At 41.4% G+C, this 57,671-nt stretch carries 49 protein-coding genes, 1 pseudogene and 1 riboswitch (1 of these 51 running past the window's edge); of the genes and pseudogenes, 42 read left to right on the top strand and 8 right to left on the bottom strand.

Annotated elements, in window-relative coordinates:
- From DXB43_RS10870 to DXB43_RS10815, 11 genes and pseudogenes are all read left to right on the top strand, one after another.
- Nucleotides 1-42, top strand: the 3' portion of a protein-coding gene (locus DXB43_RS10870) for a GGDEF domain-containing protein (protein WP_117947560.1). Its footprint begins 1,548 nt before the window's first position; 42 of the gene's 1,590 nt are visible here — the last part of the coding sequence; its start codon lies off the left edge, out of view; its stop codon occupies nt 40-42.
- A gap of 331 nt (nt 43-373) precedes the next feature.
- Entirely contained in the window at nt 374-829 is a 456-nt protein-coding gene (bcp, locus tag DXB43_RS10860) for a thioredoxin-dependent thiol peroxidase (RefSeq protein ID WP_117947559.1), read from the top strand.
- A complete protein-coding gene (gene yaaA / locus DXB43_RS10855; RefSeq protein WP_117947558.1) occupies nt 829-1,578 on the top strand; it encodes a peroxide stress protein YaaA in 750 nt (249 codons plus the stop codon). The genes bcp and yaaA overlap by 1 nt, the downstream gene beginning before the upstream one ends.
- 130 nt (nt 1,579-1,708) lie before the next feature.
- Entirely contained in the window at nt 1,709-2,101 is a 393-nt protein-coding gene (locus DXB43_RS10850) for a Fur family transcriptional regulator (protein WP_117947557.1), read from the top strand.
- A gap of 20 nt (nt 2,102-2,121) precedes the next feature.
- Nucleotides 2,122-2,664: a rubrerythrin gene (gene rbr, locus DXB43_RS10845; protein ID WP_117947600.1), complete on the top strand. Its 543-nt coding sequence runs from the start codon at nt 2,122-2,124 to the stop codon at nt 2,662-2,664.
- A gap of 27 nt (nt 2,665-2,691) precedes the next feature.
- Nucleotides 2,692-3,636: an L-lactate dehydrogenase gene (locus DXB43_RS10840; protein ID WP_117841718.1), complete on the top strand. Its 945-nt coding sequence runs from the start codon at nt 2,692-2,694 to the stop codon at nt 3,634-3,636.
- Nucleotides 3,637-3,663: 27 nt separating this feature from the next.
- The gene (locus DXB43_RS10835; protein WP_117947599.1) at nt 3,664-4,038 is read left to right on the top strand and encodes a desulfoferrodoxin family protein; all 375 of its coding nucleotides are present in this window, start codon (nt 3,664-3,666) and stop codon (nt 4,036-4,038) included.
- An 8-nt stretch (nt 4,039-4,046) separates the two neighbouring features.
- Nucleotides 4,047-5,306: an HD domain-containing phosphohydrolase gene (locus tag DXB43_RS10830; RefSeq protein WP_199535045.1), complete on the top strand. Its 1,260-nt coding sequence runs from the start codon at nt 4,047-4,049 to the stop codon at nt 5,304-5,306.
- Nucleotides 5,293-5,493, top strand: a pseudogene (locus DXB43_RS10825) (bacteriohemerythrin); the annotation flags it as partial. The gene DXB43_RS10830 and the pseudogene DXB43_RS10825, both read left to right, overlap by 14 nt.
- Nucleotides 5,494-5,841: 348 nt before the next feature.
- Nucleotides 5,842-6,474, top strand: coding sequence for an NUDIX domain-containing protein (locus DXB43_RS10820; RefSeq protein WP_242997852.1), 633 nt, complete (start codon nt 5,842-5,844; stop codon nt 6,472-6,474).
- On the top strand, nt 6,471-9,242 hold the full coding sequence (locus tag DXB43_RS10815; protein WP_117947555.1) for a DEAD/DEAH box helicase family protein: 2,772 nt from the start codon (nt 6,471-6,473) through the stop codon (nt 9,240-9,242). The genes DXB43_RS10820 and DXB43_RS10815 overlap by 4 nt, the downstream gene beginning before the upstream one ends.
- Here the strand turns inward: DXB43_RS10815 and DXB43_RS10810 are convergent.
- Entirely contained in the window at nt 9,239-10,102 is an 864-nt protein-coding gene (locus tag DXB43_RS10810) for a type II CAAX endopeptidase family protein (protein WP_117947554.1), read from the bottom strand. The genes DXB43_RS10815 and DXB43_RS10810 overlap by 4 nt on opposite strands.
- Before the next feature lie 247 nt (nt 10,103-10,349).
- Here DXB43_RS10810 and DXB43_RS10805 point away from each other — a divergent pair, with 247 nt between their 5' ends.
- From DXB43_RS10805 to pflA, 5 genes are all read left to right on the top strand, one after another.
- Nucleotides 10,350-11,147 carry a transporter substrate-binding domain-containing protein gene (locus DXB43_RS10805; RefSeq protein WP_117841721.1) on the top strand — a complete coding sequence of 266 codons (798 nt, stop codon included), beginning with the start codon at nt 10,350-10,352 and terminating at the stop codon, nt 11,145-11,147.
- 20 nt (nt 11,148-11,167) lie between these two features.
- The gene (locus DXB43_RS10800) at nt 11,168-11,854 is read left to right on the top strand and encodes an amino acid ABC transporter permease (RefSeq protein WP_022242707.1); all 687 of its coding nucleotides are present in this window, start codon (nt 11,168-11,170) and stop codon (nt 11,852-11,854) included.
- Nucleotides 11,844-12,584, top strand: coding sequence for an amino acid ABC transporter ATP-binding protein (locus tag DXB43_RS10795; protein ID WP_022242706.1), 741 nt, complete (start codon nt 11,844-11,846; stop codon nt 12,582-12,584). The genes DXB43_RS10800 and DXB43_RS10795 overlap by 11 nt, the downstream gene beginning before the upstream one ends.
- An 83-nt stretch (nt 12,585-12,667) precedes the next feature.
- A riboswitch (ZMP/ZTP riboswitch) is annotated at nt 12,668-12,747 on the top strand.
- A 156-nt stretch (nt 12,748-12,903) separates the two neighbouring features.
- The gene (gene pflB, locus DXB43_RS10790) at nt 12,904-15,156 is read left to right on the top strand and encodes a formate C-acetyltransferase (protein ID WP_117697969.1); all 2,253 of its coding nucleotides are present in this window, start codon (nt 12,904-12,906) and stop codon (nt 15,154-15,156) included.
- A gap of 143 nt (nt 15,157-15,299) precedes the next feature.
- Nucleotides 15,300-16,034: a pyruvate formate-lyase-activating protein gene (gene pflA / locus DXB43_RS10785; protein ID WP_117841722.1), complete on the top strand. Its 735-nt coding sequence runs from the start codon at nt 15,300-15,302 to the stop codon at nt 16,032-16,034.
- Between the two features lie 46 nt (nt 16,035-16,080).
- Here the strand turns inward: pflA and DXB43_RS10780 are convergent, their stop codons facing one another.
- Nucleotides 16,081-16,893, bottom strand: a complete 813-nt coding sequence (locus tag DXB43_RS10780; protein WP_117947553.1) for a MerR family transcriptional regulator — start codon at nt 16,891-16,893, stop codon at nt 16,081-16,083.
- 78 nt (nt 16,894-16,971) lie between these two features.
- Here DXB43_RS10780 and DXB43_RS10775 point away from each other — a divergent pair, with 78 nt between their 5' ends.
- From DXB43_RS10775 to DXB43_RS10755, 5 genes are all read left to right on the top strand, one after another.
- Nucleotides 16,972-18,297, top strand: coding sequence for an MATE family efflux transporter (locus DXB43_RS10775; protein ID WP_117947552.1), 1,326 nt, complete (start codon nt 16,972-16,974; stop codon nt 18,295-18,297).
- A gap of 105 nt (nt 18,298-18,402) precedes the next feature.
- A complete protein-coding gene (locus DXB43_RS10770) occupies nt 18,403-19,818 on the top strand; it encodes an MBOAT family O-acyltransferase (RefSeq protein WP_117841725.1) in 1,416 nt (471 codons plus the stop codon).
- 12 nt (nt 19,819-19,830) lie between these two features.
- Entirely contained in the window at nt 19,831-20,712 is an 882-nt protein-coding gene (locus tag DXB43_RS10765) for a GDSL-type esterase/lipase family protein (RefSeq protein ID WP_117947551.1), read from the top strand.
- A 120-nt stretch (nt 20,713-20,832) separates the two neighbouring features.
- Nucleotides 20,833-21,738 carry a hypothetical protein gene (locus tag DXB43_RS10760; protein WP_117697975.1) on the top strand — a complete coding sequence of 302 codons (906 nt, stop codon included), beginning with the start codon at nt 20,833-20,835 and terminating at the stop codon, nt 21,736-21,738.
- A gap of 157 nt (nt 21,739-21,895) precedes the next feature.
- Nucleotides 21,896-23,395, top strand: a complete 1,500-nt coding sequence (locus tag DXB43_RS10755; RefSeq protein WP_022242699.1) for a radical SAM protein — start codon at nt 21,896-21,898, stop codon at nt 23,393-23,395.
- 213 nt (nt 23,396-23,608) lie between these two features.
- Here the strand turns inward: DXB43_RS10755 and DXB43_RS10750 are convergent, their stop codons facing one another.
- Nucleotides 23,609-24,928 carry an ATP-binding protein gene (locus DXB43_RS10750; RefSeq protein ID WP_117947550.1) on the bottom strand — a complete coding sequence of 440 codons (1,320 nt, stop codon included), beginning with the start codon at nt 24,926-24,928 and terminating at the stop codon, nt 23,609-23,611.
- The gene (locus tag DXB43_RS10745; protein ID WP_117841728.1) at nt 24,925-25,668 is read right to left on the bottom strand and encodes a LytR/AlgR family response regulator transcription factor; all 744 of its coding nucleotides are present in this window, start codon (nt 25,666-25,668) and stop codon (nt 24,925-24,927) included. The genes DXB43_RS10750 and DXB43_RS10745 overlap by 4 nt, the downstream gene beginning before the upstream one ends.
- A 206-nt stretch (nt 25,669-25,874) precedes the next feature.
- Here DXB43_RS10745 and DXB43_RS10740 point away from each other — a divergent pair, with 206 nt between their 5' ends.
- Nucleotides 25,875-28,697 carry a hypothetical protein gene (locus tag DXB43_RS10740; protein ID WP_117947549.1) on the top strand — a complete coding sequence of 941 codons (2,823 nt, stop codon included), beginning with the start codon at nt 25,875-25,877 and terminating at the stop codon, nt 28,695-28,697.
- On the opposite strand, the gene DXB43_RS10735 is transcribed toward DXB43_RS10740, so the two are convergent.
- Nucleotides 28,694-29,551, bottom strand: coding sequence for a patatin-like phospholipase family protein (locus DXB43_RS10735; protein WP_022242317.1), 858 nt, complete (start codon nt 29,549-29,551; stop codon nt 28,694-28,696). The genes DXB43_RS10740 and DXB43_RS10735 overlap by 4 nt on opposite strands.
- 469 nt (nt 29,552-30,020) lie before the next feature.
- On the opposite strand from DXB43_RS10735, the gene DXB43_RS10730 reads away from it, so the two are divergent.
- The 7 genes from DXB43_RS10730 to DXB43_RS10700 all read left to right on the top strand — a co-directional run bounded on the left by DXB43_RS10730 (nt 30,021) and on the right by DXB43_RS10700 (nt 38,202).
- On the top strand, nt 30,021-33,482 hold the full coding sequence (locus DXB43_RS10730) for a DNA polymerase III subunit alpha (protein WP_117947548.1): 3,462 nt from the start codon (nt 30,021-30,023) through the stop codon (nt 33,480-33,482).
- A gap of 88 nt (nt 33,483-33,570) precedes the next feature.
- Nucleotides 33,571-34,545 carry a 6-phosphofructokinase gene (gene pfkA / locus DXB43_RS10725; protein WP_117841732.1) on the top strand — a complete coding sequence of 325 codons (975 nt, stop codon included), beginning with the start codon at nt 33,571-33,573 and terminating at the stop codon, nt 34,543-34,545.
- Nucleotides 34,546-34,554: 9 nt separating this feature from the next.
- Nucleotides 34,555-35,328, top strand: coding sequence for a TrmH family RNA methyltransferase (locus DXB43_RS10720; RefSeq protein WP_117947547.1), 774 nt, complete (start codon nt 34,555-34,557; stop codon nt 35,326-35,328).
- A 3-nt stretch (nt 35,329-35,331) separates the two neighbouring features.
- Nucleotides 35,332-35,598 (top strand): hypothetical protein, encoded by a 267-nt coding sequence (locus DXB43_RS10715; RefSeq protein ID WP_022242313.1) that lies wholly within the window; start codon nt 35,332-35,334, stop codon nt 35,596-35,598.
- Between the two features lie 24 nt (nt 35,599-35,622).
- Entirely contained in the window at nt 35,623-36,138 is a 516-nt protein-coding gene (locus DXB43_RS10710) for a transcription repressor NadR (protein ID WP_022242312.1), read from the top strand.
- Nucleotides 36,139-36,225: 87 nt separating this feature from the next.
- Nucleotides 36,226-37,287, top strand: a complete 1,062-nt coding sequence (locus DXB43_RS10705; protein WP_117947546.1) for a PTS transporter subunit IIC — start codon at nt 36,226-36,228, stop codon at nt 37,285-37,287.
- A gap of 228 nt (nt 37,288-37,515) precedes the next feature.
- Nucleotides 37,516-38,202, top strand: coding sequence for a GTP pyrophosphokinase (locus DXB43_RS10700; protein ID WP_117697983.1), 687 nt, complete (start codon nt 37,516-37,518; stop codon nt 38,200-38,202).
- A 52-nt stretch (nt 38,203-38,254) separates the two neighbouring features.
- Here DXB43_RS10700 and DXB43_RS10695 read toward each other — a convergent pair whose 3' ends face one another.
- Nucleotides 38,255-38,839, bottom strand: a complete 585-nt coding sequence (locus DXB43_RS10695) for a hypothetical protein (RefSeq protein ID WP_022243716.1) — start codon at nt 38,837-38,839, stop codon at nt 38,255-38,257.
- 166 nt (nt 38,840-39,005) lie between these two features.
- Here DXB43_RS10695 and ispE point away from each other — a divergent pair, with 166 nt between their 5' ends.
- From ispE to DXB43_RS10660, 7 genes are all read left to right on the top strand, one after another.
- Nucleotides 39,006-39,875: a 4-(cytidine 5'-diphospho)-2-C-methyl-D-erythritol kinase gene (gene ispE, locus DXB43_RS10690; RefSeq protein ID WP_117947545.1), complete on the top strand. Its 870-nt coding sequence runs from the start codon at nt 39,006-39,008 to the stop codon at nt 39,873-39,875.
- A 38-nt stretch (nt 39,876-39,913) separates the two neighbouring features.
- The gene (locus DXB43_RS10685) at nt 39,914-40,597 is read left to right on the top strand and encodes a GntR family transcriptional regulator (RefSeq protein ID WP_117697986.1); all 684 of its coding nucleotides are present in this window, start codon (nt 39,914-39,916) and stop codon (nt 40,595-40,597) included.
- A 162-nt stretch (nt 40,598-40,759) separates the two neighbouring features.
- Complete coding sequence (locus tag DXB43_RS10680; RefSeq protein WP_117947544.1) at nt 40,760-42,334, top strand: spore germination protein; 1,575 nt, start codon at nt 40,760-40,762, stop codon at nt 42,332-42,334.
- A gap of 2 nt (nt 42,335-42,336) precedes the next feature.
- A complete protein-coding gene (locus tag DXB43_RS10675; protein WP_117947543.1) occupies nt 42,337-43,533 on the top strand; it encodes a GerAB/ArcD/ProY family transporter in 1,197 nt (398 codons plus the stop codon).
- A 42-nt stretch (nt 43,534-43,575) separates the two neighbouring features.
- Nucleotides 43,576-44,715: a Ger(x)C family spore germination protein gene (locus tag DXB43_RS10670; RefSeq protein WP_158567216.1), complete on the top strand. Its 1,140-nt coding sequence runs from the start codon at nt 43,576-43,578 to the stop codon at nt 44,713-44,715.
- Between the two features lie 584 nt (nt 44,716-45,299).
- A complete protein-coding gene (spoIIR, locus tag DXB43_RS10665; RefSeq protein WP_158561838.1) occupies nt 45,300-45,941 on the top strand; it encodes a stage II sporulation protein R in 642 nt (213 codons plus the stop codon).
- A gap of 40 nt (nt 45,942-45,981) precedes the next feature.
- Entirely contained in the window at nt 45,982-46,428 is a 447-nt protein-coding gene (locus DXB43_RS10660; RefSeq protein ID WP_022243709.1) for a DUF1934 domain-containing protein, read from the top strand.
- 173 nt (nt 46,429-46,601) lie between these two features.
- Here the strand turns inward: DXB43_RS10660 and DXB43_RS10655 are convergent, their stop codons facing one another.
- Nucleotides 46,602-47,012 (bottom strand): hypothetical protein, encoded by a 411-nt coding sequence (locus tag DXB43_RS10655; protein WP_117698024.1) that lies wholly within the window; start codon nt 47,010-47,012, stop codon nt 46,602-46,604.
- A gap of 224 nt (nt 47,013-47,236) precedes the next feature.
- Here DXB43_RS10655 and tig point away from each other — a divergent pair, with 224 nt between their 5' ends.
- Together tig and asnS are read left to right on the top strand one after the other, a co-directional pair.
- A complete protein-coding gene (gene tig / locus DXB43_RS10650; protein ID WP_158567215.1) occupies nt 47,237-48,430 on the top strand; it encodes a trigger factor in 1,194 nt (397 codons plus the stop codon).
- A 39-nt stretch (nt 48,431-48,469) separates the two neighbouring features.
- The gene (gene asnS, locus DXB43_RS10645) at nt 48,470-49,861 is read left to right on the top strand and encodes an asparagine--tRNA ligase (RefSeq protein WP_117697991.1); all 1,392 of its coding nucleotides are present in this window, start codon (nt 48,470-48,472) and stop codon (nt 49,859-49,861) included.
- Nucleotides 49,862-49,986: 125 nt separating this feature from the next.
- Here asnS and DXB43_RS10640 read toward each other — a convergent pair whose 3' ends face one another.
- A complete protein-coding gene (locus tag DXB43_RS10640; protein ID WP_117697992.1) occupies nt 49,987-52,431 on the bottom strand; it encodes a GH36-type glycosyl hydrolase domain-containing protein in 2,445 nt (814 codons plus the stop codon).
- 384 nt (nt 52,432-52,815) lie between these two features.
- Here DXB43_RS10640 and DXB43_RS10635 point away from each other — a divergent pair, with 384 nt between their 5' ends.
- The 4 genes from DXB43_RS10635 (at nt 52,816) to DXB43_RS10620 (ending at nt 57,295) form a co-directional block, all read left to right on the top strand.
- Nucleotides 52,816-53,856: a LacI family DNA-binding transcriptional regulator gene (locus DXB43_RS10635; protein ID WP_117947540.1), complete on the top strand. Its 1,041-nt coding sequence runs from the start codon at nt 52,816-52,818 to the stop codon at nt 53,854-53,856.
- Nucleotides 53,857-53,872: 16 nt separating this feature from the next.
- Nucleotides 53,873-55,306 (top strand): hypothetical protein, encoded by a 1,434-nt coding sequence (locus DXB43_RS10630; protein ID WP_147326025.1) that lies wholly within the window; start codon nt 53,873-53,875, stop codon nt 55,304-55,306.
- A 127-nt stretch (nt 55,307-55,433) separates the two neighbouring features.
- Nucleotides 55,434-56,393, top strand: a complete 960-nt coding sequence (locus tag DXB43_RS10625; RefSeq protein WP_117697995.1) for a carbohydrate ABC transporter permease — start codon at nt 55,434-55,436, stop codon at nt 56,391-56,393.
- The gene (locus tag DXB43_RS10620) at nt 56,393-57,295 is read left to right on the top strand and encodes a carbohydrate ABC transporter permease (protein ID WP_022243701.1); all 903 of its coding nucleotides are present in this window, start codon (nt 56,393-56,395) and stop codon (nt 57,293-57,295) included. Before DXB43_RS10625 ends, DXB43_RS10620 begins: the two co-directional genes overlap by 1 nt.
- Nucleotides 57,296-57,671: the final 376 nt, after the last annotated feature.

The raw sequence follows: 57,671 nt of genomic DNA, 5'->3' as shown, positions 1-57,671 counted from the left end.
CGGTTTTATGAGAAGCTTGAGGAACAGCAGACGGATGCATAGGCCAGAAAAAATGACCTGGAGGCAATCACCGGAGCATCATCCTTGCGTGAAGCCATCAAACGATTCTGGACCTTCCGTGTTCCATGGGGATGGACATACATGTGGTGAGCATGGATGTGGAAACCATAGCTGTCATTAAGAAGAATAAAAAATACAACACGAAAGGATGTGTCAAGGTAATGCAAGAATTATCGTGATACATCCTTTTGTATTTGGATTGATTATTTTTCTTTCCCTGCTTGTCGGAAGTAATGGATGGAATGTATAATATTGTTAATGATCCAGAGATATTTATTTTGGAAACAGATTAATCAATTTGGAGGAATAAAATATGTTAGAAGTAGGAAAAAAAGCACCGGACTTTGAATTGCCGGATCAGAATGGAAAAATGCATAAATTAAGCGATTATGCAGGAAAAAAAGTGATCCTATATTTTTATCCAAAGGATAATACACCAGGATGTACGAAGCAGGCATGTGGCTTTTCTGAGCGTTATCCACAGTTTACTGAGAAGGGAGCTGTTATTCTCGGAGTAAGCAAGGACTCTGTAGCGTCTCACAAGAGATTTGAAGAAAAATACGGACTGGCATTTACGCTATTAGCAGATCCGGAGCGTAAAGTTATTGAAGCATATGATGTCTGGAAAGAAAAGAAAAATTATGGAAAAGTATCTATGGGTGTAGTAAGAACTACATATCTTATTGATGAGCAGGGAATCATTATAAAGGCAAATGATAAAGTCAAGGCGGCAGATGATCCTGAAAATATGCTTAAGGAATTGGCATAATGAAGATTATTTTATCACCTGCAAAAAAGATGATTGTAGATACCGATAACTTAGCACCGGTTGAACTGCCTGTCTATATTGATAAGACAGCAGAAGTATTAAACTGGATGAAAAGCAAATCAAAAGAAGAACTGAAAGCTATCTGGAAATGTAATGACAAGATTGCAGAGCAGAACTTTAACAGATTGGAAAATATGGATCTTTATAACAGGCTTACTCCGGCTGTTTTAGCATATGAAGGGATTGCATTTCAATATATGGCACCGTCTGTGTTTGAAATCCAGCAGTTTGAGTATTTGCAAAATCATTTAAGAATCTTGTCTGCGTTTTATGGCATTTTAAAACCAATGGATGGTGTGACTCCTTATCGTCTTGAAATGCAGGCAAAGGTTGGAATTGGAGATGCAAAAAATCTGTATGAGTACTGGGGAGAATTGTTATACCGTGCAGTAATCGATGACAGTAGGATTATCATTAATCTTGCATCAAAAGAATACTCAAAATGTATAGAAAAGTATCTGACACCACAGGACAGATATATTACGATTGTATTTTGTGAGTTATCCGGAGATAAATTGGTAACAAAAGGTACCTATGCCAAGATGGCTCGTGGTGAAATGGTCAGATTCATAGCGGAAAATAATATTGAAAATCCGATGGAGATTCAGAAATTTGACAGACTCGGATATTCGTTTAGGTCTGATTTATCTTCAGATTCAGAATATGTATTTGAACGCAAAATAAAATAGTTATTCAGGTAAAAGATGCTCAGTTTGGCATCTTTTATAATAATGAGAATTATTACTATTTTTTTTGTTGACAACAGGATAATAGTGACATATAATCCTTATTAAGAAGTAATCCTAATAAGGAGGACAAATGACAAGTAGGAGAAATACCATTCAAAAAGATCTTGTAAGAAATGCCGTATACGAAATGAGAAGACACGTTACGGCAAATGAAGTGTATGAATTTATAAAAGAAGCATATCCAACAATTGGAAAAGGAACTGTATATAGAAATCTTGATATATTGGTAGAGGAAGGTGCATTAAGAAAGGTTGAAGTTCCGGATGGACCGAACCGATTTGATTTTACATTGAAAAATCATTACCATGTAAGATGTATAAAGTGCGGTGAAATTTTTGATGTGGATATGGATCAAATACCGGATTTGCTGGAAAGAATTCATAACACTCATGGAATTGAATTTGTGGATTATGATATTTCATTTAAAGGCATTTGCCAAAAATGCAGGGAGAAAAAGTTGTAAAGAAAATGGAGGTAAAAGAGATGGCAGCAAACAAATATGCAGGAACACAGACAGAGAAGAATTTGCAGGAGGCATTTGCAGGGGAATCACAGGCAAGAAATAAGTATACCTATTTTGCTTCTGTAGCGAAAAAGGAAGGTTACGAGCAGATGTCAGCATTGTTTTTAAAGACTGCAGATAATGAGAAAGAACATGCAAAGATGTGGTTCAAGGAATTAGCAGGAATTGGTGACACAAAGGAAAACCTGGCGGCAGCGGCAGAAGGCGAAAATTATGAGTGGACAGATATGTATGAAGGCTTTGCTAAAACAGCTGAGGAAGAAGGATTCCCTGAGCTTGCAGCAAAATTCAGGGCAGTAGGTGAGATTGAGAAGCACCATGAGGAAAGATATCGTGCACTTCTTAAGAATATTGAAACTGCACAGGTATTTGAAAAGAGCGAAGTTAAGGTATGGGAATGCCGTAACTGCGGACATATTGTGGTAGGAACTAAGGCGCCTGAAGTATGTCCGGTATGTAATCATCCACAGAGCTATTTTGAAGTACATGAAGAGAATTATTAAGGAGATGAGATTATTACGAAGAAGAAAGTGATTAATTCAAAAAAAGCAGTAATGATAGGCTGTGGCTTTGTTGGTTCTGCATCGGTATTTGCTCTGATGCAGAGTGGCTTGTTTACAGAGATTGTCCTTATCGATGCAGATAAGAACAAGGCAGAAGGAGAAGCGATGGATATCAGTCATGGTATTCCATTTGCGAGTCCGATGAAAATATATGCCGGAGATTATGATGATGTGGCTGATGCTGCAATTGTTGTCATATCTGCCGGAGCGGGACAGAAACCGGGAGAGACAAGGCTTGATCTCGTAAATAAAAATGTAGCAATATTTAAGTCAATCATTCCTGAAATAGCAAAGAGAAATTTTGCAGGTATCATGCTTGTAGTTGCGAATCCGGTAGATATCCTGACTCAGGTAGCCATAAAGTTATCAGGACTTCCAGAAAACAGGGTTATTGGATCGGGTACTGTGTTAGATAGTGCTAGATTAAGATATAAGCTTGGTGAGCATTTATCTGTGGACAGCAGGAGTGTTCATGCATTTATAGTAGGTGAGCATGGAGACAGCGAAGTTGTAGCATGGTCATCAGCCAATGTATCTGGTGTTCCATTAAGTGAAATGTGTGAAATGCGTGGACATTACAAGCACAAGGAAAACACGGCAGAAATAGCTACAGCAGTCAAAAACAGTGCTTATGAGATTATAAACAAAAAGCACGCTACATATTATGGAATTGCAATGTCTGTAAAAAGAATCTGCGAAGTGATTATGAGAGATGAAAAATCAATACTTCCTGTATCACACATGATGCATGGAGTATATGATATTGACGGAGTATCGTTAAGTATGCCAGCTATTGTAGGTGCAGATGGTATTGAGTCTGATATACCTATTAATTTAAGTGGAGAGGAAGCGTTAAAGCTTAAGGAATCTGCAGATTCATTGAAAAAGATTATGGAGACAATTGAATTATAAATTTTACACATGGAAGGAGAAAAAGGCATGGAAGTAAGATATTATATTTGTAAGCATTGTGGAAACATTGTTGAAAAGGTAAAGGATAAGGGTGTACCTGTAATTTGTTGCGGAGAACCTATGCAGGAATTAAAAGCCGGAGTGACAGATGCCGCTGTCGAGAAGCATGTACCTGTATATACGATAGAAGGCAGTCATATTCATGTCGTGGTCGGAGAGACAAAACATCCAATGCTTGAAGAGCATTTTATTGAGTGGATTACATTAAATACAAACCAGGGAATATACAGAAAACAGTTAAATCCAGGGCAGGAGCCGGTAGCAGATTTTTATCTTTGCGATGGTGAACAGGTAGAAGAAGTATATGCATATTGTAACCTGCATGGATTATGGAAATGCTAAAAACATAAATGTATTATGATAGGATTATACCAATGAAAGAAGAACTAAGTATAGATATCATCGGACTTGCAGGAGCCTGTTCTTATGCTTTGGACTGTATAGAAGCAGAGTTGGTGAATATCAAAAACAAACATGGAAAAAGAGTGGCTTATATAAGTATATGCATGGCTGAATATTGGAAAATTCAAGGTGATGAATTACAAGATTTAGCCATGTGTGCTTTACTGCATGATAATGCTTTGACACAATATATTTCGGAAGAACTGAAAAAGGATTCCGTTATTAATTGTAAAAAAGATTTATCCGAGAAAAAAACAAATCTTCATTGTATTTATGGAGAAAAAAATATTACTAAAATTCCATTTAAAACAGATGTGTCAAATGTGATTTTGTATCATCATGAACATGCCGATGGAACAGGTCCTTTTCAAAAAAAGTGGAATGAAATTCCGTTGTTTGCAAGGATTATTCATCTTGCAGATACCATTGATATTATAGGAAATAACACGGGAACTGGAAATAACAGTTGGAATTTTATATGTCAGTACCTTTTAAAAAATAGGGATGGATTATTCGATTCAGAATGTGTGAATGCCTTTTTTCATGCATTCACACATTCTGAATCATTTATATGTTTAAGTGATAATTCTTTTGAAATGAAGCTATGGGAGATTATCCCAAGACAAAAACGGGTTTTTGATTGGAAAACGTGTAAAAATGTTGCAGATTTTTTTGCAAAGATTGTAGATTATAAATCTTCTTTTACAAGCAGACATTCTATAGGAGTGGCTGAAAAAGCAGCTTTTTTTGCTCAATATATCGGATATGATTCTATTAATGTGCAAAAAATTTATCTGGCTGGTGCACTGCATGATATTGGGAAGATGGCAGTAGGCAATGAAATTTTGGAAAAACCGGATAAGCTTACGGAAGATGAATTTTCAAAAATGAAGAATCATGCTGGCTATACATACCTTATATTATCAGAGGTTAATGATTTTGAAGAAATACGAGACTGGGCAGCTTTCCATCATGAAAAATTAAATGGAAAAGGGTATCCTTTTGGAAAAACCGCAGCTGAATTAAATGAGCCGGAACGTATTATGGCATGTATTGATATTTATCAGGCATTAACCGAGGACAGACCATATAAGAAAGGTTTATCGCACGAAAAAACGTGTGAGATGCTCGATGACATGGCGAAGAAAGGTTTTGTTGATTCTGATATTTCCAGGAAAATTAGGAAATGTTTTGGTGGAATCTATTAATTATAAGAAGATATTTACACAGAAAGTTCAACATCAGGAATTTATACATAAACTTGATGAATTTATGGAACATCACAATGATGAGGTAGAAGATCAAGATGAACAGATTATGGGAATTTTAAAATATCTCACAGAGTGGTTAGTTAATCACATTCTGTATGTCGATGGTCAAATTCCAAAAGGCTGATATAGTAAGAAAGGTTGTTATTTTTTAGAGAGTAGCAGCCTTTTTTATTTTGAATATAAAATATGACACATACACTTGACAATATGCATACGTAGAAGAAACGCATCAAGTGCTTGCTAAGCGAAACTTTGTGCTGGCAGTAAGAGGAGGTATCTTTGGTGATAAACCAACTGCTTACTATGACTTTGGAGAGTAGAAAGCGACAAGATAGCTGTTTATTGGATGAAATAGGACATTTCTTCCCAAAAACAGTATGTTTATGGTATACTAGCTATTAGTAATGCGATTTCAACCGACATTACATATTATGGTGAGAAATTAATACAAAGGACTATTCTTTCACAGCTTATGATGCAGGTGCAGGGCAGTGATGCCCAGGTAAATGGTGAAGGTACCTATACGGACAGCAGAGACCATGGTAAACAGTTTTCAGTGGGCAGATTAGGTAACTTTGACAAGAGCGAGGAAACGAAAATGACGGAAAGTAAGATACTTCTGGTATTAGATAAAAAAGATTATGAGGATGGCATGCCAGTATTTGAAAGAAAGTGCGTCCGGGCAATCATAGAAAAGAATGGAAAAATTGCAGTCCAGCGCGGAAGGGCAGGGGACTGCAAAATATTAGGCGGCGGCATGGATGGTGAGGAAGATTTTGAAACGGCACTTTCCAGAGAAGTATTAGAAGAGGGCGGCTTGATATTATGCCCGGGAAGTATGCAGCTGTTGGGCGAGATAGAAGAAAAACGCCGTGATTTATTTGAAACAGATAAAATATATCACTGTCACACCTATTTCTTTGCCTGTGCAGTTAAGGAGAGAACAACAGAACCGCATATGACAGAAAGCGAGAAGGCAAAAGGCTATCATCTGGAATGGATGACACCGGAAGAGATTGTAAAAGCAAATGAGCCATTTTCGAAGGAACCGTGGATATATCGCGATACTGCATTTATTAAAATGTTGATGGAGGGAAATTTATGAACACAGGATATGAGGGAATCCTGCAATTTCGGGGAAAGTGGAGAGATTATCAGGAAAGAGTACTCTTACATGCACAGCAGTATTTGAAGGATGGAAAGATACATATTGTGGCAGCGCCGGGTTCCGGCAAGACTACACTTGGAATAGAACTGATTCGGAGGCTGGGAGCACCCTGCCTTATTTTTTCACCTAGCATTACCATCCGCCAGCAATGGCTGATGCGTATACAGGAGGGCTTCTTAACCGAAGAGGCAGATCCACAGGAAATATTATCCAATAATTTGAAACAGATGAAACAGATGACTGCAACGACTTATCAGGCATTGTACAGTGCCATGAAGCGGGAGCAGGGCACACTGGAAGAGGACAGCGGGGAAGCGGCAGAGGAAGATGCAGCAGCCAGTGAAGCGGTGGATGGAGTAGATGCGGCAGACAGTAAAGTGGCAGCCGGCGGAGTGACAGAAGAAGCAGATGGAGAGAAGGAAACGGAGCAGGTTGACTACCGGGATTTCGATATTTTTAAGGCAGTAAAGGAAGCCGGTATTACAACAATTTGTCTGGATGAGGCACATCACCTTCGTAGTGAGTGGTGGAAGGCACTGGAGACTTTCTTAGACAAGCTGCCGGATGTGAAAATCATTGCATTGACAGCAACACCGCCATATGACAGCACACCGGCACAGTGGAAGCGTTATATCGATATGTGCGGACCGATTGATGAAGAAATCTTTACGCCGGAACTGGTAAAAGAAGGAAGCCTCTGTCCGCATCAGGACTACGTTTATTTTAACTGGCCGACAAGAGAAGAGGAAGCATATGTCAGGGAACATCAGAAGCGGATGCAGATGCAGGTGCAGAAAATGATGGCAGATGAGACATTGCGAAGAATCGTATCTTCCCATCAGGGGCTTATGCATCCGGAAGAATACAGTGAGCGGTTCTTAGATAAACCGGAGTATTTTACAGCACTGCTGGTATACTGCCAGGCAAAAGGGATTCCATTTTCCGGTTATTTAAGGAAGCTCATCGGAACAAAGGGAAAGCTGCCGGGAATGGATGCACACTGGATGGAAGTGTTACTGCAGGGTGTTCTTTATGAGGACAGAGAGTCCTATACCATGATGGAAGCAGAGCGGGAAAGCCTGCTGCAGGAATTAAAAGAGGCAGGAGCCATCTACCGGAACAAGGTTGCACTGCGGGATAATGAAGCCATAAAAAAGGTACTTATGAAAAGCCAGGGAAAGATGGAGAGCATCCATACCATTGTGCAGGCTGAGTATGAGGCACTGGGAAATGATTTACGCCTTCTGGTTCTCTGCGATTATATTAAGAAAGACAAATTGCCGGAGATTGGAAGTAAAGATACACTGGTAACAGAGCTTGGTGCAGTGCCGATTTTTGAATATTTAAGGCGACAGAACATGACTGGAATCCGGCTGGGTGTACTGAGCGGAACAGTGATAATCGTTCCAATGGCAGTGGAAGCAAAACTGCCGGAATTGCTGGCACAGTATGGCTGCAGCGGAACGTTAAATCCACTGGGAGATACCGGATACGGACAGCTTATGATAAAAGGAAAGAGTACCCACACCGTAGCTGTTGTGACGGAGTTATTCCGCCAGGGAGAGATTCATACACTGATTGGAACCAAGTCATTGCTGGGAGAAGGCTGGGATGCACCGTGCATCAATTCCCTGATACTGGCAACTTATGTAGGGTCTTTTATGCTGAGTAACCAGATGCGTGGAAGAGCAATCCGTACCGACAGAGAGCAGCCGGATAAGACCGGAAACATCTGGCATCTTGCCTGCATTTTTCCAAAAGAGCGGGGACAGCAGAGTAATACCGATGCAGAGGGCGATTATGAAATGTTGGAACGCCGGTTTGAATCATTTTTAGGAGTATCCTGCAGGGAAGATGTAATCGAAAGCGGAATCGGTCGGCTGGACATTCCAAAGATAACATCAAAATATGAGGTAGATAAAGCAAACCGCATGATGCTTGAGCGTGCAAAGGACAGAAATGCATTGAGGCAGCGATGGAACCAGTCCTTGCAGGAAGTGCGAAATCAGATGGAAATAGAACAGATAGATGAAATTGCAGCAAAAGAAATAGAAACCGGATATATCTTTATTAATGCGGTCTGTATAGAAATCATACAGGTAATACTTGCAATGCTCTTAATGAGTGGAAGAATGATGGCACAGAAGCTTGGTAATCATCCGGCTTTCCTGTTACTTGGAATTGCGCTGTTAGCCGCATTTGCCGGAATTGTCTATCAGGGGATACGTCTGTTTAAATTCAGCACCCCGGCAAGACGGATGAAACAGCTTAGCGAAGCAATGCTAGATGCATTGAGGGAATGCGGGGAATTAGAGGATGGTGCCCATTGCAGGACAGAAGTAGAATCCTTTAACGGACTTGTGGTAGGTACCTGGCTTAAAGGTGGAACCACCAGAGATAAGACAACCTATTCTGCCTGCATGGAAGAATTGTGGGGTGTTATTGATAATCCAAGATATCTTCTTATCCGGGAAAAAATCTTTGGCACATCAAGAGAGTGTTACAGTGTCCCGGAAATATTCGGAAGACAAAAGGAACGTGCCCTGATTTTTGAAAAACATATGAAAAGGGCTCTTGGACCATACCATGTGGTATATACAAGAACCCCGGAAGGACGAAAACTATTATTAAAAGAGAGGACACGCTCCTTTGTAAATCAAAACCAGAGCCTTTTGCAGGGAAAGAAAATTGCAAAAGGATATTAAGAATAATAAGAATTTTCAATTTTTGGATATTTTTTATTTACTCCAAAGAAAAAGAGGAGCAGTCCTGCAACCAGTAGTCCTGCACCAACAAAGAACCACAGGAAGAAGAACGGAACGGTATCTGCTTTATACATAAACCAGTCAGGAGAGAAGGTTCCCCAGAGGTTAAAGAGGATATGGAAAAGCATGGAAGGATAAATGCTGCGGCTTTTCTCGCAGATAAATCCAAGAACAATTCCTACCACAAAAGCATAAACACCCTGAATCATATTCATATGGAACACACCAAAGAGCAGTGCCTGCAAGAGGTTAGCAACCCAGAAAGGCATTGCTCTTTTGGCATATTTCAAAGTCAGTCCACGGAAAATCAGTTCTTCACAGACAGGTCCAATCAGAACGGAATAGAGAACCAGAATCAGGGAAGGCTCATCCAGTCCCACCGATTCTACCAGGTTACTGTAATATTCCAGCCAGTGCGGGTTAATGGCTGCAGTAAAAGATACAATGTAATTGGTAATATACTGTAATCCTACTGCAGTAATAAGAATGCCGAAGATAACCGGAATATTAAATGGTTTCCGTACATTTTCCGGTTCTGTCTGCCGGAACTTTTTATAATACCAGTAGGCAAATACCACAAGGGCAACAGTACCGTAGGCTGCACTGACACCGGCATTAAAATTGGCGGTGGAAATAATATTTAAAAATGCATCCATACAGTCATCGATAGAAGTTGCCCCTTTGGTATAAAAACCACCCAGCAGGGCAAGCCCTACTGCCGGAATGGAGATAAGCTGCTGCAGGCCAAATGCCAGCAGAGCCGGAAGAAAACAGAACATAATTCTGCCAAATCGCTTCATGAAAAAACCTCCTCAAGTATCATCACTTTTCTTGGCACATTATAACAATTATGAAGCGAATATGCAAACTACTGAGGTACCGCCTGTTTAAAAATACATGGAAAAATGTATTTTTAAATGCAGACAAATACTCTCCGGGTACTTGTGAAATAGGCGGAATCATGCTATACTAGGCGTTATGTTGATATATTTTATGATGCTGTATGAAATATAAATTCACATAATTATAATCAGAGGAGGAATAAATATGAAGAACATGAAGAAATTTGCAGCACTTTTATTAACTGCAGCAATGACAGTAGCAATGGTAGGATGTGGCTCATCTGTAGCTGCAAACACAGTAAATTCCAAGGATGACCTTCCGGGAAAGAAAATCGGTGTTCAGCTTGGAACAACCGGAGATGCCGATGCAACAGCATACGAGGACGAAGGAAGCACCGTAGAGCGTTACAACAAAGGTTCTGATGCAATCCAGGCATTAAAGACCGGTAAGATCGACTGTGTAATCATCGACAAGCAGCCTGCAGAGGCATTTGTTGAGAAGAATGATGACTTGAAAATCTTAGATGATACCTTTGATGCAGAGGAATATGCAATCTGTATCGCAAAAGATAACACAGATTTAACAGACGAATTCAACAAAGCAATCGAAGAGTTAAAAGCCGACGGAACAATCGATACTATCATCAGCAACTATATTGGTGATGAAACAGGAGAGCATCCATATGAGACTCCGGAGGGAACAGAATATCCAAACGGAAAACTTACCATGGCAACCAATGCACAGTTTGAGCCATACGAATATTATGATGGTGACAACGTAGTTGGTATCGATGCAGACATCGCAAAAGCAATCTGTGACAAGCTTGGCTATGATTTAGAGATTGAAGATATGGAATTTGATGCAATCATCGCAGCAGTATCTTCCGGTAAAGCAGATTTTGGTGCAGCAGGAATGACTGTAACAGAAGACCGTCTTAAGAACATTGACTTTACAGATACTTATGCAACAGCAAGCCAGGTTATTGTAGTAAGAAATAAATAATCGGTATAGGAGGAAAGACCTTGAGCGATTTTTTAAGCAGCTTTCAACAGGATTTTATAGAGAAAGACAGATATCTTTATCTGTTACGTGGCCTTGGCAATACACTGCTTATTGCAGTGCTTGCAGTACTTCTGGGTATTGTGGTTGGATTTTTAGTCGCAATTATCCGTTCCACCCATGATAAACATGGTGGATTAAATGTTTTGAATTTTATATGTAAAGTGTATCTTACCATATGGCGTGGAACCCCTACGATGGTACAGCTTTTGATTATGTACTATATTATTCTGGTTGCACTCGATAATAAGATTGCAGTGGCTGTAATCGCTTTTGGTTTGAATTCGGCTGCCTATGTGGCAGAGATTGTACGTTCCGGAATCATGTCTGTAGACGAAGGACAGTTTGAAGCTGGACGAAGCCTCGGACTGAATTATTCGCAGACCATGCGTCTGATTATTCTGCCACAGGCATTTAAGAATGTACTTCCGGCACTGGCAAATGAGTTTATTACCTTACTGAAAGAGACTTCCATCAGTGGATATATTGCAATCCCGGATCTGACAAAGGGTGGCGATATCATCCGTAGCCAGACCTATGACCCGTTCTTACCATTGTTCGGTGTTGCAATTATCTACCTGATAATCGTTATGATTTTAACGGCTGGTGTACATAAACTGGAAACGAGGTTGAGAACAAATGAGCGATAAGAAGGTATTGATTGAAGTAAAGGATTTGTGTAAATCCTTTGGAAATGTAAATGTATTAAATGGTATCTCCACAGAAATCGCCCAGGGAGAGGTGGTTGCCATCATCGGACCATCCGGTTGTGGTAAATCCACATTCTTACGTTCCTTAAATCTTTTAGAGGAGCCGACTTCCGGTGTGATTACTTTTGAAGGAACAGATATCACGGATAAATCCGTAGACATCAACAAGATGCGTCAGAAGATTGGAATGGTATTCCAGCAGTTCAATCTGTTCCCGAATTATACCGTAAAAGGAAATATCATGCTGGCACCGGTTCAGACCGGACTTATGAATAAGGAAGAGGCATCTAAGCGTGCGGACGAGCTTTTGATGAGAGTTGGTCTTTCCGATAAAGCAGATACTTATCCGGCAATGCTTTCCGGTGGACAGAAACAGCGTATTGCAATTGCAAGAGCACTGGCAATGAATCCGGATGTCATGTTATTTGACGAGCCGACTTCCGCACTGGATCCGGAAATGGTAGGAGAAGTTCTTGAAATTATGAAAGAACTGGCACAGGACGGAATGACCATGGTAGTGGTAACGCACGAAATGGGATTTGCAAGAGAAGTGGCAAGCCGTGTCATGTTTATCAATGAAGGACAGATTCAGGAAGAGAATACACCGGCAGAATTCTTCGCCAATCCACAGAATCCGCGTCTTTGCGACTTCCTTTCCAAAGTATTGTAGGGAAAGAACAGATAAAACGGAAAAAATAGTTGATAAAAAGTTTTCATAAGCTATTGCAATCAGAAAAGAAATAGTCTATGATAAAACCGTTATATGACTGACGGATAAGTGGAAAAACCACATGAAGTATAACGAAAACGAGCCGACCGTCTGGGCGATGAACCTGGAGGACTGGCTCGTTTTCTTTTGTATGTTATTTTGAACACCAAAAGATATTGACAAAAAAATGACAGTCAGTATATACTAACTACAGTTAAACAAGACTAATTAGTAACCATTCAGTGTTCATACTGAATACATTTTTTAGGAGGATATCGTAATGATTGAAATGAAAGAGTGGGATGGATTCGAAGGACGTCTCTGGAAAGAAGAAATCAATGTTCGTCAGTTCATTCAGGACAACTACACTCCATATGATGGAGATGAGAGCTTTTTAGCTGAGCCGACAGATGCAACCAACAAGCTATGGGATGCACTTCAGAAATTACAGAAAGAAGAGCGTGCCAAGGGCGGCGTTCTTGATATGGAGACAGAGGTTGTAACCGGAATTACAGCTTATGGTCCGGGATATATCGATGAAAGCTTAAAAGATTTAGAGCAGGTAGTTGGTCTTCAGACTGACAAACCATTAAAGAGAGCTTTCATGCCATATGGTGGAATCAAGATGGCTGTTCAGGCATGTGAGACCTACGGTTATGAAGTAAATGATAAATTAAAAGAAATTTTCACCAAGTATCATAAGACACACAATACAGCAGTATTTGATGCTTATACACCGGAAATGATGAAGGTTCGTCATGCTAAGATTTTAACAGGTCTTCCGGATACCTACGGTCGTGGACGTATTGTAGGTGATTACCGCCGTGTAGCATTATACGGACTGGATTACTTAATCGCTGAGAAGAAGAAGGACAAAGCCAACTGCGGATGCGGACAGATGACAGATGATGTCATCCGTTTAAGAGAAGAAATTGCAGAGCAGATTAAATGTCTGGAAGACATGAAGAAACTGGCTGAGATTTACGGATATGATATTTCAAGACCTGCAACCAATGCAAAAGAGGCTGTTCAGTGGTTATACTTCGGATACCTTGCAGCAATCAAGACACAGAACGGTGCAGCGATGTCAGTAGGACGTGTTTCTACTTTCCTTGATATTTATATTAAGAGAGATATGGATAAGGGAATTCTTACTGAGCAGCAGGCTCAGGAGCTGATTGACCATTTCACAATGAAACTTCGTATGGTTAAATTCGCACGTATTCCTTCTTATAACCAGTTATTCTCCGGTGACCCTGTATGGGCAACCCTTGATGTAGCAGGAACAGGTGTAGACGGACGTTCCATGGTAACCAGGACAGACTTCCGTTTCCTTCATACTTTAGAGAATATGGGACCGGCACCGGAACCAAATCTTACTGTATTCTATTCATCCAGACTGCCACAGACCTTCCGTGATTATGCAGCACGTATCTCGATTGAAACAAGCTCAATCCAGTATGAAAACGATGATGCAATGAAACCGGTATGGGGCGATGATTATGCAATCTGCTGCTGTGTATCTGCTACACAGACAGGTAAAGAGATGCAGTTCTTCGGCGCTCGTGCAAACCTTGCAAAATGTCTGCTTTACGCAATCAACGGTGGTGTTGATGAAAAATCAGGCGAGCAGGTAGGACCAAACTACGCACCAATTACAGCTGAATATCTTGACTATGATGAAGTAATGGCAAAATATGACAAGATGATGGACTGGTTAGTAGACATCTATGTAAATACACTGAACCTGATTCAGTATATGCATGATAAATATTACTATGAAGCAGCAGAGCTTTCTCTGATGGATACCGACTTAAAGAGAACTTTTGCAACCGGTATTGCAGGATTTTCACATGTTATCGATTCTCTTTCTGCAATCAAATATGCAAAAGTAAAAGTCGTACGTGATGAGAACGGACTTGCAAAAGACTTCGAAATCGAAGGAGACTTCCCGAAGTACGGAAATGATGATGACCGTGCAGATGAAATCGGAGTATGGCTGCTTAAGACTTTCATGGATAAATTAAAGAAACATCATACTTATCGTGATTCTGAGCCTACAACTTCTATCCTTACCATTACTTCTAACGTAGTATATGGTAAAGCAACCGGAGCTATGCCGGATGGACGTAAAGCCGGCGAACCACTTTCACCGGGAGCTAACCCATCTTACGGTGCAGAGCAGAACGGACTTTTAGCTTCCCTGAACTCTCTGACCAAGCTTCCATATGAGTGGGCATTAGATGGTATTTCCAATACACAGACCATCAATCCTGGCGCACTTGGAAACAACGAGCAGGAAAGAATCGATAATCTTGTAAATGTAATGGACGGATACTTTGACCAGGGTGCTCATCATCTGAATGTCAATGTATTTGGCAAAGAAAAGCTTATTGATGCAATGGAGCATCCGGAGAAAGAAGAGTATGCAAACTTCACAATCCGTGTATCCGGCTATGCAGTTAAGTTCATCGACCTGACAAAAGAGCAGCAGCTTGATGTTATTGCCCGTACCTGTCATGAGCGTATGTAATTTAAGACAGTAACCGAACTGCGGGGAGCATGCGATTTTTCCACAATTCAGGTAAAGCAGAATGTGCAGGCTTAATGAAAAAAGCCTGCACATTTTTATAGGTTGTTAAGCATCCGTAAGTATTTTGGTGTATAGGAGGCAATATGAGTGAAATAAAAGGACACATCCATTCTGTAGAAAGCTTTGGTTCGGCAGACGGACCGGGTGTAAGATATATTGTATTTTTGAAAGGCTGTAACATGAGATGTCAGTACTGCCATAACCCGGATACCTGGGCAAAAGATGGCGGAGAGCTGATGACACCGGAAGAAGTGTTAAAAAAGGCACTTCGCTACAAAACTTATTGGAAAGAAAAGGGCGGAATCACCGTAAGCGGTGGAGAGGCTCTTTTACAGATAGATTTCGTAACAGAACTGTTCCGGCTGGCAAAAGAAAAAGGGGTAAATACCTGTCTCGATACCTCTGGCAATCCATTTTCCTTGGAAGAACCATTTAAAAGTAAATTTGATGAGTTGATGAAATATACAGACCTCTTTATGTTAGACATTAAGCATATGGATGATGCAGCACACCGGAAACTCACCGGACAGACGAATCAGAATATTTTGGAAATGGCAGCTTATTTATCAGACCATGGCAAAGCAATGTGGATCCGCCATGTGTTGGTGCCGGGTATTACAACAGAAGAGGATGAGCTTCACCGCTTAAGAAGTTTTCTTGATACCCTTAAGACAGTAGAGCGGGTGGAAGTGCTGCCATATCATACCTTAGGCGTCTTTAAATGGAAGGAACTTGGAATTCCATACCAGTTAGAAGGCGTAGACCCGCCTACAAAGGAGCAGATAGACCGGGCAAAAGAGATTCTTGGGGCACTGTAAAATAGATAAGCAGCATTACAGGAAAATAAAAAAGTAATGCTGCTTTTTAGATTCTGACGATAATGCGGGTAAGGTATTCACTTCGTTTATCCGTCATGGTAGCGTTAATCAATTCTTCTTCATAGAATCTGCCATCGGATGAAGTAATCTGGTGCTGCTTCATGTAGCTGCGCAGCCTGTCATAAGCGAGTGAAATATCATTCCAGTCTCCCAGGTGATAGGCGGCGAGACATTTAGAAGCCGGAAGAATCCGGTAAGGCATTTTCTTGGGAGGGGTCTGCATGGCAAGGCATACTTCGTGATAAAGATTGTGGGCACCCCGGGCAAGGTCACGTTCCATCTGGATATAAAGCACCGTAAAACCGGTAGTTTCCTTGCTTTCATAATAGGAGTTCAGAAGCTCACTGACTTTTACGGAGATGGTCTTATCATCGGAAGAACTGACAGGGTGTGCTGCAATATAAAATCCTGGCAGAGAGACTTCTTCAATGATATCCGGATTTGTAGTCAGGCTGGTTTTAATTCGTTTCTGCTGTCTTTGAATCCACTTCTGCTTTTCTTTTAATGCACGAATCTGCTGTTCGATGACAGCGTTTTCTTTCGTAAGAAGTGTGGCATAATTTTCCGGGCTTCGGTGTTCCATGTATTCTTTAATTTCCGGCAGAGGCATGCCAAGTTCCCGCAGCGTGATAATGGCATCTAACACATCCATCTGGCGGACGGTGTAGTAGCGGTAGTCATTGTCCCCTCTTGCTTCGGGTGAAAAAATGCCAAGCTGGTCGTAGTGAAACAGTGTATTCTTTGTAGTGCCCATCATCCTGGCAACTTCTCCGGTGGTCAGATATTCATTTCTACTCATTAAAAAAATCTCCTTGACTATATGGTTACCATATAGTTTATGATAGCAAATAGTGATTCATAAGACAAGGAGGTTATCATGTCGAATTCATTAAATCAGAACTTTAAAACATTATCCTTATTGAAATTTGCATTGCCATCTATGATTATGATGGTATTTATGTCATTGTATACAATCATAGATGGAATCTTTGTGTCAAGACTGGTAGGAGAAAGCGCTCTTTCTGCAGTCAATATTGTATGGCCGGTTATTTGTATTCTCATTGCAATCGGCGTTATGTTAGCAACCGGTGGAAGTGCAGTGGTAGCGAGAAAAATGGGTGAGGGAGATGAAAAGGGAGCGTGTGAGAACTTTACTTTTCTTGCAGTGGCAGGAGTTGCTGTAAGCCTGGTGCTGCTGGTTATTGTATTACTTTTTCATAAACCGATTGTATATGCATTAGGAGCAGACGACTCTTTATTCGAAAATGGGAAAACATATCTTATTGATATGATGTATTTTGGACCATGCTGCATTTTGCAGAGCTTATTTCAGTGCTTCTTTGTAACTGCAGGAAAACCTGCATATGGACTCGGACTGATTACTGCCGGAGGTGTAGCCAATGCAATCTTAGATTATGTCTTTATGGGGCCAATGCAGCTTGGCATTGCCGGAGCAGCTATTGCAACAGGCATCGGACAGATGATTCCTGCGGTAGTGGGAGTCATCTATTTCCTTGTGAAAAGAAAAGGACTTCATTTTACCCGCTTCCATTGGGATGGGAAAGCATTGTGGCAGTCCTGCACCAACGGTTCTTCCGAGATGGTAACGAACCTTTCCAATGCAGTAATTACATACCTTTTTAATATTATTCTGATGCGTATGGTTGGAGCAGACGGGGTAGCTGCAATTACCATTATTTTATACGGACAGTTTTTATTCAATGCGCTGTATCTTGGATTTTCCATGGGTGTGGCACCGGTTATCAGCTTCCAGTACGGAGCAAAGAACAGTGAAAAATTAAGTAACGTTTACCATATCAGTAACCGGTTTGTAAAAATATCCTCCGGCTTTATGGCGGTGGCATCCGTCCTTCTGGCGAAGCCGATTACATCAGTATTTGTCTCAGAAAGCAGTCATACCTTTGCAATGACAGTTACGGGATTTGCATTGTTTGGCATCAACTATCTTTTCAGCGGCTATAACGTATTTACCTCTTCGCTGTTCACGGCACTTTCTGATGGAAAAACATCTGCACTGGTATCCTTCAGCAGAACCTTTGTCTGTATTCTGGCCTCTTTACTGATTCTGCCGCAAATTATCGGATTAAAGGGAGTCTGGCTGGCAGTTCCGGTGGCAGAATTTGTGACATCAGGACTTTCTTTTTACTGTCAGAGAAGAAATTTATCGAAATACGGAATTTAAGAAACTTTTTTTTCATCTGGAACGTCTAATCTATAAAGAGTATAATGAATGGTAAAGAATGAATGGATAATACCATTTTAAGATAGTAAAGAGAGGATACGAAAGATGGTTTTTAGCAGCATAGCATTTATCATGTATTTTATGCCGGTATTTTTTCTGGTTTATTATATCCTGCCGGCTTCTTATAAGAATGCCTGGCTTTTCCTTGCCAGCCTTGGTTTTTATTACTATGGTGTCAGGGGAAATCCGGGTTATCTTTTACTTATGATTATGTCCGTGGTGGTCAATTTCGTGGCTGGAAAACTGATTGAGGCACAGAAGACGAAGCGGGCACGGAAAGCCTGGCTTGTGGTTGGAATCGTCTATGATTTAGGATGGCTCATTCTGTTTAAATATCTGGGCTTTCTTATAGAGAATCTGAATGCCCTTTTTGGTGCAATGCACGTTAAGGTACAGCTGGAAACATGGAATCTGATTCTGCCGATTGGAATCAGCTTTTATACGTTCCAGATTATTTCCTATCTGGTGGACGTGTACCGGAGGGAAACGAAAGCGGAAAAATCGTTGATTTCACTGGGAACGTATCTTTGCATGTTCCCGCAGTTAATTGCAGGACCGATTGTCAATTACCATCTGATTCAGGAACAGCTTCATAAGAGAAAACATTCCATGGTAAAGGTGGAATCCGGACTTAAGGTATTTGCACTGGGACTTGCTTATAAAGTATTGCTGGCAAACCGGGTGGGACATCTTTGGACAGAGGTGACAGCAATCGGTTATGAGAGCATTTCCACACCGCTGGCATGGATGAGCATTGTGGCATACAGCCTGCAGTTATATTTTGACTTCTATGGGTATTCCCTGATGGCAATCGGACTGGGGCGGATGATGGGCTTTGACTTTCCACAGAACTTTAACAATCCGTATATGGCAGTGTCCATGACGGATTTCTGGCGCCGCTGGCATATGACACTGGGTGGCTGGTTCCGGGAATATGTATACATTCCGCTGGGCGGCAACCGCGGTGGTTTTGCAAAGACCGTCCGCAATATGTTTGTGGTATGGCTTCTGACAGGGCTCTGGCATGGCGCAAGCTGGAACTTTGTACTGTGGGGACTTTTGCTTTTTGTCTTATTATTCGTGGAAAAAGCCGGACTTGGAAAAGTGCTGGAGCGGCATAAGGCGCTTGGCCATATTTATATGATACTCTGGATACCACTTTCCTGGCTGGTCTTTGTGATTACGGATTTAAGCCAGCTTGGCATTTATTTACAGAAATTATTCCCATTCTTTGGCAGTACCGGAACGGTATTGTTTCAGGGAGATTATCTGAAATATGGTAAGACCTATGGCATTTATCTGGTGCTTGGTATCCTGTTTGCAACAGGTGTTCAGGAGAAGCTCCTTAAGAAGAATAAGAACCGCCTCTGGGTGATTTTACTGCTGCTGGCATTATTCTGGGCGAGCGTATATTGTATGTATCTTGGAATGGATGATCCATTCTTATACTTCAGATTCTAGTGAGGAAATACGATGAAAAAATATAAATTTACTATACTTTTACTGCTGACATTTGTGATTGCATTCCCGGTGATTACCGTAAAGCTTGTAACTGCGGAGCAGGAGAAGAAGGCAAGGCAGGAAGAACTGGCACAGGTGACAGACACAGAAAAAGAGCCGGCGGAAGCAGTTGCCGGAACGGAAGAAAACAGCACAGATAAAGCCGGTACAGGACAAGAAGATATTGATAGTACAGAAAATACAGAAGATAAAACAGGTACCAAGGATAATGAAACGGTGGCAGATACGGAGCAGGAGGGAACCTTTACAACAGAGGATATCAGCTATTTTTCCGATGCTTTATTTATTGGAGATTCCAGAACAGTAGGATTATCGGAGTATGCAGACCTTGGGGATGCGGATGTATTTGCAACGATTGGCTTAAGTTCCTTTAAGCTGTTTGAAACAGAGGTGGATATGCCGGGCTATGGAAAAGAAACTTTGGATGAAGTGTTAAGCCGGAAAAATTACGGAAAGATTTATCTGATGCTAGGTATCAATGAACTGGGATATCCACATGCAAGCATAGAAAAGCAATATCGTGAAGTGGTAGAGAAAATACGGGAAATGCAGCCGGATGCCATTTTATTCTTAGAGGCGAGTCTTCATGTTTCCAAGGCAAAATCCGATTCGGACAGCCTTTATAACAATGCCAATATTGACTGGCTCAATGACGTGGTGGAGTCCTTATGTGACCAGAAGCAGACCTATTATATTGATGTGAATGAAATCTTTGATGATGGGGCAGGAAACCTCGATGCCCAGTATACCAGTGATGATGCCCATCCTCTAGGAAAATATTATGCCCAGTGGGCAGAATGGATTCTGACGAAAGCTATTGTAAAGGAAAAATAAGACCAAAACTCTTAGGAAAACGCAGTGGAAAACCGATGTATTATTTATAAAAGTGTATACAACAGTGAAAGAAATATCCGATAACCGGATAAGCGTTGCAGAAAGGCAAGGGAAGCGTATATGAATGGAATCAATACCAGTTTTGGGACACAGAGCTTATATCAGAATGACGGGACACAGGGAAGTGCAAAGTCAGATGATAAGAAGCAGGATAATAAGAATGACAGCAATGTAATAAAAGGTGCCGGTCTTAATCTGAATCAGACAGATCTGATTGGACAGAAGATGGCAAATGCCCAGAAAGAAGCATTAAAGAAGATTATGGATACATTTTCCGGTGAGCACGCAGTGGATGAAGAGATGGACGAGCGGCGTGCCCACATTAAGGAAATTGACAGCGAGATAAAAGATTATCAGAGTGAAATCCGCGACTTACAGAATAAGGAAGCTGAATTAAAGGGACGTTACCAGGTAGCGGATGGCAGCCAGGAAGAGGCAGACCTTGACCTTTTAAAGAAAGCCAGTACAGCAGAAGGAAGAAGCATGCTTTCCAAAGAAGAATTAGAGCATGTCTCAGAATTACAGAAAGGCGGAATGACAGACTATCAGAAAGAGTCCATGGACTACTATAAAATGGAGTCAGAATACAGAAGCAAGATAAAAGACCTTGGAAAGGAAAGAGCCGAGGATAACGGATACCTCCGGGCAGTACATACGGAACGGTTAAAGCATCATGATATGATAGACAGCCAGAAGGAAGCGGAAGAAATATTAGACAATGCATCCGATGAAGCAACATTAGGACTGATTGGGGAAGCAGTAGACCACATCGATGAGACCATCAAAGAAAATGAGAAAGATACGGATAAGAAGGATGCAGACAAGAAAGAGGATAAGAAGACTGATACAAAATTAGACAAGGAGACCCAGAGCAGCCTTTTAAAGAGTGAAGCAGAGAAAAAGGTTGCGGAGCATAAACTTGCCGAGGACGATATCAAAGGACTTGTCTATGATGAGCAGTTATAAACAAAATGGACAATTTGTGCTGTCAGATATACAAATTGTCGAAAAAGTATAACTTGACCATACAAAAAAAATCTATTGTATATGTCAAAAAAACGCATTGTTTCTTATACTAATAAATGTTAAAATACATAGAAGAAAAAAGAGGGAGGAAGTTAGCATGGCTTCATTCGTTGAAAACACACAGCACAAAGTAGAAAGAAAAGCTTTTGAGATAATGACCAATAGCATCGTAGGTAAGTTGACTAAGACAGATGATATCGCGAAAAGACAGGAAACATTCCTTGAACTTATTGATAAGGCAGAGACTTTCTGGGGAAATGGCGCAGACAAGGCAACATTGGATAAGGTCAGAGAGTATGTAAAGAATCCGGAGAACAGATGGGTGAAGTTTGTAAACCGTGTTCTGGATGAGACAAATCCAAATTATGCTAAGAAATTCCTTCTGAATTTAGGATATGAAGCATTTTTCCGTGGAACAAAGACAATCAGGGCAAACCGTGAGAAGTACAACTGTAATATTCCATGGCTGATTCTTTTTGACCCGACAGACGCATGTAATATGCATTGTGTAGGATGCTGGTCCGGCACATATGGCCACAAGAATAACATGTCCTATGAGGATATGGATAAGATTGTTACACAGGGTAAGGAACTTGGAACTTATCTTTACTTTATGACAGGTGGAGAACCGACTGTTCGTAAGAATGATATTTTAAAACTTGCTGAGAAGCATAATGATTGTATGTTCGGTCTTTTCTCCAACTCTACTCTGATTGATGAGGAGTTATGTAAGAAGATTGTAGAACTTGGAAATATTACATTCCTTCTTTCCATTGAGGGAACACCTGAGACAAATGATGGACGTCGTGGTGACGGACATTATGCAGCAGTTATGAAGGCAATGGATCTGTTGAAACAATATGGTATCATATTCGGAACTTCTATCTGCTATACCAGAGCCAATGTTGAGGCTGTTACCGATGAGAAATTCTTACGTTTCATTGCTGATAAGGGCGCACGTTTCGGTTTCTACTTCCATTATATGCCGGTAGGACAGAACGCAGCTCCGGAGCTGATGCCGACATTGGAACAGCGGGAAGAAATTATTAAGAAGATTCGCTGGGTTCGTACCGGAGACAATGATATCGGATTTTTCCCAATGGACTTCCAGAATGACGGAGAATTTGTTGGCGGATGTATTGCCGGTGGACGTAACTACTTCCATATTAATGCACAGGGAGACGCAGAACCGTGCGTATTTATCCATTTCTCGGATTCGAATATCCATGATAAGTCAATCCTTGAGATGCTGCAGAGTCCATTGTTTAAGGCATATCATGAAGGACAGCCATTTAACAGAAACCACCTGCGTCCATGTCCGATGCTTGAGAATCCAAAGCTCTTAAGAGAAATGGTAAACAAGACTGGTGCGAAGGGAACAAACGCTGAGGCAGAAGAGACTGTTGAGCATCTTTGCTCTAAGTGTGATCACTATGCAGAAGAGTGGGGACCGGTTGCAGACCGTATCTGGGCAGAACAGAAACATAAGAAAGCACCTTATGAGAACTATACGGAAGAAAAGAGAGAACATCCGGAACTTGCAGCATTTGAGCATGCGGATGGTTCCGATGGATTAAGAGATGAGGATCTTCAGTAATTAAATCAGATGATAAAATAGGACTAAATCAAGAGAAACCTTATACAACAAGGGTTTGAATGATTTAAGTCCTATTTTTTTGAAAGTCCGCGAGAGATAAGTAAAGCATCTTGAAGTCTTATACCTGATACAGTAAAATAGATACATCCGGCAACAGGGAGGTCTCAAATGAAACAGGAATCCATTACAATCATATGATGAAATAGTTTTCTCTTAAGATAACCGCAGCATAATATTTGAAATAAACTCCGTTTCCTCATTATAAAACCGGGTAGAACCATGATAACGTTCGGCAGTGGTTTGGATAGAAAGAAGTCCAATACCGCTGCCGCTTTCTGTTGTAGACAGAAACTGCCCGTTCATCTTTTTTACAATTCCATTGAAGCTGTTTACCATTGTGATATATATGGTGCCCGGACTGTTAAGGTCAGAACTGAGGTGGATATATCTATTTTCCACCGGAACCTGACAGCAGGCATGGATGGCATTTTCCAAAAGATTGCCGAAAAGCAGGCTTAAGTCTACATCAGAAATAGAAATCTTCCGGGGAACAATAACCTTAAAATCCATTTTGATATGACAGGATTCTGCAAGGGAAGCATAGTAACTGATAACTGCATTCACAGCCATGTTTTGGCAGAAAAGATACTGCATGGAATGTCTTCCGGTTTCCATCTGGTAGTCAGCCATATAATTTTTTAATTCTTCATATTGCCCGGATTGGGCCAGCTCCTGCATAACTGCAATGGTATGTTTGAAATCATGCCGCTCCTGACGGGACTGATCGAGATAATTCTGAAGCTTGACATACTGGCTTGCCTGGGCGCGGTACATAATCGAAGTGGTATCTGCTTTGATTTTCTGTGCAGTTGTAACGGCAATGAGATAAAGCAGAATCTGGAAGGTTATAAAAAAGATAAAAAGAACCACCTCGATAACCATGGCAATTACAAATACCCGGCCTACACGGATATTGTTGTAGTCCTTAGGCAGCATAAAGATATTACAAAAAGTAATAATGGCAGGAATAATCCATGTAAGCCACCAGAATAAAGGCTGATTTACATTTTCGAAAATCCATTTCAGCTTATCTTTTATGACGATAAATACGAACATAATAAGAAAGCTGATGGCGTATTGTAAGAGCAGTCCCGGAACAGAGCTGTCATCTACATTGGAAGAAGGGACGGTATAAGCAATGATATAATCGTTGGCAATGCAGCCAAAGGAAAGGGCTGCGGTGGCACATAAAAATAAATACCAGAGCTTTAGATTACTCAGGCGGACCGTAATAAAATATACAATAAGGCATACGGACAGGAGTGGGAAAAAGAACAGATTTGCATCATAATTCCCGGTGGATTCAACGCAGCCTAAAATCAGACAAATTGCAGTCATAACCGGAATCAGAACAGAAAAGAGTTTCCGCAGGGGAATTGATATCCAGTCAGCAACCGGAACGATGCAGATAAAAATACCCGGGAAAATAACTCCGTAATGGGCTGCGGCAATCAGAACAGTAAAAGGATTCATGACAGACCTCCGTGTAAAAGTGACTTTGTGCGTTGGGTAAATTGCCAGGTAATATAAGTCTGCTGAAGGGTATTAGACTGCTTTTTGTTCATGGAAAAGGATGCTCCATCATTCATCATGCAGACTGCTCCGTCCATGGAAGAAACATAGTCCAGATTTACCATAACACCACGGTTAATGGTCAAAAAACGTTCATCCTCCGAAAGCGTGCGGGTAACATCCCGAAACAGCATACGGCAGCGGATTTCTTCGCTGGTATGAATAATAAGATAGTTTGAATCTGAAATAATATATTGAATGTCCGAATAAAGAATCGGAAGCTTCGTCTTGTTGGTATTTACGGTCAGAAATAAATGGGAATCCAAAACAGGACGGACAGCCAGAAGGTCATCTAATAACGGATGGATGGCAGCTTTGGTAATCGGTTTTTGCAGATAGTCGAAAGCGTGGACATGCAAAGCTTCCACATGATATTCCGAGCTGGAGGTCAGAAAGACAATCGGTGTCTTCGGTGAAATCCTGCGAAAAGAAACCGCAAGGTCAATCCCGTTTGCTTCCTTAAGATAAATATCGAATAGCACAAAATCATAGGAATTCGAGGCGGCAGACAACAAAAAAGCATCCCCTTCGGTAAAGGTATCACAGCAGACCGTTATGTTATGGCTGCCGCACCAGTCCCGGATGAGCAGCTCTGTCATATGTATTTCTTCTATATTGTCATCAACAATTGCAAACCGCAATAAGATAGCCTCCTTTCGATTTCATGGCTTTTCAGGCATTATTATAGCATACCTGTCGAAAAAATACGAATCTTTCATCCCACTAAAGTGCTTTTCATCCCACCCCGATTGACAAGCCTTCAAAAAGAATGGTATAAAGGAAATTGGTATACAAATTCATTTTGAAAAATATTTCGTAAGAGAAAAATAAATTTGGGAGGTAACTTATGAAATTAAAAAAGAAAACATGTGGAATCTTGGCAGTGTTACTGCTGCTGATGACTGTATTTACCGGAATGCAGGAAGTAATACCGGTACATGCAGAGGGACTGAAGGTATCCATAAACGGAACGGAACTAGAGGATGGCAGATACTATGAATTCGGAGGAAGCAGAGGGAGTGGAACCATGAGTGAATGTGACCCGGCGGCTCTTCCGGGAGCATATATCTATTATAGTGCAGGTATAATGGAAGTAAAAGGAAGTGTAAAAATATATTCGAACGGAGGAAGTTCAACAGAAATCTTAAAGATTGAAAATGGAACCCTGACATTGAAAGGGGATGGTAACTTTTATTTGACAAATGATAATGATACGGAAACATTGGTTACAGGAACTGCAGATGCAGTACTTAAGGCGGATGAATATACCGGAGATATTCAAGTTTCTGGAAGGGGTGGAAATGCTCTTATAAAGGGACTTTCTCTGGTGGACTTAAAAACCGCCGGGGAGATAACTTTAGATGCAGACGATGTTACTGGTGATGTATTTATCTCTGCCGGTTCAGTTAAGCTTGAGGCGGATCAGTTGGACATCTATTTATCAGGTGGAGCGGTGAAGTATCTGATAGAGGCAACGGATGAGCAGAACGGAGAAATCAGCCTGAAAAAGACTGGTTCCCTGAATTCGTTTGATCTGGTAAATGGAAATAATATAAATGTAACAGAGGCATTTTTTAAAGCAAAAGATACATTTCTGTCATCCAATGGAAACAGTAATTCGAACAGTTCGAGTGGCAGGATAGTTCTTGTGGGTGAAACAATAGCAGAAGGCAATCTTGAATTAGAAACAGTAAAAGATGTAACAATCCGCGCAAAGAAGACTGCGGTAAAAGGAAATCTCGCTGTCAATGCAGAAAATGGATATGGTGTTGAGATAACCAGTGAAGGGGGAGCGGTATCAACCGGAAGTACAGAGATTACGGCACCTTCATTAGTTGTTATGCTGCAGGCAAATGGAGATGCTGCCATAATCGAAGGAAATGCAAAGATAAATGCAAATAGAATATCCATGCAGAGTGCGAACAATGCAGCAATTGCAGGGGATGCAGACCTTCAGGCACGAAATTACATTACACTTCTGGGAGCAGAAGGGCATTCTGTAATAGGGGGAAGCAACATTTTAATGAATGCAGCAGGCGGTGAGCTTTCCATATCCAGAACCGGAAGTGCTGCTACCGGTACTCCGCCACTTCTGGGAGGAACATTGCAGACGCAGAATGATATCGTAAAATATAGCGATGGCGGGGAAAACTGGGTACAGATAATGGCAACCGGCGAGACATATGATGCAGATAACTGTGAACATCCGATTTTAGCAGGATATTCCGGCAGATGTATGGTCTGTGGAGAATATGACATAGAATATGCAGAGCTGATTGGAACGGATGGAACGACTAAGAGAATGCTGAATGGAGACTTCGGTGGAACCGGAGCACGTAATGATTTCAGATACCTGGAAGATGGAGATACCATCAAATTTGTGAAAGATATTTATGGAAATGGAAGAACCGCAGCAATCGGAGACAGTAAAGCCGTAACCCTTGACCTGAACGGACATACATTGATTCTGGATACGATTTCCTCAGGGAACAATCTTACCATTGCAAATGGTAATTATAAGGGAAAGATTACCAATGGCGGTGTCGGACTTACAAAGGAACTGACCTTTAAAAATGCAAAAGCAGCACTGACTGATTTACAGTGGATGACGAACAGTGGAGTAAAGCTTGAGGGAAGTGAAGTTACAGTATCCGGAAATGACGGTTCTGGACGGTGCTGGTTAGAGAAGCTTACAATGGATGAAGATTCAAAGCTGGTATTAAAGAATGTGAGTCAGGGCATTTCGAATTATGCCAACGTTGCTCTGGAAGAAAGTCTCGGAACAATCCGGGGATTCCTGCCAAAAGATTATTCTATTGCAAATAGGAAGAGAAATCCTGCAGATGCTGATTACAGAAATACCATTGTGGATGCAGATGGTCAGATTGCCCAGAATGTGGAGCTTCGTTATCGCAAGATGACAGATGCAGATTTATCGGCAACATTGAATCCAACGACCTATACTTATGATGGAACAGCAAAGGAACCGGAAGTACTTGTGGTATATGACGGACAGACACTGACAAAGGATACGGATTATACCGTTGCTTATTCGGATAACAAAAATGCAGGAAATGCAGAGGTAACAATAACAGGTATTGGAGTGTATCATGAAGCAGCACATCTGCAGTTTACGATAGGGAAGGCAGGTCAGGCGGCACCAACAGGACTGAAGGCTGTAAATACCAGTAAAACAGGTGCAAGTGATGGAGCCATTGAAAACCTGACTACTGCAATGGAATACAGCACAGATGAAATTCATTGGACCAAGGTTACAGATGGTACAAAGATAAGCCAGCTTGCAGCGGGTGACTATTTCGTACGGTATGCAGAGACAGGAAACTATCTGGCTTCTGCATCTACAAAGGTGACAGTTGCCGTAAAGGAAGCCCCTTCCACTGGAAACGGTTCCAATCCAGGTGAAACCACAGGCAGTAATGGAACTACAGGCAGCACTGGAACGAACGGTTCCGGCACAGTAGCGGGAACTTCAAATAGAAGCAGCTCTGATGCAGCCGGTTCCAATACGGCAGCCCTGACGGGAACAACACAGAAGACTGCAACCATAAAAACTGGTGATGAAACACCGGTTGGAAGAATACTGCTTCTGATGTTTTCCGCAGCTGGATTGATGGTTGTGGCAGCTGCTGGCAGAAAGAAATATTGTTAATTGTTTAAGAAGGCACGCAGCGCATCCTTTTGTGCTTTATAATCACTGATTCCTAAATCATAAAGCTCCTGCATGATTTTCGGGTCAGTGGTAAAAGTGCCAATCTTAACCTGATGGGACGGTGCAAAGAGAAATGCCCGTCCTTCTTTTTGTAATTTTGCAGCAACTTCTACCGAGTGCCGGTAATTTAAGTGTCTGTTATCAATTGCAGTAATCGTATTTGGAAATTTCCGTAACATCTTTTTGTAAAGAAAACGGTAACTCTCCGGCTGCTTGACATAGCCAAGTGGACGGCAGTAGATAATTACTACCTTGTCGCAGCCATCTGCAATGGCACGTTCAACCGGAATGGAATCTGCAACACCGCCATCATAGTAATAATTGCCGTGAAAAGAAATCGGTTTGCAGAAGCCCGGAAGGGCACAGGTTGCCATAATGCCGCGGTAATCATCACGGCCTAAATCTTCTTTGGAAAAATATTCTGCCTTTCCGGTGGCAGCATTGGTTGCCGGAAAATGAAATTCACTTGGATTTGCTGCTAAGGCATCATAATCCAGCGGGTCGTTTCCTGTGGAATTGGTTAAGGTTCCGTAAATATATTGAAGCCCGAAGAGAGAACCGGTTTTAATCAGATTTTTGATACTGATGTAGCGGGGGTCTTTTACATGCTCTATATAGAAACGCAGATTACGACCACGTTGCCCGGCAAGGTAAGAAGCAGTATTTGCCGCACCGGCAGATACACCCATACAATAATCAAATGTAACATTGTCGTCTAAGAAGGCATCCAGAATTCCGGCACTGTAAGCGCATTTCATACCGCCGCCTTCTACAATCAATCCAGATTTTTCCATGGTATCACCTCTTGAGATATACTTCGTTAATTTTTTCACATATAGTTTAGCACATTGAAGAAGAATGTCAAAATACATTTTTTATTGTATGTATATTCCGGGAAAATATAAGAGTTTGCGGCATTCGGGCTGCTACCCATATGTCACTGCATTGTTAAGAGTCTCTAAGAATTTCATGAAATATAAAAAAAGTTCCGGCAACCGGCACAAATTCACATCCATGTTCATCTGTGCCTTGCTGGCACGTCCATGTGCCAGCATTGCCAGTTTTGGTGAGAAATTCTAAGAGTCTCTAAACAATTTCGTTAATATATGGGTAGCAGCCCGAATGCCGCAAATTGATATAATTTCCCCGGAATAATCCACACAGAATCTCCTTCCGGTCGTTGAAACCTTCCGCAAAAAACGCTATAATATGAGACAGTGATAAAAGGCGAAGAATAGAAACAGCGGAAGAGAGGAAACGGGAATGGCATTTGCCCATTTACATGTACATACAGAATACAGTCTGTTAGACGGTTCAAATAAAATAAAAGAATATGTGGAGAAAATCAAGGCACTTGGCATGACAGCAGGGGCGATTACCGACCATGGTGTTATGTATGGTGTCATTGATTTCTATAAGGCAGCCAGGGAGGCGGGAATTAACCCGGTTCTTGGCTGTGAAGTCTATGTGGCTCCCGGCTCCAGATTAGACCGCGAGATGGTACATGGAGAGGACAGATACTATCATCTTGTGCTTCTGGCAGAGAATAACACAGGCTATAGCAATCTGATGAAAATTGTATCCAAAGGCTTTGTGGAGGGATACTATTATAAGCCGCGTGTGGACATGGAAGTGTTAGAAAAATACCATGAGGGAATCATTGCCTTAAGTGCCTGTCTGGCAGGTGAAGTACAGCGTAATCTGGTACGTGGAATGTATGAAGAAGCAAAAGAAGTAGCTTACCGCTATGAACGCTGTTTTGGAAAAGGCAATTTCTTTTTAGAGCTGCAGGATCATGGAATTCCGGAGCAGAAGCTGGTAAACCAGCAGCTTCTCCGCATGAGTCAGGAGACCGGAATTGAGCTGGTAGCAACCAATGATGTGCATTATACCAATGCAGAGGATGCAGAGCCTCATGACATCCTGCTCTGTCTTCAGACCGGAAAGAAATTAGCGGACGAAGACAGAATGCGCTATGAAGGTGGACAGTATTATGTCAAATCCGAAGAGGAAATGAAATCACTTTTCCCATATGCACTACAGGCACTGGAAAATACCCAGAAGATTGCAGACCGCTGTCATGTGGAAATTGAATTCGGACATACCAAGGTGCCGCATTTTGAGGTGCCGGAAGGCTATGATTCCTGGACTTATTTAAATAAATTGTGTCATGAAGGACTGGATAAGCGGTATGGAGCCGATGCACCAAAATATTTACAGAAATTAGATGACGAGCTTGCCGTTATTAAAAATATGGGATATGTGGACTATTTCCTGATTGTGTGGGACTTTATCCATTATGCGAGAGAGCATGATATTATGGTGGGACCGGGACGAGGCAGTGCCGCAGGAAGCCTTGTTTCTTACACCACCGGAATTACAGATATTGACCCGGTTCGTTACAATCTGATTTTTGAGCGTTTCTTAAATCCGGAACGTGTATCTATGCCCGATATTGATGTGGACTTCTGCTTTGAACGAAGACAGGAAGTTATTGATTATGTGGTAGAAAAATATGGCAAGGACTGTGTGACACAGATTGTAACCTTTGGTACGCTGGCAGCCCGTGGAGTAATCCGTGATGTGGGGCGTGTTATGGATTTGCCTTATAATTTTGTGGATACGATTGCCAAGGCAATTCCAAATGAACTGGGAATTACCATTGATAAGGCACTGTTGATGAACCCGGAACTTCGGGGCATGTATGAATCCGACGAGTCAGTAAAGAAACTTATCGATATGTCAAGAAGATTAGAAGGTCTGCCGAGGCATACGTCCATGCATGCAGCAGGCGTGGTAATCAGCCAGAAACCAATGGATGAATATGTTCCGTTGTCAAGAGCATCCGATGGCACCATAACCACACAGTTTACCATGACTACCATTGAAGAATTAGGACTTCTGAAAATGGATTTCTTAGGACTCCGGACACTGACTGTAATCCAGAATGCAGTCCGTCTTGCAGAAAAGAGCAGCGGTAAAAAAATTGATATGAATGCCATTGATTATAACGATAAGAAAGTGCTAGACTCTCTTGGAACCGGAAAAACCGATGGTGTCTTCCAGTTGGAAAGTGCCGGAATGAAGAACTTCATGAAAGAGTTGAAGCCGCAGAGCTTAGAGGATGTTATCGCAGGCATTTCTCTTTACCGTCCGGGTCCAATGGACTTTATTCCGGCTTATATCAAGGGAAAAGACCACCCGGAAAGCATTACCTATGACTGCCCGGAATTGGAGCCGATTCTGGCGCCGACCTATGGCTGTATCGTATATCAGGAACAGGTTATGCAGATTGTACGTGACCTCGCCGGTTATACATGGGGCAGATCTGACCTGGTGCGCCGTGCCATGTCTAAGAAAAAAGGCAAGGTAATGGAGCAGGAGCGGAAGAACTTTGTCTATGGTAATCCGGAAGAAAATGTTCCGGGCTGTATTGCAAGAGGAATCAATGAAAAAGTGGCAAACAAGATTTACGATAACATGATTGACTTTGCCAAATACGCATTTAATAAATCCCATGCGGCAGCTTATGCAGTGGTTGCATATCAGACCGCATATTTGAAATACTATTATCCGGTAGAGTTTATGGCAGCGTTAATGACATCAGTCTTAGACAATACTTCCAAAGTCTCAGAATATATCTACACCTGCCGCCAGATGGGAATCGCAATTCTGCCGCCGGATATCAATGAAGGCGAGGGTGGTTTCTCCGTATCCGGTCAGGCAATCCGCTATGGACTTTCTGCCATTAAGAGTATCGGAAGACCGGTGATTGATGCCATTGTGGAGGAGCGTAAAATCCGTGGACCGTTTACCACGTTAAAGGATTTTATTACAAGACTTTCCGGAAGAGAAGTGAATAAACGGACCATAGAAAACTTTATCAAAGCGGGAGCCTTAGACGGACTGGAAGGAAACCGCCGTCAGAAGATGATGATATACGGTTCTCTTTTGGATGCACTGAATCAGGAAAAGAAGACCACAATGGCTGGTCAGATGACACTTTTTGATATTGCACCGGAAGAGGACAAGGCAGAGTACGAAATCAAGCTTCCGAATGTAGAAGAGTATGACAAAGAAGTGCTTCTTGGCTTTGAAAAGGAAGTCCTGGGCATATATATCAGCGGACATCCGCTGGAAGAATATATGGAGCGTTTAAAGAAGAATACCAATGCCGTTACCACAGACTTTGTACTGGATGAAGAGACCGGAACCCTTAAGGTATCGGATGGCGCAAAGGTACGTATCGGTGGAATGATTACCGATAAAGTCATCAAGTATACCAAGAGTAATAAGGCGATGGCATTTATTACGTTAGAAGATCTGGTGGGAACAGTGGAAATCATCATTTTCCCGAAGGATTATGAGCGTTATGCAAAATATCTTGAAAATGATGCCAAAGTATTTGTGGAAGGCCGTGTAACTGCAGAAGAAGACCGTAACGGCAAGCTTATTTGTGAGAAAATCATTTCCTTTGATGAAGTGAAACGGGAGCTGTGGCTGCAGTTCCCAAGTAAGAGCGATTTCGAAGAAAAAGAAGGTGCTCTTTATGGGAAAATGATGGATGCCGATGGCTCAGAGCATGTCGTTATTTATCTTGCAGCAGAAAAACAGATGAAGCGTCTGCCGGAAAACAGAAATGTTGCAATTACAAAAGAGCTTTTAGAAGATCTTGGGAATTTCTTAGGTAAAGATAATGTAAAAGTTGTAGAAAAGTCGTTGTAGCCATTGCAAAACCACAGTTTAAGGATTAGAATAAAAATGATTGGATAAAGAACAAAGAGAAGTGTTTACATATAGGAGGTAACAGGGAATGTCAAAAGAAATTCAGACAATTGGTGTTTTAACCAGTGGCGGGGATGCTCCGGGCATGAACGCTGCTATCCGTGCAGTAGTAAGGGAAGCTATTGCAAAGGGAAAGAAAGTAAAAGGAATTAAGAGAGGTTATGCAGGTCTTTTGCAGGAAGAGATTATTGATATGGAAGCAAAAGATGTAGCAGACATTATCCAGAGAGGTGGAACAATTTTACAGACTGCACGTTGTCAGGAATTCGTAACACCGGAAGGACAGCAGAAGGGTGCTGAAATCTGCAGAAAACATGGCATTGATGGAATTATCGTAATCGGTGGAGACGGTTCCTTTAAGGGCGCACAGAAGCTGGCAGCACTTGGAATCAACACCATCGGATTACCGGGAACCATTGACCTTGATATTTCCTGTACCGATTATACCATCGGTTTTGATACCGCAGTAAATACTGCCATGGAAGCCATTGATAAGGTACGTGATACCTCAACCTCCCATGAGCGCTGCTCCATCATTGAAGTAATGGGCAGAGGCGCAGGCTACATTGCACTGTGGTGTGGTATTGCCAATGGAGCAGAGGATATCCTGCTTCCGGAGAAATATGATTATGACGAGCAGAAGCTTGTAAATAATATTATAGAGAACAGAAAACGTGGAAAGCAGCATCATATTATTGTAAATGCAGAAGGTATCGGTCATTCCGCAAGCATGGCAAAGAGAATTGAAGCAGCAACCGGAGTTGAAACTAGAGCGACCATCTTAGGACATATGCAGCGTGGTGGAAGCCCGACCTGTAAAGACCGTGTTTATGCATCTACCATGGGATGCATTGCCGTAGATTTGCTGTGCGAAGGCAAATCCAACCGTCTTGTAGCATATAAAAATGGTGAATTCGTAGATTATGATATTGACGAGGCACTGGCAATGACCAAATCCATTCCGGAATATCAGTATGAAATTTGTAGAAATCTTTCCAGATAGGATGTTATTATGATTACCAGTACAGCAAATCCGCAGGTAAAAAATTTAATTCAGTTAGTAAAAAAAGCCAAAGTTCGTAATGAACAGAGGCTTTTTGTTGTGGAAGGAATCCGTATGTTCCGGGAAATCCCGGAAGGCTGGCTTGATAGAATTTATGTTTCCGAGCATTTCATGGAAGAGGAATCCCATGTAAAAGTTCTGCAGGGAAAAAATTATGAAGTACTTGTCAATCATGTGTTTGAAAGTGTGTCCGATACCAAGACACCGCAGGGAATCCTTTGTCTTGTGAAAATGCCGGATTATACCTTAGAAGAAGTAATACCAAAGGAAAATGCCCATCTTCTGATTCTTGAAAGTATTCAGGATCCGGGCAATTTAGGCACGATGTTCCGAACCGGAGAGGGAGCGGGAATCAGCGGAATTATCATGAACCGCACCACTGTAGATGTTTTTAATCCAAAGACCATCCGCTCCACTATGGGCAGTATCTTTCGCGTACCATTTTTCGTGACGGAAAACCTGCAGGATATATTGATGCAGTTAAAGTCCCGGAAAATAAAGCTTTACAGTGCCCATCTGCAGGGCAGTGTTTCTTATGAGGAGCCGGATTATAAAGAACCCACAGGCTTTTTAATTGGAAATGAAGGAAATGGATTATCGGATGAGATTGCCAGAATGGCAGATACCTATATCCACATTCCAATGGCAGGAAAAGTAGAATCACTGAATGCAGCAATTGCGGCAACACTGCTGATGTATGAGGCAGCACGCCAGAGGAGGTAAGGGATGTTCCGGTTATGGGCAAAAGAATTTAAAGACAATCATATGTTAAAGGATACCACCATCTGTGATGACTCCGGGGATACCAGAACCCATAAGGTGTTCCGGGCATTAGATGAGGTGTGCTATACCTTTGATTTGGGAAAACCAATCTGGTTAGACCGCAATGTGGATGAATTTAAGCGGCATGCAAAGACCAGGTTTTATCAGGATAATTTTGTGGAAGAAATTGAATTTGATTTTTTGGAAATTCATGTGATTGAAGAGGATTAAGTAACTGTGTCAGGAGGAAAGAAAATGGAAGGGCAGATGCGCCGGGATACCATCATTAAGATGCTGGGGGAGAAGGGAAAACCTTTGTCCGGAACAGAATTGGCAAAAGAATTAGGAGTCAGCCGTCAGGTGATTGTACAGGATATTGCATTGCTTCGTGCAGTAAATAAGAATATTTTAAGCACCAACAAAGGCTATGTGCTTTATGACCCTTCGGAAGAGACACAGAAAGCAAGAAGAACCATTGCAGTAAGCCACAGTGATGAACAGACACAGGATGAGCTTTATACCATCGTGGATTTCGGTGGGAAAGTCTTAGACGTCGTAATCGAGCATGATATTTACGGACAGATAACGGTGGATCTGATTTTAAAAAGCCGTCAGGATGTGGACGAATTTATTGCAAAGGTTGCAAAGAGCAAGGCAAAGCCGCTTAAGACACTGACTGGAAATAAACACTTTCATACCGTAGAAGCAGATTCAGAACAATTACTTGACATCATAGAAGAAAAATTACGGGAAAAAGGCTACGCAAGATAACAGCTTGACTTTTTTTCTCGATATGGTAAACTACTCCTTGACTGACAAGACAACTGACAAGACAGCTGAAGTCAAGGAGGAAGAAAAATGGAAAAGATAAAAGCGTTCTTAAAACGCAAAAATATTATTATCTCAGCAAAAAGATATGGCATTGATGCCTTAGGTGCAATGGCACAAGGTCTTTTTGCTTCTCTTTTAATTGGAACAATTATCAGTACAATTGGTGAGCAGGCTGGCATCCAGCTTCTGGTGGACATCGGTGGATATGCCAAAGCAGCAACCGGTCCGGCAATGGCAATCTCCATTGGTTTTGCTTTGCAGTGTCCACCACTGGTGCTTTTTTCACTGGCAGCCGTCGGTGTGGCCGCAAATACCCTGGGTGGAGCAGGCGGACCGCTGGCAGTATTGATTGTCACCATCTTTGCAGCCGAATTCGGTAAAGCAGTATCCAAAGAAACTAAAATTGATATTATCGTCACTCCGTTTGTAACCATTTTCATCGGAGCAGGCTTATCAATCTGGTGGGCACCGGCAATCGGAGCCGCAGCCAGTGCAGTAGGAAATGCCATTATGTGGGCAACCGAATTGCAGCCGTTCTTTATGGGAATTTTAGTCTCTGTAATTGTAGGTATCGCACTGACGCTGCCAATCAGCAGTGCTGCAATCTGTGCAGCTTTGGGACTGACCGGACTGGCAGGAGGAGCTGCAGTAGCAGGATGCTGTGCCAACATGGTAGGTTTTGCAGTACTGAGCTTCCGGGAAAATAAATGGGGTGGACTTTTCGCACAGGGAATCGGAACTTCCATGTTACAGATGGGAAATATCGTGCGGAATCCAAGAATCTGGCTTCCGGCAATTTTAAGCTCCGCCATAACAGGTCCAATAGCAACCTGCGTCTTCCATCTTCAAATGAACGGTGCAGCCGTAGCATCCGGAATGGGAACCTGTGGACTGGTTGGTCAGATTGGTATTTATACCGGCTGGATTAATGATATTGCATCCGACACCAAGGCAGCCATTACACCAATGGACTGGATTGGAATGCTGTTAGTATGCTTTATCTTACCGGGTGTTTTAACCTGGGCATTCGGTCTGTTCTTCCGTAAGATTGGCTGGATCAAAGAAAATGATTTGAAGCTCGATTTATAAGAAAGATTTAAGAAAATATAGATAAAAGTTATACCATAAGAAAATAAAAACAATACCTCTTGTGCATAATTATTAAAAATTGATAAAAATTTAACTAATAACAAACATATTATACAAAGATGTGCTATACTAAAATTAGATTGTTATTGCATATATTATAACTTACGAGGAAAATTCCGGAAATATAAAAAGGTTATTTTCCGCAGTAGATGCATGGAGGAGTAGAAAATGGAATCACCAATTGAAGTGACAGAAGGTGTAGATGGTTGGAATACCATAATCTTTCTTTATAATTCTGCATTAAAAGAAGTTGGAACCAAGCTTGAAATATTAAATGATGAATTTCAGCATGTACATCAGTACAATCCGATAGAATATATAAAGCGGCGGATTAAGACGCCGGAGAGTATCGTAAAGAAGCTGAAACGATATGGTTACGAGAGTACCATTGATAATATGGTCAATTATGTAAATGACATTGCAGGAATCCGTATTGTATGTTCCTTTACCTCTGATATTTATCGTATGGCAGAGATGATTGGAAAACAGAATGACCTTACCGTGGTATCGGTAAAGGATTATATCAGGCATCCGAAGGAAAGCGGCTATAAGAGTTATCATATGTTGGTTACGGTGCCGATTTTTTTATCAGACCGTGTAGTGGATACAAAGGTTGAGATTCAGATACGGACCATTGCAATGGATTTCTGGGCGAGTCTTGAACATAAGATATATTACAAATTCGAAGGAAATGCACCGGAATATATCAGTAAAGATTTGCGGGAGTGTGCAGAAATTGTTTCTATGCTGGATGCAAAGATGTTATCCCTGAACGAAGCAATTCTAGAGGCCAAGGCAGCACAGGAAGCAGAGCTATTGCGGGAAGAAAAAAATAGAGCGGATAAAGAAAAATAAAAGAAGCTGCCAAAACCGGCAGCTTCTTTTTTGCAAGTGGCTTAAAAATGATTTAATCGTCTTCTCCATTCATCCAGCTATCGAATTTTTCTAATACTTTATCATAGGTCTGCTGGGAAATATCAGGAAGCTTTCCACCCCAGGCTTTGGTAGCCTGATCGAAGCCCTTTTTAAAAGCATCTGCTAATTCCTGGGCCTTGGACTTGTCATTACCGGATAATGCTTTTGCAAAATCTAAAATACGGTCAGAGGTCTGGTTTACACCCCAGTATCCGTCTTCTGCAATATCAGCCTGTGCCTGTGCCTTTACATCAGCAGAAACAGTGAAGTTACCGCCTGCAAGGAAAGACCACATATCATCGGCTTTGCCAATGGCTGCGCCCTGTTTGCTCATCATCTGTTCTACAATTCCGCGAAGCTGTGAAATACGGCTGTCAGAATCAGCTTTCATCTTTGCAATGAGAGCAGAGTTCTGTGTCTTTTGGGAAGAACTGCTCTTGTCACTGGAGCCTTTTTCATAGATAACACCGGTAGAGGTGTCATTCTTCGAAGATTCGGTCTTCTTAGAAGAAACTTTGGAATCTGTGGCAACAGTGGATGCAGCAGATACATAATTGTTAATAGAATTAATTGCCATAATCTTAACCCTCCTTGGTCAAATGCTTACTAAGTATCCATTCTTAGTCTTATTCATATATTTTATCGGTAAGAATGGGACAAAATATAAGAGGAAGAATTGACCTTTTTTAGAAAAAATGATAACATAAATTTGTATCATGTATACAAAATACAGGAGAAAAACAATGGACGAACTTGCAGTAAAAGCACTGGCAAAAATAAATCTTGGATTGGACGTATTACGTCGGAGAGAAGATGGGTATCATGAAGTAAAGATGGTTATGCAGACCATTCATTTATATGACCAGCTTCATCTTAAGAAAATAGAGTCTGGCATACATTTAGAGACAAATCTTGGATTTCTTCCGGTAGATGAAAGTAATCTGGCTTACCGGGCAGCGAGACTTATGAAAGAAAAATATCAGATTGAAGAAGGCATTGATATCCGGCTGAATAAGCGGATTCCTGTTGCTGCCGGGATGGCAGGTGGAAGCACGGATGCCGCAGGTGTGCTTTATGGAATCAATGAATTATTCAATCTTGGAATAAAGCGGAAAGAACTGATGGAGCTGGGCGTTCAGATTGGGGCTGACGTACCGTATTGCATCATGCGTGGTACAGCTTTGGCAGAAGGCATTGGAGAAAAATTAACTTCACTGCCACCGATGGTGAAGTGTCCGGTAGTGATTGCCAAACCGCAGGTCAGTGTATCTACTAAATATGTCTATGAGAATCTGAAGCTGGATGAGCATACACAGCATCCTGACATTGATGCCTTGATACAGAATATCCGCACAAAGGATTTGCCGGCAATTGCATGTAGTATGGGAAATCTTTTAGAAACGGTTACTGCAAAGAAGTATCCGGAGATAGAGAAGATAAAAGAACTGATGCGGGAAAATGGTGCATTGAATGCCATGATGAGTGGAAGTGGTCCGACAGTATTTGGACTTTTTGATGAACTGGAAACGGCAAAAATGGCAGCAGCGATTGTACGCCAGAGCGGGCTCGCAAGGCAGGTCTTTGTAACAGAGATTTATAATAATAGAAGATAACAACATGCTCTTTATAAAAAGGGTTGGAGGGTTAATATATGACAGATAATCTGGAATTAAATATGAATGCATATCTTCCTTTGCGAGATGTTGTATTTAATACACTTCGTGAGGCAATATTAAAAGGAGAATTAAAACCGGGTGAAAGACTGATGGAGCTGCAGCTGGCATCTAAGCTTGGAGTCAGCCGGACTCCGATTCGTGAGGCCATCCGGATGTTAGAGCAGGAGGGGCTTGCTGTAACCATACCGAGAAGAGGAGCCGAGGTTGCCCGTATGACAGAAAAGGACATGGAAGATGTGTTACAGATCCGGGCAGCATTAGATGAACTGGCAGTGCAGCTTGCAACAGAACAGATTACAGATGAACAGTTTGGTGCATTAGAACAGGCAAGACAGAATTTTGAAAATTCTTTAAAAAGTGATGATGTAAAAGAAATTGCACAGGCAGATGTAGCATTTCATGATGCTATTTATAATGCTACCGGAAATGCAAAACTGGTATCCATGCTGAACAATCTGCGGGAGCAGATGTATCGTTACCGTGTAGAATATTTAAAGGACGAGACGATTTATCCGAGATTATTAAAGGAACATAAGGATATCGCAGAGAGTCTTCGCAGGAAGGACAAGTCCCGTGCTTCAGAAACCATGCGGGAGCATGTGAAGAATCAGGCAGAAGCAGTCAAAGATATGATTCGTCAGCAGGAACAAGACCAATAGCATAAAGAAACAGGAATAAAAAAACAAAATACGGAAACACTAAGGACAGACCATACAGGGTCTGTCCTTTTTGCATATGCACAGGTGACTGGAAAATCGCATGCTTATATGCAGAGCTGGCGGACATCCGATACTATAAAAATTATGCCAAGGAGTTGATTTATGCAGCAGAAAGAAGAAAAAATCGCAGGGCACACTGCAAAGCATATCGCAGGACATACCGCAGAACATACAACAGAACGTAATGCAGAATACAATGATGAAATTACAACCAGTTTGCAGGAAAATGCTGCACGTTTTCAGAAGATATTTTCCGGGTGTGCGGATATTAAAATGCGAACCATGAAGATTGGACAGAAGCAGCAGATTGCGTGTATGGCAGCATACATAGAGGTAACCGGTGGTGGAGCAATTTTTGAGAAATCTCTCGTTGGCAGGCTTTTAAACGAATTGTGTCATTATAATGAAAAAGAAGTCTATGAGCGGCTGTCGCAGAATGCCCTTGGATTATCGGATGTTACGCCCTTTGATACTTTTTCGGATGCAGCAGCAGGTCTTCTGACCGGAGATACCATTCTATTTATAGATGGCTATGATAAAGCATTAAAGATTCCGGATAAGGGATACCCGTCTATGGGAATTTCTGAAGTAAATTCAGAAAAGGTAATCCGGGGCTCTAATGAAGGATTTACCGAGTCCGTAAAAGCAAATACGGCATTAGTACGTAAAAGGATTCGTTCTCCGAAAGTAAAGGTAAAAGAGAAAAAGGTAGGGCTGCGCAGTAAGACCAATGTGGATTTGATGTATATGGAGGATTTGATTTATCCCGGAGTTTTAGAGGAGGTAGAAAAGCGGCTTGACGGATTTGAAATTGACGGAGTCTTAGACAGTGGAATCATTGAACAGCTTACAGAAGAAAAATGGTATTCTCCATTTCCGCAGTTTCAGACCACACAGCGGCCGGACCGGGCAGCTATGGCAATTTTAGAGGGAAGGGTAGTACTGATTGCGGATAATTCACCAATTGCACTGATACTGCCGACGGATTATAACTCCTTCATACAGACCAGTGATGACTATTACAACCGCTGGGAAATTGCATCATTGGGAAGAATGTTACGTTTTCTGGCTTCTTTTTTTGCCATGACATTACCGGGACTGTATCTTGCAGTCTGTAATTTTCATACACAGATACTGCCGACGAAATTGCTGTTATCCTTTGCAGCAGCAAGACAAGGAGTGCCGTTTCCCGGGGTGGTAGAGGTACTTTTGATGGAGTTATCCTTTGAACTGTTGCGGGAAGCAGGCGTGCGCCTTCCGGGAGCTATGGGGAATACCATAGGAATTGTCGGTGGGCTGATTATCGGACAGGCGGCGGTGGAAGCAAATCTGGTCAGTCCTATCGTGGTAATTGTGGTGGCATTTACAGCACTTTGTTCCTTTGCGGTACCCAATGAAGAATTTGCAACAGCATTTCGCATCTTGAAATTTTTCTTTATTGCCATGTGTGCGTGGCTGGGCTTTTTCGGCTTTTTGATGGCTTTGCTTGCGGTACTCATTCATCTGTCACATCTTAAGAGTTTTGGCATTCCATATCTGATGCCCTTTGTAGGGGCAGATGTAACGGATTATCGGGATGAGCGGGACAGTCTGCTGCGTCTGCCATTATATCAACTGCGGCACAGACCGGTTTTTGCGAGACGCCACAATCGTCTGCGGCTTAGGAGGAAAAAGTAATTATGTTTTCAGAAAATCAGAAAATATCAGAGAGGCAGATGGCAAGGCTCCTGATTTTTGATATGTGCGGAATCAGTACGTTGCTGCTTCCCGGACTGTTAGGAAAAATGCTTGGGACAGACGGCGTATTTGCCATATTGCTGGGAGCAGTGCCGGTGTATCTATTTACCTTTCTTCCAGAGCTGCTACAGGAAAAGCGGAAAAACAGTAATACCAGAAATGGCAGTAATACCAGCAATATCAGTAACATCGGGAAAAGTTATCCGGAGATTTTAAAGAAACAAGGCAATGGTTTTATTCGCATTTTTGTACTGGTAGTCTATACAGTCGAGGGAATTCTGCTGGCGGGCTATGGCTTATTTCTTTTAAGTGACCTGATGGTGAGTGAGTTGTTAAAGGACAGTTCATTTGTGCTGGCAGCAGTTTTACTAATGCTTTTATGTGGCTATGGAATCTGGCAGGGCATCGAAGGGCGTGCCCGGGTGTATGAAATCCTGTTCTGGTTTGTATTTCTTCCACTTATTTTAATGCTACTTCTGGCAACAAAGGATGTCAATACGATTTACTGGACTCCGGTAATGGTACATCCCTGGGGAAACTTTGTGAAAGGGACAGCGGCAGTCGTGCTCCTGTATGGCACAATGGCATTTGTTTTGTTTTTACAGCCCTATCTTGCAGAAAATGTCCGTGTAGGACGGACATGCCGGAAAAGCCTTTGTGTTACAGTGATTTTTAATGCTGCAATCTATCTGATTACGCTTGGCATCTTTGGCAGTGGCATGCTGCCGAAAATGAAATATCCGGCAATTACATTAATGAGCATGATAAAACTGCCAGGCGGTTTCTTCGAACGGCAGGATGCCTTTATGGTAGCAATCTGGTTCTTTACAATTTATGCATTTATCAATACCGGAATGTTTTATGCCTCGGATTTGCTGAAAGCTGTATGGCAAAAGGAAAGGCACCAAAAAGCGGATGGGAAAAATGAAGCGATTCATGGAAAAGCCGATGCAAAAAGTATAGAAAAATTGATAATACCAATTGTAATGGTTCTTACATTTGCAGTCACATTGCTTTTTTACCGGCTACCGAAGTGGAAAATAATGTTTATATGGATTCAGGCAATTGCATTTCTTCCGTTGACGGTAATTCTTCCGCTGTGCATTGGAGAGATAAGTAAATGCCGGGAAAAGGGATAGTGAAAAAGGATAGCGGAAAAAATGGTGGAAAGGAGCAGCAGTATGAAAAATAGAATCGTGACAATTGTTTCCATGATATTTTTGGCAGTCTTATGCCTTGGCGGCTGTGGAAATACAGAGTTGGAAGAACGGAATTTTCCATTGGCAGCAGCGGTGACTTTGACAAAGGAGAACTATCAGATGGCATTTGGTTTTGAGCAACTTAAGGATGTGGCAGATGAGAAAAGCGAAAAAGAGAATACATCGGTACTTCTGGCGGAAGGAAAAGACTGCATGGAGCTGTTTTTACATGCAGATGGGGAAAATCCTGGAGAGATGGATTATAACCATTTAAAGGCATTGATTCTAAACCGGTCGCTTTTAGAGGATGAAAAGCGGCTGGGGGCATTTCTTGGGTATCTGGAAGAGGAAAATCTTTTTTCAAGGAATACGCTGCTTTTTGTTACGGAGGATGAACCGGATCAGGTGATGGAGATGGATACAGTTTTAAAAGAGCCGGTAGGAACTTATCTGAATGAAAGAATTGCCTCGGATGAACGTTTTAAGGACAGTGAGGCAGTTACCCTGGGCAGCCTGTTCCGGATATGGGAAAATGAGAACGAAAATCTGTGGATTCCCTATATTAACTGTGCAGAAGATAAAATGATACTGGAAAAATATTATCTGATGCAGGGCAGGATGGCAGCAGGCAAAGTGGACCGGGAAACGGGAGAACTGGCTTTGCTCTCAGAGCAGAAGATGAAAAGCTACAGCATTTCACTTGAAGATGCAGAAAGTGTAACACTTAGTAATTTATGCTGCAGCTATGCTTTTACGGAGCAGAATGGCCAGGTGACGGAAACCGTTACAATAAAGGCGGATGGAAAGTATCAGGGCAACAGGGAACTGCTGCAGAAAACAAAGCACAGGGATGAAAAATTGGAAGATCTTCATACAGACAGTCAGGATGAAAATGCTCTGATGGAAGTGGAAGCAGAAATAGAGCAGACTTTGGAAGAAAAGATGGATGCCATGACAGAAAAATTGCAACAGAATCAGAATGCAGATGGAACAAACAGTTATTATAAATTAGGGGCATATGCAAGGGATATTTATTTGCAGTTTCAGAAGGATTGGAGCGGTTACCGGAAAAACCTGACAGTGGAATATCATTGGGATGTCACGCTGGTGACATCTCCGTAGGATGCTGGACACCCGGTTACACTGGTAACATTGGCAACATCTTTGTAAGATGTCTGGTTCTGGTGATGCTGACGGCAGCCTATTATTTCTTAAGTTAATTTATTAATTTGACTTAGATTGGGCAAAAACAGAAAGATTACATTACTTTTTGCCCAAAATGAGTTGCAGAAGGAAGCATAGTCTTTGTTATTTGCTTCTGATTGGGTAAAAAGACTTCATTTTTCTAGAATCTTACCCAAACCGAGAGAACTTCGGAGATAACAGCAGAGGAGATTGGGCAAAAAAGAGTCATTTTTCTTAAATTATACCCAAATCAACTTCACCAGCGACTTTTGAGAGAAAAGTCGCAAACTCAACCGTGTCCCCAAAAAGAAAAGTTACAAGCTCAGCCGCATCCCACCAAGAAAAATTTACAACCCCACCCCATTTCTACATAAAATTTTCTCCCCCAAAAAGTTATCAAAATGTATAGAAAAAATTTTTTCGGTTATATTCCAGATAGAAAGTCAGAATAGTATGGCGAAAGAAAGTGTAGCAAGGAAAAGAAGAAATAAGAAATCAGAAACATGAAAAGGAGTTTTACCATGAAAGAATATAACCGAAAAAAATTGTATTTAAAAAGGGCGTTGTTCTATGGCATGCTGTTATTACTGTTGGTATTTACGGCAGGCAGTGCGAAAAAGGCTTATGAGGGGCGAAGAATGCAGGAGGACATTGCAGAAAAGATTCTGCGTTTCCATGTCAGGGCAAACAGTGATGGGGAAGCAGATCAGGCACTGAAGCTTAAGGTGCGGGATGCTGTTGGAAAAGAAATGGGAGAACTTTTGCAGGATGCTAAGACAGCCGAAGAAAGCAGCCGGATTGCAAGAGAACACTTCCCGGAAATTATACATATTGCAAAAGAAGTCATCCGGCAGGAGGGCTATGATTATCCGGTAGAGGTGAAATTATCTTCCGTGGAGTTCCCGGTAAAGACCTATGGCAGTTATACGTTCCCGGCGGGAACTTATCAGGCACTGGAAGTGATTATCGGAGCAGGCATGGGACATAACTGGTGGTGTGTCATGTATCCGAATATGTGCTTTGAAGGAAGTGTCTATGAGGTTGTGGATGGTAAATCAGAAAAGGTATTGAAGGATACCTTGAGTGAGACGGAATATCAGTCTCTGATGGAAGAGAAGAATTATAAGATTTCATGGAAATGGCTGGATTTCTGGGATAAATAGTGCTATACTGACCTGGATTTCTATAGAAGGAGCGGATTAGATGACAAAAGATGTAATTGTATCAATCAGCGGATTACAGATGCCGGCAGAAGGAGAAGCAGAGCCGGTTGAAGTGATTACAGTAGGGGATTATTACCAGAAAAACGGAAAACATTATGTGCTGTATGAAGAAGTAAATGAAGGTTTTGAAGGAAGCACAAAGAATATAATCAAGATGCAGGAAAACTGTATTGATATTACAAAAAAAGGAGTTTCCAATGTACACATGGTCTTTGAAAAGAACCGGAAAAATATGTCTTATTATGGAACGCCATTTGGAAATCTTCTGGTTGGAATTGATGCAAAGGATATTAAAGTGGAAGAGACAGAACATTGTATTGATGTGCAGATAGATTATGCATTGGAGGTAAACTATGAGCATCTGGCGGACTGTACCATTAAGATGAAGATTGCATCAAAAGAAAAAGGCGGATTCAGTCTTGCGTAGCTGGATGTAGAACAAAGAATGTGCCTTGGCACATTCCCGCGTCTGCGGCGGCCGCTTGCGACATTTACCTTATACACCGCAGTGCGCATCCTCGCGGAACGTTTTTTACTTTGCAGGAAAGCAATCTCCTGTAAAATAAAATAGAGCTGGGTGAAAACCCAGCTCAAGTTATTTTATTTACCAGCTTTTTCTTTTAACTTTGCCATAAAGCCTTTTTTCTTTTTGGCAGGTGCTTCGATAGGACCACGCATTCCTTTTACTGCAGTGATGTAAAGCCCGCTGACAGTAGCTTTTACTTCCTTCTTAACCGGAACGGAATCAAAAATCTGTCCGTCACAGATTAAAGTCATAACCTTTGGACCAACCTTTGCTTTGACGATTGGAAGTTTGGAACGGCGGAGCATTTTCGGGGTCTGGGCAATGACATTTGCCGGAAGACCGGAATCTTTAAGCCGCATCTTCTTCTTATCGATAATCAGCATGGAAATGGTCTGTGCTGCTGCTGCAATCTGGGCATCCTGTTCTTCTTTCTTTTTCTGAGCTCGTTTGCCCACAAAATAAAGAACAATCAGGGCAATAATCATAATAATCAGTATTGTTAATAATACAATCGCAAATTTTGGCACGATGAAAACCTCCTTAAGTAAAATCCAAATATGATTGTATCATTGATTGGCAGGATTGACAACCTGCAAATGCGAAAAATTCTATGAAATGCTTTTATTTTCGGTGAAAATGTGGTATCTTTAGAAAGTATGACTGACTGGAAAAATCCAGCCTTTGAATGAAAGACAGAAGGGAAATAAACATGAAGAAGAAAATAGTAGCAGTATTGTTATGCCTGACACTGGCATTTTCAGTAACTGGCTGTGGAAAAGACAAGAAAAGTGAATCGGTAGAGAATACAGAGAGCACAGAAGTGGTATCCAGTGCGGCAATTGATTTTGACCCGCTTGATTATGTGGAACTGGGCGATTATATGGGATTGTCAGTAGCTTTGACAGACGATTATTCCGTAAGTGATGATGATGTGAAGACTTTTATTGAGAATAGCGTAATTACCAACTATCCATACTATGCAGATACGGATAAAACAGTGGTAGAGGATGGAGATGCTGTAAATATCGATTATGAAGGATTAAAAGATGGCGTGGCATTCAGCGGTGGAACTGCAACAGATACGGTCTTAGAGATTGGAAGCAATACGTTTATGGACGGCTTCGAAGAAGGACTGATCGGTGCAAAAGTAGGGGATAAAGTAACCTTGAATCTTACATTCCCGGAAAGCTATAAAAATACAGACCTGGCAGGACAGGCGGTTGTGTTTAATGTAACCATCAATAAAATTGTTGAGAAGCAGGATATTACTTATGACAATATGACAGATGAATATGTGGCATATGTCAATGCTAAGGCCAGCCTTGGCTATGATACGGTAGATGAGATGAAGGCAGATGCACGCAATTATCTGGAATCTTCTAAGGAATCCTCCAAGAAATCTGCAATCCGTTCTGCAGTAATGGACAAGTTAGGAGAGGTATGTACCGTAAAGGAACTTCCGGATGGACTTCTGGATGCCCGTATGGAAGAGGTAATGGCACAGTATGAATCCTATTACTGCAGCGATGGAAGCAGCCTTAAGGATTATGTGGAAAATACAGCAAATCAGGATTATGATGAATTTGTAAGCAATGTAACTGACGAAGTGACATCAGATCTTAAGACACAGATGATTTTAGAGGCAATTGCAGAAAAGGAAGGCATTGAGTTTGACCAGGATGGCTTTGACAGCTACGTTGGAAATCTTATGAGCAATTACAGCTACAGCGATGAATCCACATTATACAAATCATATGGATTGAGCGCAGACAGCGGAAAAGAATATTTAAAGAAAGTATATGTATGCAATCTGGCACTTCAGAAAGTAGTTGACAGTGCAACTGTTGAAGATGAGGCAGGAACAGAAAATGTTACAGATACTGAATTAAATACAGAAAACTAAAAAGGATTAGAAAATTTTTTATCTAAGGGGGATAGAAAAATGGAACTTGTTGACATCAGAGATTTATTTCACCATCAGGAAGATTATGTAGGTAAGAAGATTACCGTCGGAGGCTGGGTAAGAAGTAACCGTAATTCTAAAAACTTCGGATTTATCGTAGTAAATGACGGAACTTTCTTTGAACCACTGCAGGTAGTATATGCAGACGGACTGGAGAATTTTCAGGAGCTTACCAAAATTAATGTTGGTGCAGCTATTGTTGTTACCGGAGTGCTGGAAGCTACACCGGAAGCAAAACAGCCATTTGAAATTCAGGCAGAGGAAATCGTAATTGAAGGCGCATCTGCACCGGATTATCCGTTACAGAAGAAACGTCACAGCTTCGAATATTTAAGAACTATTTCACATTTAAGACCACGTACCAATACCTTTGAGGCAGTATTCCGTGTACGTTCCCTGATTGCATATGCAATTCATAAGTTCTTCCAGGAGAGGGACTTTGTCTATGTACACACTCCGCTGATTACCGGAAGTGACTGTGAGGGTGCGGGAGAAATGTTCCAGGTTACTACCATGGACTTAAATAACATTCCACACAAGGAAGACGGAAGCATTGATTATACACAGGATTTCTTTGGAAAACCAACCAATCTTACCGTAAGTGGACAGTTAAACGGAGAGACCTTTGCACTGGCGTTCAAAAATATTTATACCTTTGGACCAACCTTCAGGGCAGAGAATTCCAATACTACAAGACATGCTGCAGAGTTCTGGATGATTGAGCCGGAAATTGCATTTGCAGATCTGGAAGATGACATGGTACTGGCAGAGAGTATGCTGAAATATATTATTTCCTATGTTATGGAACATGCACCGGAAGAAATGCAGTTCTTTAATTCCTTCGTAGACAAGGGACTGATTGAACGGCTGAATAATGTATTACATTCCGATTTCGCAAGAGTGACTTATACAGAAGCCATTGAACTTCTGGAGAAGAATAATGATAAATTTGATTATAAGGTATCCTGGGGCTGTGACCTTCAGACCGAGCATGAGCGTTTCTTAACCGAGCAGGTTTTCAAGAGACCGGTATTTGTAACAGATTATCCAAAGGAAATCAAAGCCTTCTATATGAAACTCAATGAGGATGGCAAGACAGTTGCAGCAGTTGACTGTCTGGTGCCAGGAATCGGAGAAATTATCGGAGGAAGCCAGAGAGAGGATGACTACGATAAATTATTAGAAAGAATCCATGAACTTGGATTAAAAGAGGAAGATTACAGCTTCTATCTTGATTTACGTAAATATGGTTCTGCAAGACATGCAGGCTTCGGACTTGGATTTGAAAGATGCGTCATGTATCTTACCGGTATGGCAAACATCCGTGATGTCATTCCGTTCCCAAGAACCGTTAATACCTGTGAATTGTAAGAGCAGCAGGTTATAAAAGAAGTATATAGAAGAAGGGCGTATGAAAAAACTTTCGTTTTTTCATACGCCCTTCTTTTGAATCATGGATTGATTTTATATAAGATAAATAAAGGGAGGTATTTTGCTTAACCCATAATTACTTCAACAGTAACTTCTTTCTTAGACGGATCAAATGGAATCATATTGCCATCAGCAATAACACCATCCACAGTAAGAACCTTGACACCTTTCTGTACGCCATTTGGATTCTTTACCTGAATGTGATAAGTTACACCACGGAAATCACGTTTTGCGGTAAAACCGGATAAAGTAGATGGAATACATGGGTCAATTACAAGACCATCATAATCCGGACGGATACCTAAGATATACTGGGATACATCAAGGAAAGTCCATGCAGCAGTACCGGTAAGCCAGCTGTTCTTTGCTTCACCGAAGTTTGGCGCATCTTTTCCGGCAATCATCTGAGAGTACACATATGGCTCAGTGCGGTGGATTTCGCTGATATCTTCGATATAAGCAGGACAGGTTCTGGTGTATACCTGCCATGCACGGTCGCCACGTCCAACGACTGTTTCTGCAATGGAAATCCATGGATTGTTGTGACAGAAGATACCTGCATTTTCTTTGTATCCAGGTGGATAGGAAGAAATTTCACCGAGCTCTACATGGTATTTGTGATAAGGTGGCTGCAGCAGTACAATACCGTATTTGGTATCTAAGTATTTTTCAACAGACTGCATTGCCTGAAGACAATTGCCTTCTTTCAGTCCGATTTCTGCCATAACACAGAATCCCTGCGGCTCGATAAAGATTTTACCATCGTCACATTCTTTGGAACCGATTTTCTGTTTGTAGTGGTCGTAAGCTCTTAAGAACCATTCGCCATCCCAGCCGGCATCGAGAACGGTTTTTTCCATGGAAGCAATTGCTTCTTCCGCTTCTTTGGCTTCTTCTTCCAGACCTCTGTGTTTGCAGATTTCTACATAATCTTTACCATATTTTACAAACATGCCTGCGATAAATACAGACTCTGCATTTGGTCCCTCAGATGGTCCGAAGGTCTGGAAAGATTCACCCGGCTCTTCTGAGAAGCAGTTTAAGTTCAGACAGTCATTCCAGTCAGCACGTCCAATCAGAGGAAGTCCATGTGGTCCTAAGTGTGTTCTGGTATAGTTGAAGGAACGTCTTAAATGTTCCATAAAATCGGTTGCTTTGCTTTCGTCATTATCATAAGGAGTGATTTCATCTAAAATGGAGTAATCTCCGGTCTCCTTGATATAAGCAGCAGTACCGGCAATGAGCCATAACGGGTCATCATTGAATCCGCTTCCGATATCAGCATTTCCTTTTTTGGTAAGTGGCTGATACTGATGGTAAGCACTTCCATCCTCAAACTGGGTAGATGCGATATCTAAAATACGCTGTCTTGCACGGTCCGGAATCAGATGAACAAATCCTAAAAGATCCTGACAGGAATCACGGAAGCCCATGCCTCGTCCAATTCCGGATTCGAAATAGGAAGCGGAACGTGACATATTAAAGGTAACCATACACTGATATTGATGCCAGATGTTTACCATACGGTCTAACTTCTCTTCGGAAGAAGATACGGTAAAGTGGTTTAAAAGGTTATTCCAGTATTCTTTTAATTCTGCTAAAGCAGCGTCAGCTTTTTCTGTGGTATCAAAACGTTTTAATAATTCTTCTGCCGGTTTTCTGTTGATGCATCCGTTTTCAGCAGGACCATCCCATTTCTCGGCAACCGGATTCTCTACATAACCCAGTACAAAAACAAAGGATTTTGATTCGCCCGGTGCAAGAGAAACCTTGATATGGTGGGAACCAATCGGAGACCAGCCGCTTGCTACAGAGTTCTTAGAGGTTCCGTTTATGACAACTTCCGGCGCGGAATTTTCGCCATAAGCACCAAGGAAAGATTCACGGTCGGTATCGAATCCGGCAAGCTGGGTATTTACAGCATATACCGCATAATGATTACGGCGTTCGCGGTATTCTGTCTTATGATAAAGGGCAGAGCCGTGAATTTCCACTTCACCAGTACTGAAGTTACGCTGGAAGTTTGTCATATCATCCATGGCATTCCACAGACAGAATTCTACATAAGAGAATACGGAAATTTCTTTGTGTTCGCTGCCGTGGTTGGTCAGTGTCAGTTTGTTAATCTCACAGGTATTTCCCATAGGAACAAACATGGTCAGCTCTGCGGATAACTGATTTTTGCTTCCCTCAAAAACAGAGTAGCCTAATCCATGCCGGCACTGATAGGAATCTAATTCAGTCTTGGCTGGCATCCATCCCGGATTCCAGATGGTGTCACCATCTTTGATATAGTAATAATGTCCATTGCTGTCATAAGGAATATTGTTGTAACGATATCTTGTAAGACGAAGGAGCTTGGCATCTTTATAGAAACTGTATCCTCCGCAGGTGTTAGAAACCAGTGAAAAGAAATCTTCACATCCTAAATAGTTGATCCATGGAAGTGGAGTCTTTGGGGAAGTGATGACATATTCTTTCGCTGCATCATCGAAATGTCCAAATTTCATAATTAAATAACCTCCTTAAATACAATAAGTCCGAAAACGATTAAGAGAGGTATTTCTTTAGGTTGAGTATAATATAAGAATCAGGAAAAAGCAACAGAAATATTGAAGAAAGTATGCATTTTAGGAGAAAAGAGCGAAAATGACAGCTTTTTGTCATATGAATCGAAAACACCGAGTGATAACGATTAAGTAAAGAGAAAGAAAAAAATCGACTTAATATAGAAGAAAGAAAACAAGATTAGTAAAAAATGCACAAAACTGACGACTTAAAACTGGATAACTGTTACAAATATACAAAAAATAGTTACATTTCACACTGAATATGTTATGATAAAGCTACGAAAACGATTAAGAAAAGCAACTCAAAACAGTGAGGTGCAAAAGATGGTATCTTTAAAAGACATTGCGAAAGAATGTGGTGTATCAACTGCAACAGTTAGCAAAGCACTGAATGGACAACATGATATTGGAGAAGAAACAAAAGCAAGAGTAAGAGAGACAGCAGAGCGGATGGGGTATTTTCCAAATGCAGCTGCCAGAGCATTAAAGACCAACCGTTCCTACAATGTAGGAGTCCTGTTTCAGGAAGAAGCAGGAAGTGGTCTGACACATGAATATTTTTCAGGTGTGCTAAATGGAATTAAGGTGCAGGTTGAGAAGATGGGATATGATGTAACATTTATCAACAACAGTTACGGAGTAAAGAAAACCTCATTTTTTGAACATTGCAGATACCGGAACTTTGAAGGAATCGTTATCGTGTGTGCTGATTTTGCCAGCCAGGGAGTGCTTGAATTAATGAACAGTGCATTCCCGGTAGTGACCATTGATTATACACATTACAATTGCACAGCAGTTTGTTCCAATAATGTAAAAGGAATGGAAGAGCTGCTGAAGTATATATATAAGAAGGGTCACCGAAAAATTGCTTACATACATGGACAGAAAAACTCGAATGTAACAAGAGAAAGACTTACAAGCTTTTACCGGACGATGGAAGAACTTCATATTAAGGTAAATGAAGATTACATTCGGGAAGCTGCTTATCTGGAAACAAGGGGAGCGGCGGAGCAGACAGAAATTTTACTTGATATGGATGACCCGCCAACCTGTATTCTTTATCCGGATGACACCTCTTTAATCGGAGGAAAAAACGTGATTATGGAACGTGGGATGCATATTCCAGAAGATGTTTCCATTGCAGGATATGACGGAACAAGAATTTCCCAGTTATCTCATCCGAGAATCACAACGATTCGTCAGGATACAGAAGAAATAGGAAGAGAAGCAGCACGGCGTCTGATTGATGCCATCGAGAAACCGAGAACTACTCTCATAGAGAGAGTCGTTATAGAGGGCACATTGATTACCGGCCAGTCGGTAGGAGAGCTGCCTGAAACAACATCCGAAGAGGATGAAAAATGAGAAGGAGGAGAACTCAATGAAAAAGAAACTTATCAGTACTTTATTATGCGTATCCATGGTAGCAGCTATGGTAGCTGGATGTGGATCAGGGGATGACACAAAGGATGCGAACAATGATGCATCCAACACAGAAGGAACAGCAGATGCAGATACGGACACAGACAGTGGTTCTGATTCTACAGAAGTAGAGAACACCATCACCGGTGATCCAAGTGCAGATGATGCATTCGTAGTATGGGGCTGGAACGATGACATCAAGAACATTTTGGATGGACCGTTTGCAGAGCAGTACCCAGACCTTGCAAAACGTATCGTATTCGTAAATGCAGGTGGATCTGATTATTATCAGACAAAGATTGATGAAATCTTAGATGATCCTGATAATGAATTGTATCCAGACCTGATGGGACTTGAGGTTGACTACGTTTTGAAATATGTAAACAGTGACTGGCTGACCTCAGTTGGTGACTGTGGAATTACAGCAGATGATTATGCAAATCAGTATCAGTACAATCTGGATCTTGGAACTGTATCCGGCGAAGATTCTTCTGATGCAAACAATGTAAAAGCATTATTCTGGCAGGCTACTCCTGGATGTTTCCAGTTAAGAGCAGACCTTTGTGAGAAATATCTTGGAACAACTGATGTAAATGAATTAAGCACAATGTTCTCTACATGGGATGGTGTTCTTGATGCAGCAAGAAAAGTAAATGATGCATCTAATGGAAAATGTAAACTGTTCTCCGGTTATGATGAGTGCTTCCGTGTACTTTCTAACTCAAGAGCAACCGGCTGGTATGGCGATGACGATGTTATTTCTGTTGATGATAACATGACACAGTATATGGAACTTGCTAAGACAATGGTAGACGAAGGATTAACCTATGAAACAGACCAGTGGTCAACAGACTGGTATGCAAACATGGAAGGTGACGGCGAGACATCTAATGCAGCAGTTGCTTACTGTGGATGCCCATGGTTCACATACTGGAGCTTAAAAGATACCTGGAAAGGTAACACAATCCTTGTAAATGCTCCGGAACAGTTCTACTGGGGTGGTACAGGACTTGCAGCAACAGCTAACTGTGCAGACAAAGAAATGGCTGGAACAATTATCAAAGCATTTACCTGTGACACAGACTTCATGGTATCTATCAATGCAAAGAACAGTGATTTCGTAAACAACAAAGAAGCTGTTAAGAAGATTTCTGAAGCAGGCGCAACATGTGACTACTTATATGAAGCAGCTGGTCAGGATATCATGGCATTCTACTTACCAATGGCTGATTCCATCAGTGCTAAGAATGCAACAGCAGAAGATCAGAACATCAACTCTGCTTGGTCTACTCAGGTGAAAGAGTATGCAGCAGGAAACAAGGATAAAGATACTGCAATCGCAGATTTCAAATCCGCAGTACATGACTCCTATTCATACTTAAAAGCTGAATAATCAGTAAAAGAACAATAACTATGCTGCCCTTTCCGGCATGGGAAGGGCAGCATTTATAAACAAAACTATTGGAGAGTTATTTTAAAATATAGGGAAATGGAAGATGGATTGAGAGGAGTTGGCAAAGATGGACAAAAAGAAAAAACGTAAACATATTGAATATGGCAGATATGGATACTTCTTTATCGCCCCATTCTTCATTGCATATTGTCTGTTTCAGTTATGGCCGTTATTTAATACATTTTACTATAGTACATTAAGCTACTATAAGAGAAACGGTAGAGAATTTATTGAATTTTGCGGATTAGACAATTTCAAAAATATTCTCGGACTGACAGCCGGTGAAAAAGGATATGCATTGATTTATTTGAAAAATACACTGACAATGTGGGTATGTAACTTTATTCCACAGATTTTAGTTTCATTGTTACTGGCAGTATGGCTGACTGATAACATTGTAAAATTAAAAGCTCAGGGCGCATACAAAATTATTATTTACTTACCTAGTATTATCACAGCAGCGTCTGTATCTGTTTTATTCAATGCAATGTTTTCCCAGTATGGACCAATTACACAGACTTTACGTGATATGGGAATCATTTCACAGAAATTTAACTTTATGACAAGCGTCGGCGGAACGCGGGGATTAATATCATTTATCCTCTTCTGGATGTGGTATGGAAATACAACCCTGTTGCTGATATCAGGAGTTTTGGGAATTGACCCAAGTCTTTATGAAGCGGCTGATATCGATGGAGCAACCGGATGGAAGAAATTCCGTTATTTAACACTTCCATTATTAAAACCGATTATGTTATACGTATTGATTACTTCCGCAATCGGTGGTTTACAGATGTACGATATCCCGGCATTATTCAATGTCAGTAAGTCAGGACTTATCGGACAGCCGGATGATTCATCCACAACAATGGCAATGTACATCATGAGATTATATCAGAGTGATGTAGGTAAGGCAGCAGCAGTATCTGTATTCCTGTTTATTCTGACCTTGATTATTAGTCTTATCTTCTTCGGAACGATGACGGATCGGAGCGAGAAGAAACATAAGAAAGGAGGGAATCGATAATGGCAAGTTTTGATATGGCAATGAGCGGACAGACATCCCAGCCAAAACAGAAAAGTTATTCGAAAGTATTACATACAAAAAGAGCAATCCGAGGTTTGATTTGTATCCTCTTCTGTCTCCTTAGTTTACTGCCATTCCTTTTAATGGTTATGAATGCGACCAGAACTTCTGGAGATATTCAGGCAGGTGTATCCTTGATTCCTTCCTCCCACCTGATGGAGAACTGGAACATGCTTCTTCAGAAGCAGAATGGTATGAGATTAACATTAGGAAGAGCAATGTTGAACTCCTTATGTATCACAGTACCAGGTACCTTCCTTGCAGTATATTGTTCCTGTATGACAGCTTATGGAATTCATGTATATAACTTCAAAGCAAAGAAGTTTGCATGGGCGTTCATCATGGCAATCATGATGGTGCCGAACCAGATTACAATCATTGGTTTCTACCGTTTTATGTTAAAACTGAATCTGGTAGATACTTATATCCCATTGATTATTCCTTGTATCGCAGCACCGGCAGTTGTATTCTTCATGAAACAGTATATGGAAAGTACCTTATCCATTGAAATGATTGAAGCTGCACGAATTGACGGAGCAAGAGAATTCCGGATTTTCAATACCATTATCATGCCGATTATGAAACCGGCAGTAGCAACACAGGCAATCTTCCAGTTTATTGCACAGTGGAATAACCTCTTTACCCCAACCATCATGTTAACAACTGATGAGAAGAAAACACTTCCATTGTTTGTACAGATGCTGACATCTGATCAGTTCCGTGTAGATTACGGTGTTGTATATGTAGGCCTTACCGTAACGGTACTTCCATTAATTATTGCTTACCTTATCCTTTCAAAGTATATTGTAGCAGGTGTAGCACTTGGTGGTGTAAAGGGCTAAAACAAAGATAATTCTTTTTTCCATTTCCTCATACAAAATATAATTAAGCGCGAAGAGAGGCTGCTACAGCAGCCTCTCTTTGTGTGCATACAATCGCTTGCAATTAGACAAGTTCTGTGATACACTTTCAAACGTTGCAAGTACCCCGTAAAACCAAGGTCTTAGGGGAAGAAGAAACCGAGTGTTCGAGACCTTCCACTCGTAAAACAAAACTAGAGGAGACAAAAGAATATGAGAAACAAAAAAGTATTATTTATTGTGCAGGCTGCGTTAATTGCAGCAATCTATGTGGCACTGACTTATCTTAGCAGTATTGCGAGTTATAGGACAAAATGTGTTGATGAAAACCGCTTTCAAGCCTTGAAAATAAAGGGCT

Source organism: Roseburia sp. OM04-10BH (assembly GCF_003462605.1).
Lineage (GTDB): Bacteria > Bacillota > Clostridia > Lachnospirales > Lachnospiraceae > Roseburia_C > Roseburia_C amylophila.
The sequence above is the reverse complement of the archived record's forward strand: the minus strand, read 5'-3'. Positions and strand labels throughout refer to the sequence as shown.

Excerpts from the sequence above, each read along its gene's own strand:
- DXB43_RS10770 (WP_117841725.1), top strand. The coding sequence starts at position 18,403 with ATGGTTTTTAGCAGCATAGCATTTATCATGTATTTTATGCCGGTATTT.
- DXB43_RS10780 (WP_117947553.1), bottom strand. The coding sequence starts at position 16,893 with ATGAGTAGAAATGAATATCTGACCACCGGAGAAGTTGCCAGGATGATG.
- DXB43_RS10820 (WP_242997852.1), top strand. The coding sequence starts at position 5,842 with ATGATGCAGGTGCAGGGCAGTGATGCCCAGGTAAATGGTGAAGGTACC.
- DXB43_RS10675 (WP_117947543.1), top strand. The coding sequence starts at position 42,337 with ATGTTTTCAGAAAATCAGAAAATATCAGAGAGGCAGATGGCAAGGCTC.
- DXB43_RS10660 (WP_022243709.1), top strand. The coding sequence starts at position 45,982 with ATGACAAAAGATGTAATTGTATCAATCAGCGGATTACAGATGCCGGCA.
- DXB43_RS10620 (WP_022243701.1), top strand. The coding sequence starts at position 56,393 with ATGGCAAGTTTTGATATGGCAATGAGCGGACAGACATCCCAGCCAAAA.
- DXB43_RS10705 (WP_117947546.1), top strand. The coding sequence starts at position 36,226 with ATGGAAAAGATAAAAGCGTTCTTAAAACGCAAAAATATTATTATCTCA.
- DXB43_RS10760 (WP_117697975.1), top strand. The coding sequence starts at position 20,833 with ATGAATGGAATCAATACCAGTTTTGGGACACAGAGCTTATATCAGAAT.
- DXB43_RS10815 (WP_117947555.1), top strand. The coding sequence starts at position 6,471 with ATGAACACAGGATATGAGGGAATCCTGCAATTTCGGGGAAAGTGGAGA.
- DXB43_RS10625 (WP_117697995.1), top strand. The coding sequence starts at position 55,434 with ATGGACAAAAAGAAAAAACGTAAACATATTGAATATGGCAGATATGGA.
- DXB43_RS10755 (WP_022242699.1), top strand. The coding sequence starts at position 21,896 with ATGGCTTCATTCGTTGAAAACACACAGCACAAAGTAGAAAGAAAAGCT.
- DXB43_RS10765 (WP_117947551.1), top strand. The coding sequence starts at position 19,831 with ATGAAAAAATATAAATTTACTATACTTTTACTGCTGACATTTGTGATT.
- DXB43_RS10695 (WP_022243716.1), bottom strand. The coding sequence starts at position 38,839 with ATGGCAATTAATTCTATTAACAATTATGTATCTGCTGCATCCACTGTT.
- DXB43_RS10630 (WP_147326025.1), top strand. The coding sequence starts at position 53,873 with ATGAAAAAGAAACTTATCAGTACTTTATTATGCGTATCCATGGTAGCA.
- bcp (WP_117947559.1), top strand. The coding sequence starts at position 374 with ATGTTAGAAGTAGGAAAAAAAGCACCGGACTTTGAATTGCCGGATCAG.
- pflB (WP_117697969.1), top strand. The coding sequence starts at position 12,904 with ATGATTGAAATGAAAGAGTGGGATGGATTCGAAGGACGTCTCTGGAAA.
- DXB43_RS10715 (WP_022242313.1), top strand. The coding sequence starts at position 35,332 with ATGTTCCGGTTATGGGCAAAAGAATTTAAAGACAATCATATGTTAAAG.
- DXB43_RS10670 (WP_158567216.1), top strand. The coding sequence starts at position 43,576 with ATGAAAAATAGAATCGTGACAATTGTTTCCATGATATTTTTGGCAGTC.
- DXB43_RS10640 (WP_117697992.1), bottom strand. The coding sequence starts at position 52,431 with ATGAAATTTGGACATTTCGATGATGCAGCGAAAGAATATGTCATCACT.
- DXB43_RS10830 (WP_199535045.1), top strand. The coding sequence starts at position 4,047 with ATGTATTATGATAGGATTATACCAATGAAAGAAGAACTAAGTATAGAT.
- DXB43_RS10685 (WP_117697986.1), top strand. The coding sequence starts at position 39,914 with ATGACAGATAATCTGGAATTAAATATGAATGCATATCTTCCTTTGCGA.
- DXB43_RS10750 (WP_117947550.1), bottom strand. The coding sequence starts at position 24,928 with ATGAATCCTTTTACTGTTCTGATTGCCGCAGCCCATTACGGAGTTATT.
- DXB43_RS10795 (WP_022242706.1), top strand. The coding sequence starts at position 11,844 with ATGAGCGATAAGAAGGTATTGATTGAAGTAAAGGATTTGTGTAAATCC.
- DXB43_RS10735 (WP_022242317.1), bottom strand. The coding sequence starts at position 29,551 with ATGGAAAAATCTGGATTGATTGTAGAAGGCGGCGGTATGAAATGCGCT.
- DXB43_RS10710 (WP_022242312.1), top strand. The coding sequence starts at position 35,623 with ATGGAAGGGCAGATGCGCCGGGATACCATCATTAAGATGCTGGGGGAG.
- asnS (WP_117697991.1), top strand. The coding sequence starts at position 48,470 with ATGGAACTTGTTGACATCAGAGATTTATTTCACCATCAGGAAGATTAT.
- DXB43_RS10700 (WP_117697983.1), top strand. The coding sequence starts at position 37,516 with ATGGAATCACCAATTGAAGTGACAGAAGGTGTAGATGGTTGGAATACC.
- pfkA (WP_117841732.1), top strand. The coding sequence starts at position 33,571 with ATGTCAAAAGAAATTCAGACAATTGGTGTTTTAACCAGTGGCGGGGAT.
- DXB43_RS10740 (WP_117947549.1), top strand. The coding sequence starts at position 25,875 with ATGAAATTAAAAAAGAAAACATGTGGAATCTTGGCAGTGTTACTGCTG.
- DXB43_RS10680 (WP_117947544.1), top strand. The coding sequence starts at position 40,760 with ATGCAGCAGAAAGAAGAAAAAATCGCAGGGCACACTGCAAAGCATATC.
- DXB43_RS10730 (WP_117947548.1), top strand. The coding sequence starts at position 30,021 with ATGGCATTTGCCCATTTACATGTACATACAGAATACAGTCTGTTAGAC.
- tig (WP_158567215.1), top strand. The coding sequence starts at position 47,237 with ATGAAGAAGAAAATAGTAGCAGTATTGTTATGCCTGACACTGGCATTT.
- DXB43_RS10775 (WP_117947552.1), top strand. The coding sequence starts at position 16,972 with ATGTCGAATTCATTAAATCAGAACTTTAAAACATTATCCTTATTGAAA.
- spoIIR (WP_158561838.1), top strand. The coding sequence starts at position 45,300 with ATGAAAGAATATAACCGAAAAAAATTGTATTTAAAAAGGGCGTTGTTC.
- pflA (WP_117841722.1), top strand. The coding sequence starts at position 15,300 with ATGAGTGAAATAAAAGGACACATCCATTCTGTAGAAAGCTTTGGTTCG.
- DXB43_RS10805 (WP_117841721.1), top strand. The coding sequence starts at position 10,350 with ATGAAGAACATGAAGAAATTTGCAGCACTTTTATTAACTGCAGCAATG.
- DXB43_RS10635 (WP_117947540.1), top strand. The coding sequence starts at position 52,816 with ATGGTATCTTTAAAAGACATTGCGAAAGAATGTGGTGTATCAACTGCA.
- DXB43_RS10720 (WP_117947547.1), top strand. The coding sequence starts at position 34,555 with ATGATTACCAGTACAGCAAATCCGCAGGTAAAAAATTTAATTCAGTTA.
- DXB43_RS10810 (WP_117947554.1), bottom strand. The coding sequence starts at position 10,102 with ATGAAGCGATTTGGCAGAATTATGTTCTGTTTTCTTCCGGCTCTGCTG.
- yaaA (WP_117947558.1), top strand. The coding sequence starts at position 829 with ATGAAGATTATTTTATCACCTGCAAAAAAGATGATTGTAGATACCGAT.
- DXB43_RS10655 (WP_117698024.1), bottom strand. The coding sequence starts at position 47,012 with ATGATTATTGCCCTGATTGTTCTTTATTTTGTGGGCAAACGAGCTCAG.
- DXB43_RS10835 (WP_117947599.1), top strand. The coding sequence starts at position 3,664 with ATGGAAGTAAGATATTATATTTGTAAGCATTGTGGAAACATTGTTGAA.
- DXB43_RS10850 (WP_117947557.1), top strand. The coding sequence starts at position 1,709 with ATGACAAGTAGGAGAAATACCATTCAAAAAGATCTTGTAAGAAATGCC.
- ispE (WP_117947545.1), top strand. The coding sequence starts at position 39,006 with ATGGACGAACTTGCAGTAAAAGCACTGGCAAAAATAAATCTTGGATTG.
- rbr (WP_117947600.1), top strand. The coding sequence starts at position 2,122 with ATGGCAGCAAACAAATATGCAGGAACACAGACAGAGAAGAATTTGCAG.